This window comes from Streptomyces sp. JNUCC 64 (assembly GCF_054484115.1).
The window spans coordinates 4311005-4367721 of sequence record NZ_CM137015.1 but is presented as its reverse complement, the minus strand read 5'-3'; the positions used below and the strand labels follow the sequence as shown (position 1 = coordinate 4367721).

Annotated in this window: 51 protein-coding genes and 2 pseudogenes (2 of these 53 running past the window's edge); 30 read left to right on the top strand and 23 right to left on the bottom strand. The window is 72.7% G+C overall.

Annotated features, from left to right (window positions below; genetic code table 11):
• On the top strand, positions 1-1364 hold the 3' portion of the coding sequence (locus tag ACVWNX_RS18020) for a VWA domain-containing protein (protein WP_454408198.1). 268 nt of this gene lie to the left of the window's left edge; only the last 1364 of its 1632 coding nucleotides appear in the window; its start codon lies beyond the left edge, outside the window; it ends in the stop codon at positions 1362-1364.
• A gap of 37 nt (positions 1365-1401) precedes the next feature.
• Here ACVWNX_RS18020 and ACVWNX_RS18015 read toward each other — a convergent pair whose 3' ends face one another.
• Together ACVWNX_RS18015 and ACVWNX_RS18010 are read right to left on the bottom strand one after the other, a co-directional pair.
• On the bottom strand, positions 1402-2373 hold the full coding sequence (locus tag ACVWNX_RS18015; RefSeq protein WP_454414820.1) for an aldo/keto reductase: 972 nt from the start codon (positions 2371-2373) through the stop codon (positions 1402-1404).
• A 38-nt stretch (positions 2374-2411) separates the two neighbouring features.
• A complete protein-coding gene (locus tag ACVWNX_RS18010) occupies positions 2412-2774 on the bottom strand; it encodes a hypothetical protein (protein WP_454408197.1) in 363 nt (120 codons plus the stop codon).
• Here ACVWNX_RS18010 and ACVWNX_RS18005 point away from each other — a divergent pair.
• From ACVWNX_RS18005 to ACVWNX_RS17990, 4 genes are all read left to right on the top strand, one after another.
• Entirely contained in the window at positions 2676-3071 is a 396-nt protein-coding gene (locus ACVWNX_RS18005) for a TetR/AcrR family transcriptional regulator C-terminal domain-containing protein (RefSeq protein ID WP_454414819.1), read from the top strand. The two genes, ACVWNX_RS18010 and ACVWNX_RS18005, sit on opposite strands and share 99 nt — an antisense overlap.
• 76 nt (positions 3072-3147) lie before the next feature.
• Positions 3148-4602: a precorrin-6y C5,15-methyltransferase (decarboxylating) subunit CbiE gene (cbiE, locus tag ACVWNX_RS18000; RefSeq protein WP_454408196.1), complete on the top strand. Its 1455-nt coding sequence runs from the start codon at positions 3148-3150 to the stop codon at positions 4600-4602.
• The gene (cobM, locus tag ACVWNX_RS17995) at positions 4599-5348 is read left to right on the top strand and encodes a precorrin-4 C(11)-methyltransferase (protein WP_454408195.1); all 750 of its coding nucleotides are present in this window, start codon (positions 4599-4601) and stop codon (positions 5346-5348) included. Before cbiE ends, cobM begins: the two co-directional genes overlap by 4 nt.
• Positions 5349-5474: 126 nt before the next feature.
• Positions 5475-6008 carry a hypothetical protein gene (locus ACVWNX_RS17990; RefSeq protein WP_454408194.1) on the top strand — a complete coding sequence of 178 codons (534 nt, stop codon included), beginning with the start codon at positions 5475-5477 and terminating at the stop codon, positions 6006-6008.
• A 590-nt stretch (positions 6009-6598) separates the two neighbouring features.
• Here the strand turns inward: ACVWNX_RS17990 and ACVWNX_RS17985 are convergent.
• A pseudogene (locus ACVWNX_RS17985) lies at positions 6599-7513 on the bottom strand (LysR family transcriptional regulator); the annotation flags it as partial.
• 296 nt (positions 7514-7809) lie between these two features.
• Here ACVWNX_RS17985 and snpA point away from each other — a divergent pair.
• Entirely contained in the window at positions 7810-8511 is a 702-nt protein-coding gene (gene snpA, locus ACVWNX_RS17980; RefSeq protein ID WP_454408193.1) for a snapalysin, read from the top strand.
• A gap of 369 nt (positions 8512-8880) precedes the next feature.
• On the opposite strand, the gene ACVWNX_RS17975 is transcribed toward snpA, so the two are convergent.
• Positions 8881-10320, bottom strand: coding sequence for a WGR domain-containing protein (locus ACVWNX_RS17975; RefSeq protein WP_454408192.1), 1440 nt, complete (start codon positions 10318-10320; stop codon positions 8881-8883).
• A 342-nt stretch (positions 10321-10662) separates the two neighbouring features.
• Here ACVWNX_RS17975 and ACVWNX_RS17970 point away from each other — a divergent pair, with 342 nt between their 5' ends.
• The 6 genes from ACVWNX_RS17970 to ACVWNX_RS17945 all read left to right on the top strand — a co-directional run bounded on the left by ACVWNX_RS17970 (position 10663) and on the right by ACVWNX_RS17945 (position 17885).
• Positions 10663-11043, top strand: coding sequence for a hypothetical protein (locus ACVWNX_RS17970; protein ID WP_454408191.1), 381 nt, complete (start codon positions 10663-10665; stop codon positions 11041-11043).
• Positions 11043-11765 carry a peptidase inhibitor family I36 protein gene (locus ACVWNX_RS17965; protein WP_454408189.1) on the top strand — a complete coding sequence of 241 codons (723 nt, stop codon included), beginning with the start codon at positions 11043-11045 and terminating at the stop codon, positions 11763-11765. The genes ACVWNX_RS17970 and ACVWNX_RS17965 overlap by 1 nt, the downstream gene beginning before the upstream one ends.
• A 199-nt stretch (positions 11766-11964) precedes the next feature.
• Positions 11965-12294 (top strand): hypothetical protein, encoded by a 330-nt coding sequence (locus ACVWNX_RS17960; RefSeq protein WP_454408187.1) that lies wholly within the window; start codon positions 11965-11967, stop codon positions 12292-12294.
• Between the two features lie 287 nt (positions 12295-12581).
• On the top strand, positions 12582-16814 hold the full coding sequence (locus ACVWNX_RS17955) for a golvesin C-terminal-like domain-containing protein (RefSeq protein ID WP_454408186.1): 4233 nt from the start codon (positions 12582-12584) through the stop codon (positions 16812-16814).
• Between the two features lie 156 nt (positions 16815-16970).
• Positions 16971-17564: an SMI1/KNR4 family protein gene (locus ACVWNX_RS17950; protein WP_454408185.1), complete on the top strand. Its 594-nt coding sequence runs from the start codon at positions 16971-16973 to the stop codon at positions 17562-17564.
• A 78-nt stretch (positions 17565-17642) separates the two neighbouring features.
• On the top strand, positions 17643-17885 hold the full coding sequence (locus ACVWNX_RS17945) for a hypothetical protein (protein ID WP_454408183.1): 243 nt from the start codon (positions 17643-17645) through the stop codon (positions 17883-17885).
• Positions 17886-17969: 84 nt separating this feature from the next.
• Here the strand turns inward: ACVWNX_RS17945 and ACVWNX_RS17940 are convergent, their stop codons facing one another.
• A complete protein-coding gene (locus tag ACVWNX_RS17940) occupies positions 17970-18782 on the bottom strand; it encodes a phosphotransferase (RefSeq protein WP_454408181.1) in 813 nt (270 codons plus the stop codon).
• A 4-nt stretch (positions 18783-18786) separates the two neighbouring features.
• Positions 18787-19698 (bottom strand): radical SAM protein, encoded by a 912-nt coding sequence (locus tag ACVWNX_RS17935; RefSeq protein ID WP_454408180.1) that lies wholly within the window; start codon positions 19696-19698, stop codon positions 18787-18789.
• Positions 19699-19859: 161 nt separating this feature from the next.
• Here ACVWNX_RS17935 and ACVWNX_RS17930 point away from each other — a divergent pair, with 161 nt between their 5' ends.
• The 3 genes from ACVWNX_RS17930 to ACVWNX_RS17920 all read left to right on the top strand — a co-directional run bounded on the left by ACVWNX_RS17930 (position 19860) and on the right by ACVWNX_RS17920 (position 21644).
• The gene (locus ACVWNX_RS17930) at positions 19860-20678 is read left to right on the top strand and encodes a helix-turn-helix domain-containing protein (RefSeq protein WP_454408178.1); all 819 of its coding nucleotides are present in this window, start codon (positions 19860-19862) and stop codon (positions 20676-20678) included.
• Positions 20675-20878 (top strand): DUF397 domain-containing protein, encoded by a 204-nt coding sequence (locus tag ACVWNX_RS17925; protein WP_454408177.1) that lies wholly within the window; start codon positions 20675-20677, stop codon positions 20876-20878. The genes ACVWNX_RS17930 and ACVWNX_RS17925 overlap by 4 nt, the downstream gene beginning before the upstream one ends.
• Before the next feature lie 235 nt (positions 20879-21113).
• The gene (locus ACVWNX_RS17920) at positions 21114-21644 is read left to right on the top strand and encodes a hypothetical protein (protein WP_454408175.1); all 531 of its coding nucleotides are present in this window, start codon (positions 21114-21116) and stop codon (positions 21642-21644) included.
• 52 nt (positions 21645-21696) lie between these two features.
• On the opposite strand, the gene ACVWNX_RS17915 is transcribed toward ACVWNX_RS17920, so the two are convergent.
• The 7 genes from ACVWNX_RS17915 to ACVWNX_RS17885 all read right to left on the bottom strand — a co-directional run bounded on the left by ACVWNX_RS17915 (position 21697) and on the right by ACVWNX_RS17885 (position 30802).
• Positions 21697-23148 (bottom strand): FG-GAP and VCBS repeat-containing protein, encoded by a 1452-nt coding sequence (locus tag ACVWNX_RS17915; protein WP_454408174.1) that lies wholly within the window; start codon positions 23146-23148, stop codon positions 21697-21699.
• Positions 23149-23879: 731 nt separating this feature from the next.
• The gene (locus tag ACVWNX_RS17910) at positions 23880-24431 is read right to left on the bottom strand and encodes a hypothetical protein (protein WP_454408172.1); all 552 of its coding nucleotides are present in this window, start codon (positions 24429-24431) and stop codon (positions 23880-23882) included.
• Positions 24432-24681: 250 nt separating this feature from the next.
• Positions 24682-25782, bottom strand: a complete 1101-nt coding sequence (locus ACVWNX_RS17905; protein WP_454408171.1) for a Gfo/Idh/MocA family protein — start codon at positions 25780-25782, stop codon at positions 24682-24684.
• Between the two features lie 229 nt (positions 25783-26011).
• Entirely contained in the window at positions 26012-27079 is a 1068-nt protein-coding gene (locus ACVWNX_RS17900) for an endonuclease/exonuclease/phosphatase family protein (protein ID WP_454408169.1), read from the bottom strand.
• Between the two features lie 113 nt (positions 27080-27192).
• Positions 27193-28488: a hypothetical protein gene (locus tag ACVWNX_RS17895; RefSeq protein WP_454408167.1), complete on the bottom strand. Its 1296-nt coding sequence runs from the start codon at positions 28486-28488 to the stop codon at positions 27193-27195.
• Positions 28489-28820: 332 nt separating this feature from the next.
• On the bottom strand, positions 28821-29675 hold the full coding sequence (locus ACVWNX_RS17890; protein WP_454408165.1) for an ABC transporter permease: 855 nt from the start codon (positions 29673-29675) through the stop codon (positions 28821-28823).
• Positions 29672-30802 carry an ATP-binding cassette domain-containing protein gene (locus ACVWNX_RS17885; RefSeq protein WP_454408164.1) on the bottom strand — a complete coding sequence of 377 codons (1131 nt, stop codon included), beginning with the start codon at positions 30800-30802 and terminating at the stop codon, positions 29672-29674. The genes ACVWNX_RS17890 and ACVWNX_RS17885 overlap by 4 nt, the downstream gene beginning before the upstream one ends.
• 598 nt (positions 30803-31400) lie before the next feature.
• Here ACVWNX_RS17885 and ACVWNX_RS17880 point away from each other — a divergent pair.
• The 8 genes from ACVWNX_RS17880 to ACVWNX_RS17845 all read left to right on the top strand — a co-directional run bounded on the left by ACVWNX_RS17880 (position 31401) and on the right by ACVWNX_RS17845 (position 39268).
• A complete protein-coding gene (locus ACVWNX_RS17880) occupies positions 31401-31853 on the top strand; it encodes a hypothetical protein (protein ID WP_454408162.1) in 453 nt (150 codons plus the stop codon).
• A 38-nt stretch (positions 31854-31891) separates the two neighbouring features.
• Positions 31892-33130 (top strand): PP2C family protein-serine/threonine phosphatase, encoded by a 1239-nt coding sequence (locus ACVWNX_RS17875; RefSeq protein ID WP_454408160.1) that lies wholly within the window; start codon positions 31892-31894, stop codon positions 33128-33130.
• 55 nt (positions 33131-33185) lie between these two features.
• On the top strand, positions 33186-34859 hold the full coding sequence (locus tag ACVWNX_RS17870) for an oxidoreductase (protein ID WP_454408159.1): 1674 nt from the start codon (positions 33186-33188) through the stop codon (positions 34857-34859).
• Positions 34860-35156: 297 nt separating this feature from the next.
• Entirely contained in the window at positions 35157-35699 is a 543-nt protein-coding gene (locus tag ACVWNX_RS17865; RefSeq protein WP_454408157.1) for a hypothetical protein, read from the top strand.
• 45 nt (positions 35700-35744) lie between these two features.
• A complete protein-coding gene (locus ACVWNX_RS17860; RefSeq protein WP_454408155.1) occupies positions 35745-36332 on the top strand; it encodes an NUDIX hydrolase in 588 nt (195 codons plus the stop codon).
• A 139-nt stretch (positions 36333-36471) separates the two neighbouring features.
• On the top strand, positions 36472-36792 hold the full coding sequence (locus tag ACVWNX_RS17855; protein WP_454408153.1) for a hypothetical protein: 321 nt from the start codon (positions 36472-36474) through the stop codon (positions 36790-36792).
• A gap of 126 nt (positions 36793-36918) precedes the next feature.
• A complete protein-coding gene (locus ACVWNX_RS17850; protein WP_454408152.1) occupies positions 36919-37539 on the top strand; it encodes a TetR/AcrR family transcriptional regulator in 621 nt (206 codons plus the stop codon).
• A 196-nt stretch (positions 37540-37735) separates the two neighbouring features.
• Complete coding sequence (locus ACVWNX_RS17845) at positions 37736-39268, top strand: MFS transporter (RefSeq protein WP_454408151.1); 1533 nt, start codon at positions 37736-37738, stop codon at positions 39266-39268.
• 61 nt (positions 39269-39329) lie between these two features.
• Here the strand turns inward: ACVWNX_RS17845 and ACVWNX_RS17840 are convergent, their stop codons facing one another.
• The 3 genes from ACVWNX_RS17840 to ACVWNX_RS17830 form a co-directional block, all read right to left on the bottom strand.
• On the bottom strand, positions 39330-39566 hold the full coding sequence (locus ACVWNX_RS17840; protein WP_454408150.1) for a hypothetical protein: 237 nt from the start codon (positions 39564-39566) through the stop codon (positions 39330-39332).
• A gap of 198 nt (positions 39567-39764) precedes the next feature.
• Positions 39765-39995 (bottom strand): hypothetical protein, encoded by a 231-nt coding sequence (locus ACVWNX_RS17835; RefSeq protein ID WP_454408149.1) that lies wholly within the window; start codon positions 39993-39995, stop codon positions 39765-39767.
• A 256-nt stretch (positions 39996-40251) separates the two neighbouring features.
• Entirely contained in the window at positions 40252-40731 is a 480-nt protein-coding gene (locus tag ACVWNX_RS17830; protein ID WP_454408148.1) for an SseB family protein, read from the bottom strand.
• A 165-nt stretch (positions 40732-40896) separates the two neighbouring features.
• Here ACVWNX_RS17830 and ACVWNX_RS17825 point away from each other — a divergent pair, with 165 nt between their 5' ends.
• From ACVWNX_RS17825 to ACVWNX_RS17815, 3 genes are all read left to right on the top strand, one after another.
• A complete protein-coding gene (locus ACVWNX_RS17825) occupies positions 40897-42729 on the top strand; it encodes an acyl-CoA dehydrogenase (RefSeq protein ID WP_454414818.1) in 1833 nt (610 codons plus the stop codon).
• Positions 42730-43287: 558 nt separating this feature from the next.
• A complete protein-coding gene (locus ACVWNX_RS17820) occupies positions 43288-44580 on the top strand; it encodes a M18 family aminopeptidase (protein WP_454408146.1) in 1293 nt (430 codons plus the stop codon).
• A gap of 185 nt (positions 44581-44765) precedes the next feature.
• A complete protein-coding gene (locus ACVWNX_RS17815) occupies positions 44766-44981 on the top strand; it encodes a hypothetical protein (RefSeq protein ID WP_454408144.1) in 216 nt (71 codons plus the stop codon).
• An 87-nt stretch (positions 44982-45068) separates the two neighbouring features.
• Here the strand turns inward: ACVWNX_RS17815 and ACVWNX_RS17810 are convergent, their stop codons facing one another.
• From ACVWNX_RS17810 to ACVWNX_RS17795, 4 genes are all read right to left on the bottom strand, one after another.
• A complete protein-coding gene (locus ACVWNX_RS17810) occupies positions 45069-45593 on the bottom strand; it encodes a hypothetical protein (RefSeq protein WP_454408142.1) in 525 nt (174 codons plus the stop codon).
• A gap of 390 nt (positions 45594-45983) precedes the next feature.
• Positions 45984-47858, bottom strand: a complete 1875-nt coding sequence (locus ACVWNX_RS17805; protein ID WP_454408141.1) for an NHL domain-containing thioredoxin family protein — start codon at positions 47856-47858, stop codon at positions 45984-45986.
• 459 nt (positions 47859-48317) lie between these two features.
• Complete coding sequence (locus ACVWNX_RS17800; RefSeq protein ID WP_454408139.1) at positions 48318-48788, bottom strand: NUDIX hydrolase; 471 nt, start codon at positions 48786-48788, stop codon at positions 48318-48320.
• Positions 48789-48791: 3 nt separating this feature from the next.
• A complete protein-coding gene (locus ACVWNX_RS17795) occupies positions 48792-49535 on the bottom strand; it encodes a helix-turn-helix domain-containing protein (RefSeq protein WP_454414817.1) in 744 nt (247 codons plus the stop codon).
• Between the two features lie 119 nt (positions 49536-49654).
• Here ACVWNX_RS17795 and ACVWNX_RS17790 point away from each other — a divergent pair, with 119 nt between their 5' ends.
• The 3 genes and pseudogenes from ACVWNX_RS17790 to ACVWNX_RS17780 all read left to right on the top strand — a co-directional run bounded on the left by ACVWNX_RS17790 (position 49655) and on the right by ACVWNX_RS17780 (position 51449).
• On the top strand, positions 49655-49885 hold the full coding sequence (locus ACVWNX_RS17790; protein ID WP_454408137.1) for a hypothetical protein: 231 nt from the start codon (positions 49655-49657) through the stop codon (positions 49883-49885).
• Between the two features lie 201 nt (positions 49886-50086).
• Entirely contained in the window at positions 50087-50530 is a 444-nt protein-coding gene (locus ACVWNX_RS17785; protein ID WP_454408135.1) for a glycine-rich domain-containing protein, read from the top strand.
• An 84-nt stretch (positions 50531-50614) separates the two neighbouring features.
• Positions 50615-51449 (top strand): annotated as a pseudogene (locus ACVWNX_RS17780) (protein kinase domain-containing protein).
• Between the two features lie 177 nt (positions 51450-51626).
• Here ACVWNX_RS17780 and ACVWNX_RS17775 read toward each other — a convergent pair.
• The gene (locus tag ACVWNX_RS17775) at positions 51627-52667 is read right to left on the bottom strand and encodes a GlxA family transcriptional regulator (protein ID WP_454408134.1); all 1041 of its coding nucleotides are present in this window, start codon (positions 52665-52667) and stop codon (positions 51627-51629) included.
• 261 nt (positions 52668-52928) lie between these two features.
• Between ACVWNX_RS17775 and ACVWNX_RS17770 the strand changes: the two genes are divergently transcribed.
• Entirely contained in the window at positions 52929-54467 is a 1539-nt protein-coding gene (locus tag ACVWNX_RS17770; RefSeq protein WP_454408132.1) for an erythromycin esterase family protein, read from the top strand.
• A gap of 234 nt (positions 54468-54701) precedes the next feature.
• On the opposite strand, the gene ACVWNX_RS17765 is transcribed toward ACVWNX_RS17770, so the two are convergent.
• Both ACVWNX_RS17765 and ACVWNX_RS17760 read right to left on the bottom strand, forming a co-directional pair.
• Positions 54702-55370 (bottom strand): SMI1/KNR4 family protein, encoded by a 669-nt coding sequence (locus tag ACVWNX_RS17765; protein WP_454408130.1) that lies wholly within the window; start codon positions 55368-55370, stop codon positions 54702-54704.
• Positions 55371-55528: 158 nt separating this feature from the next.
• Positions 55529-56717, bottom strand: partial view of a PhoX family protein gene (locus ACVWNX_RS17760; RefSeq protein WP_454408128.1) — the 3' portion only. It continues 908 nt past the right edge of the window; the window shows 1189 of its 2097 coding nt (coding positions 909-2097); its start codon lies off the right edge, out of view; its stop codon occupies positions 55529-55531.

Sequence of the window (56717 nt, the reverse complement as noted above, 5' to 3'; positions counted from 1 at the left end):
CCTACGCCGCCGCCATGGCCGTGCTCGCCCAGGCCGCCACCCTCCGCCGGATACTGGACGGCTCCCGCAACGCGCAGGAGCGGACCGAACGGGCGAAGAGGGCCCGGCGGGCCGCCGGAGGCGCGGTGACCACGGCGGGCCCGGGGCTCCAGGGGGCGGCCGACGCGGGCGCGGGGCCCCAGGGGGCAGCCGACGCGGACGGGGGGCTCCAGCAGGCGGCCGGCGCGGGCGCGGGGTTCCAGGGGGCGGACCAGGCCGGGGGCCCGGGGCTCCAAGGGACGGACCAGGCCGGGGGCGCGGTACCGGCCCCCACCGCCGCCGGGACCGCGCGGGAAGCGGCCGAGGCCCTCGACTCCGCCGCCCGGCAGGCCGACCTGAGTGCCGAGCGGGCCCTCGCGGCGGTCGCCCCCGGCATCCGCGTCGCCGCGCGGCACGCGGCGGGGAAGGCGGCCGAAGCGGTACGGCGGGAGGCCGCGCTGATGCGGACGTGGGGGGTCGGTCCGGGCGAACTGGAACGGATGCCGTTCGAACGGCGCGCCCGGCTCGCCGAACGGCTGCGCACCGGTCGGCTCGCCCGGTGGGCCGACCTGATCGGCCGCTTCCGGCGGATGGCCGACGCCGAGCACGCCCGCGCGACGGAGAGCCCCTCCGGGGAACTGGTCGACGTCACGCTCGGCGACGACCTCTCCCGGCTCATCCCCTCCGAGCTGGTCAACCTCGGCGTTCCGGAGCTGCGGGCGGTGTTCGCCGCGCGCTACGCCGCCGGTGAGCTGATGCTCTACGACAGCCAGGCGGAGCGGCCCACCGGCCGGGGCGCCGTCATCGCGTGCGTGGACACCTCCCACTCCATGTACGCGGCGGGGCCCGGCGGAGTCACCCGGGAGACCTGGGCCAAGGCGTGCGCCCTGGCTCTGCTGGACCAGGCCCGCCGTACCAAGCGGGACTTCGTCGGCATCCTGTTCTCCTCCGCCGACCGGATCAGGATCTTCCGGTTCCCGGCCGGGCAGTCCGCGGACACCACCAGGACCGTCGAGTTCGCGGAGACGTTCCTCGGCGGCGGCACCAGCTTCCAGACGCCTCTGACGGCGGCCGTCGAACTGCTGGCCGAGGAGTTCGACGACACCGCCCGGCTGCGCGGCGACATCGTGCTGATCACCGACGCCGAATGCGAGGTCAGTGGGGAATGGACGCGCGGCTGGAACGACGCCAAGCGCCGACTGGGCTTCCGTCTCTTCGGCGTGGCCGTCGGCGCCCCCCGCGCGGCCGGAGCCGACTCGGTCCTGGCGGCCCTGTGCGACGACCTCCGCGGCATCGAGGACCTGACCGACGTGGACGCCGCCGCCGGTCTCTTCCGCGCGCTCTGAATCCGGCGGCCCCTGGGGCCCGGCTGTCGGGGTGACGTCACCCGACGCGGCCCCGGGGCGGGTCGACCGCCGCCGCGCCGAACGCCGCCGGACGGGTCCGGGCGAGGAAATCGCCGGGGAATCCCGGGGTGAAGTCGGTGGCGGCTTCCAGACGGCGCTTCTGCTTCCCGGACAGGGTGGTGCCGAGCGCGCCGAGGTTCTCGGCCAACTGCCCGGCGGTGCTGGCGCCCAGCACTGGGTGCACGACCGGGGAACGCGACCGGATCCAGGCGAGGGCGACCTGCGCGGGCGTGGCACCCACCTCGGCGGCGACCTTCCGCACGGCGCTGGCCACGGTGCGCTGCCGGTGGGTGAGGCCGGAGGAACGTCCCGCCAGGACGCCGTGTGCCAGGGGGCTCCAGGCGGCCACGGTCATCCCGAAGGACTCGGCCATGGGCAGCAGCTCCCGCTCGATGTCCCGGTTCAGCAGGTTGTACGGCACCTGCAGACCGGCGAAGGGCGTCCAGCCACGCCAGTCGGCCAGCGTGTTGGCCTGGGCGACGACCCACGCCGGGGTGTTGGAGATCCCGACGTAGAGGATCTTTCCGGCGCGGACCGCGTCGTCCAGGGCCCGCATGGTCTCGTCGACGGGGGTGCACCGGTCCCACAGGTGCACCCAGTAGACGTCGAGACGGTCGGTCCGCAGCCGGGTGAGGCTCCGCTCCAACGACAGGGTGAGGTTCTTGCGGTGGTTCCCCGCCGCGTTGGGGTCGGTGGTGTCGCGCGACAGCGAGTACTTGGTCGTCAGGACGAAACGGTCGCGGCGGCCGTGCAGGAGCCCGCCGAGGACGCTCTCGCTCCGCCCGTCGTGATAGGCGTCGGCGGTGTCGATCACATTGCCCCCGGCCTCGTCGTACAGGTCGAGGACGCGGCGGGAGTCGGCGGGCAGGGTGCCGCCCCCGAAGCCCATCGCGCCGAGGAACAGTTCGGAGACGCGGAGGCCGGTCCGGCCCAGCAGCCGGTAGCGCATGCTCCCGCCCGGTCCCGGCGGACGGTTCGGTGCCGTCGTCACGCGGCCACCTCCCTCCTGGTCGCTCCCCGCAGCGGCTTGAGGGCTCCTGACCAGGCGAGGACCTCGTTCAGCAACTCGTCCAGCGCGGACTCCTGGTAGGGGCCCGGGGCAATGGTGCCGGGCTCGGTCGGGTCGGTGACCTCGAAGTCGGTGAAGGCGGAGAGGGCCACCTGGGTGCGCACGGTGGCGACCCGGAGTTCGGCCATGACCTGGCGCAACTGCTCCACCGCGCGGACGCCGCCGACACCCAGGTCGCCGTCATCGACCGGCATCTGCGCAAAACCACGGACCTGGAGGCCGACCTCCTCGACTTCGGCCGGGAGTTCGTCACCACGACCACCACCGCGCACGCCACGCACTTCGCGCTGGTGCGCCAGATCAGAGCCGACGCCGGACACATCCCGGAAGAGGCCCTCGACGCCTGGCAGGAGACCGGCCCCCGACGCGTCCGCCGCGCGCTCGCCGAGCGGCTGCGCGCCTGGTCGGACGAGGGGCTACTGCACACCACCGACCCCGAGCTGGCAGCCGTCCACCTTCTGCTCCTGGTCTCGGCGGCGGTCCCCTCCCACCCCGGCGAGGACGAGCCCGGACCCGAGGAGACCGACAACGCGATCGCCTCGGGTGTTCACGTCTTCCTCAACGGCTACCGCCGCTGAGGCCCTCGCGGGCCAGGGACCCGTAGCGCCGGAGGCAGCGTCCGGCGCCGTCCGAACCGCCAGGTAAGGTGCGCCGGTGACGACCGAAGCCCCCCGACCGCGCCCCGTGGCCCTCATCGGCATCGGCGCGGACGGCTGGCCCGGCCTGCCGGACGCGCCCCGCCGCGCGCTCCTCGACGCCGAGGTGGTCATCGGCGCCCCGCGCCAGCTGGAGCTGCTGCCGCCCGAGTGCCCGGGCGACCGCGTCCCCTGGCCCTCGCCGCTGCGCCCGGCCGTCCCCGGCCTCCTCGCCGCCCACGCCGGACGCCGTCTCGCCGTGCTGGCCAGCGGCGACCCCATGTTCCACGGCATCGGCCGCGCCCTCGCGGAGCTGCTGGGCCCCGACGGGCTGGACGTCCACCCGCATCCGTCCTCCGTCGCCCTCGCCTGCGCCCGGCTGGGCTGGCCGGTCGAGGGCACCGACGTGGTGACCGCCGTCGGCCGCCCCGTGGAGCGCCTCGCGGCGGTGCTGCACCCCGGCCGTCGCGTCCTGGTGCTGAGCGCCGACGCCGACGGGCCCGCCAGGGTCGCCGCCGTGCTGCGGGAACGGGGCTTCGGGCCCAGCCCGGTCCGGGTGCTGGAGCGGCTCGGCGCCCCGGACGAACACGTCACCGCCCCGGAACGGGCCGACGCCTGGTCGCGGACGCCCGGCGCCGCGCTGAACCTCGTCGCCGTGGAGTGCGTCCGCGCCCCCGGCGCCCTGCCGCTGGCCACCGTGCCCGGACTGCCCGACGCGGCCTACGACCACGACGGCCAGCTCACCAAACGGCACGTCCGCGCCGCGACCCTCGCCGTCCTCGCGCCCGAGCCGGGCGAACTGCTGTGGGACGTCGGCGGCGGCTCCGGCTCCGTCGCGATCGAATGGCTGCGCGCCCATCCGTCCTGCCGGGCCGTCAGCGTGGAACGGGACCCCGTCCGCGCCGACCGCGTCGGCCGCAACGCGCGCGCCCTGGGCGTGCCCGGGCTGCGGGTGGTCACCGGCGCCGCGCCCGACGCCCTCGACGGGCTGCCCGCCCCCGACGCGGTGTTCATCGGCGGCGGACTCACCGCCGCCGGGCTGCTCGACCGCTGCTGGGAGGCGCTGCGCCCGGGCGGACGGCTCGTCGCCAACACGGTGACGCTGGAGTCCGAGGCCCTGCTGGCCGACGCCCACCGCCGCCACGGCGGCGAACTCGTCCGGCTCGCGGTGGCGCACGCGGTGCCGGTGGGCCGCTTCACCGGCTGGCGGCAGGCCATGCCCGTCACCCAGTGGGCGGTGCGCAAGGAGCCCACCGGCGGGTCGGCCGCCGCCTCGGGACGGACCGGCGCGGAGCGCCTGGAGCACCAGGAGCACCTGGAGCGGTCGGACCACCACCAGGGCCGGGGCCATGCACAGGAACAGGCTCAAGGCCAGGGCCAGGACCAGGACCAAGGCCAAGGGCAGGACCAAGGCCGAGGCCGAGGCCAGGAACAACGACGGATACGGATGCGGGAACGGGGAGACGGCGCATGACCGTGTACTTCATCGGCGCGGGCCCCGGGGCCGCCGATCTGATCACCGTGCGGGGCGCGCGGCTGCTCGGCTCCTGCCGGGTGTGCCTGTACGCGGGCAGCCTCGTCCCCCGGGAGCTGCTGGCCGAGTGCCCGCCGGACGCCCGGCTGGTCGACACCGCGCAGCTCACCCTGGACGAGATCACCGGGGAACTGGCGCGGGCGCACGCCGAGGGGCACGACGTGGCCCGGCTGCACTCCGGCGACCCGTCCGTGTTCAGCGCGGTCGCCGAGCAGATGCGGCGGCTCGACGCGGTGGGCGTGCCCTACGAGATGGTGCCCGGGGTGCCCGCCTTCGCCGCCGCGGCGGCGGCGCTCGGCCGGGAGCTGACGGTGCCCACCGTCGGGCAGACCGTCGTCCTCACCCGGATCGCCCAGCGGGCCACGCCCATGCCGCCCGGCGAGGACCTGGCGACGCTCGGCCGCTCCGGCGCGCTGCTCGTGCTGCACCTCGCGGTGCGGTACGCGGACCGGGTGGTGGAGGAACTCCTCCCGCACTACGGCCCGGACTGCCCCGCCGCCGTCGTCGCCTACGCGAGCCGCCCCGAGGAGGTCGTGCTCCGGGGCCCGCTGTCCGGCATCGCCGAGCAGGTCCGCGCGGCGGGCGTGCTGCGCACCGCGGTCATCCTCGTGGGCCGCTCGCTCGGCGCGTCGGCGTTCCCGGACAGCTATCTGTACTCGGCGGACCGCGACCGTCCCGGACGCTGACGGCCCGTCACCCGACGGGCCGGGGGCGACCGGTCCGGGCCCGCGCGCTCCGGACCCGTGCGCTCCGGCCGGACCGCGTCCAGGAGACTGACCCACGACGGAACCCCCGCGACGGAAGAACCCCAGATGAGCGACCCGACCGACCCGACCGCACCCGCCCCCCGACTCCCCGTCCAGGACACCCACTTCGGTGAGATCACCGTCCGCCAGGACGGTCAGGACCGGGTGGAGGTCGGGGGCCCGGGGATACCCCTGGTGACCCTGGAACGGCGGCCCGGCTCCGACGCGGTCCCGCACATCGCCATCGGCACCCGGGACGCGGCCCTGCTGACCCTGCGGATCGACGGGCACGAGGCCCGGGTGAAGCCCGGCAAGGGCGGGCTGACCAGGCGTTCGTACCGGGTCGACGTGCGGTACGAGGGGACGTCCTACCGGCTGGTCCCGGACTCCGTCCCCGGCAGCCGTCTGATCCGGGACGGCGAGCACCTCGGTGACTTCACCTCGCTCGGCGACGAGTCCGTCATCGTCGAGTGGAAGGAGGGCGCCGGGCCGGAGCCGTTGGACGCCGCCCTCGGCTACGCCCTTGCCTCGGCCTTCGGCACGGGCGGCCAGCCGATGTGGATGCTGATCGCCGACGGCCTGGGCATCGCGCTGCCCTGAGCCGCGCCCGCGCCGGACGGGTCCCGGCGTCGGACGTGTTCCCGGCGTCGGACGTGTTCCCCGCGTCAGACGGGTCCCCGACCGTACGGGTCCCGGACCGAACGGGTCCCCGACCGGACGGATGCCGGGCCGTACGGGTCCCGGACCGGACGGCCCCGGGCCTCACGGCCACTGAGCAACCCGAACGGGCCGCGTAACCCTGTCACTGTGTCAACGTTCGACCGCGAACCCCGTCCCAGAGTCACCGCGTGACCGTACGGACCGCGTACCCCGTCACCGTGTCACCGTACGGACCGCGTACCCCGTCACCGCGTGGCCGGGACCCCGCCCGTCTCCGACGGCCCCTCCGGCACCGGAACCCGTTCCGCCGCCGGAACCCGGCCGGGCGCGGGGACCCGGTCCAGCCGCGCGGCGCGCGCCGGGGGCCGGACCCGGGCGCCGGAGGAGGACGTCCGGCCGTCGGAAGGCGGCGTCCGGTCACCGGAGCCGTTCCGGTCACCGGAGGGAGCCCGGTCGTCGGAAGGAACCCGGTCGTCGGGAGGGTGCCGGTCATCGGAGGAGGCCCGGTCGCCGGAAGGGGTCCGGTCCGCCAGCCACTGCGCGTACGCGGGCGACTCGGCGGCCGCCTCCCAGTACGCGTCGGCCAGGTCGTCGTAGACCGCGTCCAACTCGTCCCGGCTGCGCGCCACCAACAGCAGTCGCACCCCTATCGGATCGCCCTCCAGGGGGCGGACCGCCGTGTCGGGCCGGGGGGAGGTGGTGGGCTGCGACACCGTCACCACCTCGCCGGTCGGCACCAGCGTGTACGCCGTCAGATAGTCGCCGTGCAGCACCCGGGGGTTCAGCCCGGCCTCCCGCAGCACCCGGCAGACCGCGTCCCACTCACCGTCCACCGTGGAATCGACCATCCACCGGTCGTCCGCGAGCGCGTCGATCGGCACGCTCCGCCGGGCGGCGGCCGGATGGTCGGCGGAGACCGTCACGAACTGCGGCTCCCGTTCGACGAGGACCCGGCTGCGGAGTTCGGCGGGGAAACGCAGCGGGCTGCCCTCCACCTCGTGCACGAACGCCACGTCGAGCTGTCCCTCCGCGACCATCCCCAGCAGGGAGTTGGCCGAGACGTCCATCTGGAGGGTGGGTTCGGTGCCGGGGTGGCGCAGCCGCAGTCTGCGCAGCCAGCCGGGCAGCGCCCTGCTGGCGGTGGAGCCGATGAGCAGTTGGGCGCCGTCGGAGGCCCGGGCGGCCGCGGCCCGGGTGTCGTTGACCAGGGCCCGCATCTCGGCCACCAGCGGACGGGCCCGGCCCAGCAGGATCCGGCCGAGCGGAGTCGGGCGGCAACCCGACCGCTCCCGGGTGAACAGCTGGCCCCCCACGGCCTGTTCGATGCGGCGCAACTGGGTGCTGAGGGTGGGCTGCGCGACCCCGAGGGTCCGGGCGGCCTTGTGGAGGCTGCCGGTGTCGGCGATGGCGCACAGCGCTCGGAGGTGCCTCACTTCGAGGTCCATGCCAGGTGAGCGTAGGGCCGCTCAGGTCGCCGCACCAGACGGTTCTCGTCACACTCCGGTGCTCGGGCCGGTCCCGGACCTCCTCCGGACCGGTCCTGCACCGGTCCCGGGCCGGTCCCGGACCGGGCGCCCGGGGCGGAGGGGATAGGGCGGGGCTATCACCACTTGCCATCATCCCGATCCCCCCTTCCTCCCCCGAAACTCCTTAGCAGTCGAACCGGTTCGCACCCTCACCCACCGGGACCCACTCCCCAAGGGCCCCGTCCGAACCAATCGAACAACGAGGAGCGCATCACATGAAGCCCCCCACACGCTTCCTGTCCGCCGCCCTGGGCCTCGGCGTCGCCGCCGTGACGGCCGTCGCGGCCACCGTCCCCGCCGTGGCCGCGGAGTCCCGCGCCACGGAGAGCGCCACCACCGTCTCCACCACCGGGTCCATAGCCCGCTACGAGGGCTCGTCTGAGAACGCCGCCGCCAACAAGGCGTTCTTCGACGCGGTCGTCAGGTCCGTCGCCGAGAAGCGCGCCGCCAACCCGGGCGCCCAGGCGGTGACCGTGCGGTACAACGCGTCGCGGGCGCCGTCCTTCCGCGCGCAGATCGCCAGCAGCACCGCCATCTGGAACAGCTCGGTGTCCAACGTCCGGCTCCAGGAGACCACCGGCACCGCCGACTTCACCTACCGCGAGGGCAACGACGCCCGGGGTTCGTACGCCTCGACCAACGGGCGCGGCCGGGGCTTCATCTTCCTGGACTACCGCCAGAACCAGCAGTACGACTCCACCCGGGTCACCTCCCACGAGACGGGCCACGTCCTCGGACTGCCCGACAACTACCGGGGCCCGTGCAGCGAACTGATGTCGGGCGGCGGACCGGGCACCTCGTGCCGCAACGCCTACCCGAACGCCAACGAGCGGGCCCGGGTCAACCAGATCTGGGGCGTCGGATTCGCCAAGGCAGTGGAGAAGGCGACCGCCGCCCTGGAGACCGCCGACCGCTGATCCGTCCTCCCCCCCCCCGCACCAAAAAGCACCCATTACCCCACGCACACCCCCCACCCCTGTTCGCGCGGCCGCTCGATCAGCGTGACCGCCCGACCGGTCGGATCCGACGGACCCGTCGGACCACCACCCGGCACACACCCCACGTCTCCGTGTGTCCCCCCACCACACGCGGTGCGGGCCGCCCCTCTCGCTGGGCGGCCCGCACCGCCGTGTCCGGGCCCGTGAACCGTCGCGGACGGGACGGTAGGCGACGGAGCGGTACGGGACCGGACGGACGGTACGGGCCGCGCCGGGCGGAGCCGGGCTGGGTGGGCTGAGCTGGGCCGGCGGGAGACCGGTGGTGGTGATCCGCGCCCGGGCGGCTGGTCACAGCAGACGCCGTATCTCCCCCCGGACCCGGTAGAAGCCCCTGGCCGAGGCGTGCAGCTCGTCCACCACGTACCGGGCGCCCACCTCCCGCATCCCGCGCGGGAACTGCACGTTCCAGCCGGAGTCGTAGCCGTCCGAGACGACCTGCACCCGCAGCCGGGAGCCCGACTGGACGCACTCGACCACGATCCCGTCCACCGGGGCGGCCGACACGGAGGCGAGCGCGGCGGCGGAGCGGACCGGGGTGTACGTGGGCAGCGCGGCGGCCGACTTGATGTCCCGGGCCACGGGGACCGTGCCGCGCTGGGCGTCGGCGATCGCCGCGTCCGACGCGTCGACGCACACCAGCGAGCCGTCCGTGGTCACCATGTACAGCCGCTCGTCGAGGTACTGCATGGAGAGCGCCGAGCCGCTGCCGGTGCGGAGCTTCCAGAGCCGGTTGCCGTCGGCGTCGAAGCAGTACACCGAGGACGAGGAGTCACCGGCGAAGACGTAGGCGCCGCCGGGGGCGGTGGCGCAGGAGTACACCGAGTCGTCGCAGAGGTAGCTGGCGAGGAGGGAGCCGTCCCGCTTCGACAGCCGCTGGACCACGTTGCGGGTGGTGCCCGCGTAGACCGCGTCGTCCTCCTGCCAGCCGAACAGCACGCCCCCGACGGTCCGGGCGTTCCACAGCTCGTGGGTGCCGTCGTGGGCGTACGCCGTCACGCCCCGCTGGTGGCCGTGGTAGACGGCCCGGGCGTCGGCGCGGACCATCCAGGCGTAGGCGCCGTCCGACTTGCGGGACCACTGGTGCTCGTCCTCGTGGTCGATGACGGTGAGCCCGCCCCGGGCGTCCGCCACGTTGAGGACGCCCTCGTGGATGTCGAGCCAGAAGATGTCGACGTCCGGGGCGATGGTGTAGGCGCCGAAGGGCAGCTTGGACGACAGGTCGTACACCGTGCCGTCGTCACAGCCCGCGTAGATCCAGAAGTCGTCGGCCACCAGGCACTTGACGCCGTCCGGGAGCGAGTAGTGGGCCAGCACCTCGCCGCCGTGGCTGAGGGTGTAGACGTCCCCGCCCTGGTTGCCGACCCAGCAGCGGTCCTCCGCGATGTGGATGCCGAAGGCGGCCGAGCCGGTGCGGAAGCGCCACAGGACCGGTGCGGTGGACCGGGCCTTCGAGGGGGCGGAGGTCACCTGGCGCCGGGTGACCGGACGGGCGGCGCGCTCGCCCCGGACGGCGGGGGCGTACCCCTTGCGGACCTTCTCCCCGACCTTCTTCGCCGCGGCGGCCCGCGCCTTCTCCTCGGTGGGGAAGGACGAGACGGTCGTCTGCCCGTCGGAACCGATCCGCCCGTAGCGCACCGAGACCACCGTGCCGTCCACGATCACCTCGTAGAACTTGTGCGCACCGCCGCCTTCCTGCGACAGCTCCAAGTACGTCGTCGAACGCGCCACGGCAGACCCCTCCCCAGGACGGAACGGTCCTTTTCCGGCGGCCCGTTCTCACTGAGTAGGACAGTAGGGGGGACCACTGACATCGACGGTGACGGGCGGGTCCTGGCACTCGGACGCTGCGACTGTCACCGGGTGTGACGAACTGTGCTCCGAGTGGCGGATCACTCGACATCCGCTCGGTGGCGCTTGCCCCTCCGGTCCACCCCGGACATCATGATGTCCATGCACATGACAAGCACTGAGGGTTGGGGTGTCGGGTGCGGAGGCCCTGGAAACCCAGCTTCGTTTCCGAAAGTGCGCGCATCGTAAAGATGGATCGTTGAAACCCTTGAGAATGAGGTCATGAGACGAACCGTCATCGCATTGATCTCCGTGTTCCTGCTCGCCATCGCCGGGTGCGACGAGGCCCCGGACGGCCCTCCGGTGACCACCGCGACTCCTGACACCAAGGCCGCACACCTAGCCGATCTCTACCACGAATCCGGTGGCGATGATCGTGTCCTTGGGATCCGTACCGGTAAAGGGGGCAACGACGTCTTGGTCGTGACCGTGTGGACCGGAAGGAAGAGTGGATACCCGGACGTCGACGCCTTCGACATCCATCTCAGGGGATTCCTCGCGAGTCGGGGTGTACCGGTGTCGAAGGGATATGTACTCGACGTCTACGGCCCCGATGGAACGCGCCTCCACAACCTGGAATCCGCCCAACGAGAGGTACCGTGATGCTCAGACCGTCCGTTTCCCCGCTCGCCGCCCTCGGCGTGACCGTCGCGCTGGTGCTCGTGACCGGACCGGCTGTACGGGCCGACTCCTCGGGTCCTGGCCCTGGCCTTGGGGCCGAGCCGTTAGCCACGCCGACTCCGGAGCCCACCTCCACGGCCGAGCCGGTGGAGGACCAACCGGACAGGGGGCCCGCGGCCCCGGTGATGGCCGACTACAACGGGCGTCGGATCAACCTCGCCGAGTCCTGGGAAGGGGCCACCAGTTGCACCGAACTCCCCAGCGGAGCGGTGAACTGCTACGACACGGACCACGCGGCGATGTCCGATCCCGAATTGCCCGCCGCAGTCCGCGAAGAGGCACTCGAAGGTCTTCGCCCCCGGATTCCCGACAGATGCCTTCCCGACTACTGGTGTCTTTACTCAGACGCCGATTACAAAGCCAAGATCCTCCGCTTCTCCAGTGACGGCCAGAAGAAACTGAAGGACTGGGGTATGCAGAACGCGCTGAGTTCCGTCTACTACCAGGTCGCCCAATGGTCGATCAACTACGGGGACGCGCAGATCATCGACTGGCGTTCGTGGCCCGTGGCGGACCGCGTGAGACGACTAGACGCCGGAGGCGCCGGAAACCCCGGCCGCTATCCGAATTTCAAGTCACTCGACTACCCCGGTGGCGGCACCTGGAACGACAAGGTGGACGTCTTCGAAGTACGCCGCGCCTGACCGCGAAAACGCCTTCCCTCCCCGCGCTGAGCCGACGGGGCATCGATACAGCACACATGGGACCGCCGCCCCGGCGTCCGCGCGCCCGGCGGCGGTTCCGTGCACGGCCGCCGGGACGAACGTCAAAACGTTCCCCGGTACGGGAGTCAACCGGGTCGACGTCGAACTCTGCGGCTGGCGCACTGTGGTCAAGGACCTGGTGCAGGGCTTCGCGGACGTGGACTGGCGGCTTGAGGACCCCGCCCTCACCTTCGCGAGCTTCAAGGTCCAGACACGGATCGAGAAGCGTTCGGCGGTGACCGGTCCGGACATGGTGGTGACCACCGACATCTGCGACCTGACCGCGACGATCAACGCCACGACCACGTCCCCCGTCGTCCCGGAGCGGTGCTACACGGTCGACCCGGTGTCGTACGACCCGAACTTCTGGTGGTCGACCGACGCGACGGTGACCTACGACATCGCCGGGGACGGTCTCGGCCCCGGCACCTGGCAGTTGGACGGGTCGCCGTTGGTACGCACGCCCTGAACCCCGGTCGGCGGGCTCCCGGGCCCGCCACCTTCCTGGAGTGACCTTTCATCCTGAAAGCGAGGAAGAATGTGCGTATATCCATAGCGAAGCGCCGCGCGTTAGTCGTGGTCGCCCTCGCGACCGTATTGGCCGTACCGGTGACGTCCCCCGCTCCGGCTGCGGAACCCGAGCCCGGGAAGGGCGCGGCGCGGCATGAGGCGCCGCGGACGGCTGACGTCGACAAGCCAGAGGCCGTCCCCCCGGGGAAGAGATCGTCGCTGCTGGGCCCGGAGTACAAGCGCTCGGTGGACACCTCGTTCGCCACCTCCGGAGACGCCACCGGTTTTCACCTCCTGGTCGCCGACGAACGCGACGGATACGCGTGGAGGACCGCCGCGACGCTGTCGGAGCCCGGTTTCGACACCGACACCTGGATCGGCAACGCCTGTCTCACCGGATCGGGCGACCGCGCCGCCGTGTCCTACGCGCCGCGTACGTTCACCAACAAGCCCGAATTGATGGCCAGGGGCGCCTTCACAGCTGTCGTGGACCTGACCAACGGCGAGGTCACCAAGCTGCCGTTCCAGGCGTCCCTGGCGTACTTCAGCCCCGGATGCGGCGTGGGAGAACGGGCGGTGTTCACCCAGCTCCCCCACGACGGCGACAAGAGCCAGCGGTCCCGTCTCGTCCCGGTGGACGCGAGGAAGGGCGAGTCCGGCGCTCCGGTCGCCTACCCGGGGCAGGTCACCTCCGCCGTCCCCGTGCGGGACGGGATCGTCGCCGCCCACGGCAACCGTGTGGTGCGTGCGGAGCGCGGGGGCGAACTGAAGGAGGTCACCCGTACCCGGCAGGTGCCGTTCCAGTTCACCGTCGACCGTGACGGCGGGCTGACCTTCATCGACCGCACCCGGTCGGCGGTGAGCGGGAAGACCTCCACCAGCTACGCCCAGCACCTCCCGCCGGACCGCCTCGGAGACGGGGGCGGAAAGCCGACCACGGTGGCATCGGGCGCCCTGACGGACTGGGACCTCACCTCCAGCGGTCGGGGCACCGTCTTCGTCACGGGCGAGGCGACGTCCAAGGGAACGCTTCCCGGCAATGTGGAGAACCCCGGGGGCATCGCCAAGGGCGCGCTGGTGTCCAGTCACGGACACGCCGCCGTCACCACGGCCTGGGCCGACGGCGAGGACACCCGTGTCCGTGCCTCGGAGGCGCTGGGCGCGAGGACCGTGCGGACGACCGTCAAGCTGCTGAGAACGGAGAAGACGGTCGTCCTCGACGCCCGGCCGGAGGCGCGCGGGGTCGGGGGAAAGAAGGCGCTCGCTCAGGGCAAGGCCGTGTCACCCGCCCTTCCCGCGCCGAAGGGTGAGGGGGCCGCGAGCACCCGAGGCGGGAGTGGTCCGGCCCGGTCGCTGGCCGCACCCGACGACCCAACGGAGGGCGAGGCGGAACGGACGTGCTCCGTCCCCCGCAACGACGTCCGCAAACAAGCGTTCCAGCCGACCCCCCGCCAGGTCGAGTGGGCGGTGAACCAGGCGGTCGTCGGCAAGCTCGACTTCACCCGTGAGACGAACTGGAAGAACACGGGGACCGGTGGATACAGCCCGCAGAGCCTGTTCCCGGGGGTGGTGCTGCACGGCGACCCCAACGGGAAGCTTGACACCGAGGACGGCGTCAGCGACCGCTGGCACATACCGTCACAGATCCTCCTGGGCATCACCGCTCAGGAGTCCAACATGTGGCAGGCGACCCGGTTCGCCGTACCCGGGGTGACGGCGAACAGCCTCATCGGCAACTACTACGGAGTCGACTACGCGCCGGACGGCGCACAGCTCGACCCGTGGAAGATCAACTGGGCAGACGCCGACTGCGGTTACGGCATCACCCAGGTCACGGACGGGATGCGGCTGCCCGGGCACGGTCAGCCCACGCTGAGCCCCCAGGCCCAGAACGCCGTCGCCCTGGACTACACGGCGAACATCGCCGCCGGCGCGAGGATCCTGTCGGAGAAGTGGAACGAGACCCGCCGGGCCGGGATGACCGTGAACAACGGGACCCCACAATGGATCGAGAACTGGTTCTTCGCGCTGTGGGCCTACAACTCGGGTTTCTACGCGACGCCCGATTCCGCGGGGCACTCAGGCGTGGGATGGACCAACAACCCGGCCAACCCGCTGTGGAAGGCGAACCGGGTCCCCTTCCTCCAGCACGCCACGGACCCGTCGAAGGACGACTACAGCCACGCGGCGCAGCCCCAGCACTGGCCGTACCAGGAGAAGGTGATCGGCTGGGCGGCCCGCCCGATCTCGGCGATGGCCGCTCCCGGCAACATGCAACCCGGGTACCGTGCGGCTTGGTGGAACAGCGTCGCTTTCCGGACCACGGCCAAGCCGCCGGTCGACCTCTTCTGCGACTCGTCGAACTCCTGCACCCCGAGCAAGATCGGAGACAATGACTCCAACGATCCGGGGCTGGGCGCGTGCACCCTGGACTCGGGCAATGGCACCACGAATCCCCACTGGCTCCACTGCTGGTGGAACAAGCCCGTGCAGTGGAAGGACTGCGACCAGGCCGCACAGTGCGGGAACCAGGTCCACCGCTTCACGACCACCTACCCGGAGCAGCCGGACGCGAATTCCTATCCGCCCCGCTGCTCCAGCGGCCTTCCCGCGAACGCGCTGATCGTCGATGACGTGCCCAACGGAGTGACACCCGCCGGACCAAGCGCGAGGGGGTGCGGGGCGGCGAAGTCCGACGGCACCTTCGGCTTCCAGTTCACCGGATGGAACGGCACCTATCCCGGCAAGATGGACACGCATCAGATTGGCGCCGGGTACCAGAACCACTTCTGGTTCACCCATGACCGTCAGCCGGAGACACCTGCCGCCAACGCGGACCGCATGAAGGTGACCGGCACCTGGAAGCTCGGGCGGAAGGTCCCCGAAGACCAGGCCAAGGTGTACGCGCACATACCGGACCACGGCGCACAGGTCACCGAGGCGACCTATCAGATCAAGACCGCTCTGGGTGTGGAGTCCAAGACCATCTCCCAGACGGCCAACCAGTCCAACAAGTGGGTGGAACTGGGGGTCTACCGGTTCAACGACGCCCTACCCGAAGTCAGCCTGTCGAACTTCACGGCCACCGGCAACGGCACCAAGGACATCGCGTGGGACGCGATCGCCTTCGTTCCGGGGGACTTCGACGAGCTGGGGACGATCACCTTCCCGGCGGAGAACCCGAACGCGCCGGAGATCGACCAAATAGCGGCCCAGGTCCGGAAAGACGCCGGACTGACGGGGGCAGCCGCCGACTCCGGCCGTTCTGCGAGGCCGTCCACGACGCAAGACGGTACGAAGTCGTGCCGGAAGGCAGGGGATGGGATCACCTTCTGTGCCGGATACGAACCCGACACGGGCCCAGAACGGAAGCGGAAGGGGAAAACCGACGCGTCGCCGCCAGGTGCCCAGCGTCGGAACCCGGTAGCCGCCGTGGTGAGCGCCGACTGCCGGAACAACGCCCTTGCCGCCTCCTTCACGCGTACCGAGGGCTGCTTGCGCGGTGCGGTGCCCACGACGGTGACCCGTAACGGTCAGCTGATCGGGACCGCCATATTCAAGGTCATCCAAGAGGTGAAACTCCTTCCGACCAAAAACCATTTCACGGTCAGCACAGAGATCTCCATGGAAAGCATGACCGGACTTCCCTCGACCACGCTCACATCGCTCGAAGAGGACTGCTGGCCCACGACGGGATGCACCGAGTCGGTCGGCCCGTGGACCGGTTCCACCACATGGACTCCCGGTGACACCCATGTGGCAAGCAGGGTGACCACCTTCACATGGAACACGGTCGCAGGCGGCCAGCAGACCCTCGACCTTTCCTGGAAGGCCAATTGGCACACTCCAGTTCCTGGAATCCAGACAGCGTCCAATTGGAGCCATCAGAAGTTCGACGTGCGATGCGACAACCAGGTCGCTGGAAATAGTGGTTGCGTGTTCAGCGAATACACACCGACAATGAACCTCAACCATGACGCGTATCCGGCTGCTGCCGCGTACTACTACGTCCTCATGTCAAAGCTTGCCTCCCACCCGGGAAGCGAGAGCCACAACAGCCCGTTGACCCGTTTCGCGTCAGATGCCGAGGCAGAGGAGAACCGGAAAAAGATGTGCACGCGGGCGGTGGCGGAGTGGAAGCCCCATCCGAACGCGTCCGGACGCAGCTGTGACGAGTACCCCTTCGCGAAGTCCCGGCAGAGCGGCGGCATGACCCTGACATCGGGCAAGTTCTGTGTACAGATGTACTCGGAGCTGCTGCCGAACGGTCGCTACATGCTGAAACTCGACAACAACTACCCTGTGCCGACCTGGAAGGAGATCTGCGGACGGGCGGCCGTCCCCGCGTCGCAGAACACGGCGGCCGGGGGCACTCTGGGCAACTTCACCAAGGCGGTGCGACTCCTGGACCACGACAAGTACTTCGTTCGGACCGGCTACGAAGGCTGTGACTTGGCAACGGTCTGCAACTTCCCGTAGTCGGGCCACGATGGGCTCGTCCCTTTGACGGGCATCTTCGACGACCCCGGGCCTTGGGCTCGGTCCTGGCTCGGATTCGCCGCACCGGTGACGGGGGTGAGTACCCTCTCCCGTCACCGGTGCGGGAGGCACCGGACGGAAAGGGAGAGAGGTCCTATGCGTGAGACGGAAGGTGCCGAGGCGGTTCCCCTGCTCTGGGAGCGGTTCACGGAGTGGCTGCGGCACAACGCCCCAGAGGACCACGCGGTGTTGTTGCCGGGAATCGGGGCCGAGGAGACCGGAACGCTGGAGCGGGAGCTCGGCTTCCCCTTGGACGACGGGCTGAAGGCGCTGCTGTCGGTGTGCTGCGGGGTCGTTCCCCGGTCCGCGAGCACGGAACCGGGCGCCTTCGTCTTCGGGCACAGCCTGTTGGACGCCGCCGGGATCGTGGAGTGGCAACGGTACTTCGCCGACGCGGCGCGGGACCTGGTGGCCGACGGCTACGGGGACAACGTCGGGGCGCTGGCGCACCCCGCGTGGGTCCCCTTCGCCCAGGCCGTCACCGGAGACCTGCTGTTCATCGACCACCGGGACGGTCACCGCGGTGCGGTGGGGGAGATGTTCTTCGGGTCTCCCGAGTACCGGCCCCTGTGGCCTGGTGTGGCGGAGATGCTGCGTGCCATGTGCGTCGCGGTGGAGACGGACACCCCGTTGCCGGAGCTGGGCTGGAAGCCGGTGGTGTGGGAGGGGCGCATGCTGGAGTGGGATTAGCGGTTCGGTCCAGTGGTACCCGGATCAGGGCGCCACTGGACCGAACCCGCTGCCCGACTGTGAACCGGAGGTCTCCCCATGCTGTTCCTAGCCGAGTTGCTGGCCAACTTCCTGCCCGGAAAGGTCAGGACGCGGTCCGACTACCTCTGGTCGGCCCTGCTCTCCACGACGCTGACGCTGCTGGTCCTGACCGGCGGGGCGAGGATCTTCGGGCAGGAGTGGGCCGGCGCGTGGCAGTGGACCCCGTTCGCGGCGGTCTGCGTGGCCGCCGGGTTCGCGATCGCCTATCCCACCGTGCGGAGTCGGCTGGTCCGCGAGTAGCGAGCTACGGGCCGTCCGTCCGGAATCCCGGTGTCCGGGCGCCGGAGGATCTCCGGCTGCCGGACGGCGTTCTCGCGGACCCGCTCATTCGGTTCCATGGCTTCCGACCCCTCGATGACGGGCCCATGACCGGGCGGCGTCGAGCATGGCCGTCAACCACGCCACGTCCGGGCGCCGGGAGACGAGCGTCCGCCACATGTTTTCCGTCGCCACGGCGAAGGCGTCGATCGCCTCGCGTTCCGCCTCCCGCCACCCGGCGCACTGTGAGGCCCATGACTCGGCGGACTCGGGGCGGTGCCCCGACGCCACCAACTGGACGACGAGACAAGCGGGGTCGATGAACCCCGCCCCCCTCGTCGGCCATGCCCAGTCCACGATCCAGCCGCCCTCGCCGTGGATCAGGACGTTGCCCGGATTGATGTCCCCGTGGACTAGGCCCGAGCCACGGAAGAGCGCCGCCGCCTCCGGAGACGCGGCGAACCGGTCCCATCGTTCCTCACGCCACGACCGCGTGAACTCCGGTAGTTCCACCCGGCCGACTTCGTCGAGCAGTCGGGTGACCGTGACGAGGTCCGGAGAATCCGGTGCGAACTCCGACCGTCGACCGGGAACCACCGTGAAGCCGAGAACGATCCAGTGCTCGTCCTCCGCCGTCCACGCGAGAGCGGGTGCGAGGGGCCGGACTGCGGGATTGATCTCCCGTTCCCGGACGAGCGAGTTCCTGCGGCCGCCGTCCCGGTTCCGCATGGCCTTCACGAAGAAGGGTCCCTTCTCGCCGCTCACGATCCCGGTGAAGTCCGACCCGAATCCGCGGACTGTGGGCTCGGCGGCGGTGAGATCACCAGTATGGGGCCGAAGGAGGCTCCAGAATTCTGCTCCGGGTAGTTCATGTGCCATGGGCTCAATTCCTCGGCGTGCATTCGGATGGCGGGTATCCCGGTGTGCACTCTGCGTTCGGATCGCAGCTGGGGTCGCACTGCCCTCCCCTGTGTACGCTCTGGATGTTAGCTGCCGCTTCTGCCATAGCGGGACCAGTCAGGATTTCGGCCAGGGTGGCGGCGCGAACGTTGCCTACGTTCATCCAGGCGGAGAACACGCAGGGGGACACATCTCCGTTCGGTCCGATGGCTGCCCGGCCATCTCCGCAGTGCCCGCAGAGTCCGCTCAAGCTGGGTACCCGGCCGATGGCGGCGCGCCCAAAGGGGCGCACGTGATCCGTGCTGACATGAGTGACCCCGAGCAAACGGATGTCGCGTTCCGCTGCTTCCGAGGCATCCGGATTGTCGCTCACGATACCGACGCGGATGGGGATACCCCGTTCGAATGCCCGTGCGATGTTCGCGCGGGTCCTCCCGTGGCTGGGTCGGCCAGTTACCCCATTGTGCTCTTCGGCGCGGTTTGAATAGTAGGACGTGGCGAGGCTCACGCCGTCGCGCTCCATCAGTTTCCACCACTCATTCGTCACGTGAACGAGGTTGCTGTACACCTCTACCTGAACGCCGGATTCCAGTGCGTGGGCGGTGATCTCCCGCGCGTCGGGATGCATCATGGGTTCACCGCCGATCAGCTGGATTCCCGTCACTCCGTTCTTGACGGCTTGATCAATGCTGTGCAACCAGTCAGACCGCGCCATGTCTCCGTGTTTTCCCGTGGGGCCCGAGGAGTTGTAGCAGTGCGTGCATTCAAGCTGGCATTTTCGGGTGAGATCGAGCCAGAGGAAGCGCAGTTCCTTGCCGAACCCGGGTTCGATACGCGTCCGCCCGGGGGCGAAGTGGTGGGCGGCCGGGTCGCGGAACGTCGGGCTCGTGGTCATGTAAGCCTCCGGATGGGGTTGAGGACATGAAGGTCGTACGGGGGGGCTTCCGCCTCTCCACCGCTTTCTCGCCGTGTGCGCCTCAAGCATCGCTCTCCGTGAGTAGCCTGGACAGGGCCGCGGGCATAACAACAACCGATTTATCGAAGGGCGTTGAGCGCATGACAGCTGAGACGGGTGGACCCGATCCCACGACCTCGCTCCTCGCCTTCTTCGGTGCGGAAGTCCTCCGGTTGCGCCTCGCGCGGGATCTCAGCCAGGCAGCGCTGGCGAGTAAGGCCCTCGCCACCCAAGCGATGATCAGTTACGTGGAGCGGGCGAAACGGGTCCCCTCGAAGGAACTTTCGGAGGGCCTTGACCGTGCCCTCCAAGCGGACGGTCACTTCGCACGGCTCTATCCGCTGGTGATCCGGTACGCGTATCCGGGCTGGTTCCTGCCGTACGTGGAGCTGGAACGGGAAGCCATCAGCTTCCGTAGCTTCGAGGGTCAAGTCATTCATGGCCTGCTCCAGACCGAGGACTACATGCGGGCCATGCTCGCCGCTGTTCGTCCTGACGACCTGGATGCCCTCGTCGCGGCACGTCTGTCGCGGCAGGAGGTGTTCGAAAGGGAAGATCCCCTCCGGGCGTGGTTCGTCGTGGATGAGGCCGTCCTGGTCCGCCGAATCGGGGGACGGGACGTCATGCGGGATCAGTTGGAGAAACTGTTGGCCGCAGCGGAGTCACCGCGAACGGTCATCCAGGTGGTTCCGATGGAGAAGCCGGTGCATCCGGGCCTGGCTGGCCCCTTCGCCATTCTCGGGTTCGACGAGGGACCCGATGTCCTTTACGCGGACGGCTTCTCCCAAGGAAGGGCGGTCACCGACCCTGCGGAGGTCGCGAGTGCCACGCATGCCTATGATCTGCTTCGAGCCGTGGCCCTTCCGCCCGATGAGTCCGCCGATCTGATCGGCAGGTACCTGAAAGGACTGAGCGCATGACCGGCGCGAATGAGTTCTCTGTGGTGTGGCGGGCCTCGTCCTACAGCAGTACCAATGGCGGCGCGTGCGTTGAGGTGGGCGAGGGCGTGGCCGGTGTCGTTCCCGTTCGGGACAGCAAGGTACCGGACGGTTCGGTGCTGGTGTTCGCCCCCAGACAGTGGGCCCGGTTCGTCGGGTTCGCGACGGGACGGGTCGGCTAGCTGATCGTCCGAGTTGCGCGACGTGTCGAGGGCCGGGTACGTCGATTGACGGGGATCCGTCGGTGCGAGGCAACGGGGATGGTGCGGATCGCCTCTTCGAGGTGACGTGGCCCGTCGTCATGGGCGCGCGTTCCCCGGTGGATCGGTGCGGGAGAGGGACGGGAGCCCGTCTCCATCCATCCCGCTCCCTCAAGTCCGCTGGTTACCAGTCATCTTGAAGAGGAGTCACCTGTCCATGACGCGTCGTACCGCTCCGCTGCTCGTGGCGGGTTCCCTGGCGGCCGGTTGTCTGCTGCTCTCCGGACCGGCGGCGCCCGCGAGCGCGGCGGGGGTGCCGTGTTCGGCGGCCGGGGTGAACGGGAAGTCGCTCGCCGGGCGGGGGACCAACCGGATCGACGTGAAGGTCTGCGGCTGGCGCACCGTGGTCGAGGACCTGGTGCAGGGCTTCTCGGACGTCGACTGGCGCGTCGCGGACCGGGACGTCACCTTCGCCTCGTTCACGATACGCACCCGGATCGAGCGGCGGGCGACGCGGAACGGACCCGACACCGTGGTCGACTCCGGTACCCACGACCTCACCCGCGAGGTCAACGCGAGCGCCGGGCCCCGCGATCCCGAGCGGTGCCACACCCCCGGCCTGGTGACCTACGACCCGGCCTACTGGTGGTCGTCCGACGCCACGGTCGTCTACGACGTCGCGGGGGACGGCGCGGGCCCCGTCACCTGGGAGCTGACCGGTTCGCCGCTGGTCCGTCCGCGCCCCTGAGCCGACGCCGGGCCCGTCCTCCGGTGCGGACGGGCCCGGCGGTACCGGTGGCTCAGTCCGCGAAGTTGTTGCCCAGGACCGGGTAACCGGCCTTGGAGACGCCCACGGTGGTCACGTAGATCCCGGCGGGCGAGGTCAGGGTGCCGTTCGTCCGGGAACGCAGCGCGTACACCGCGCCGTTGCCGTCGTCCTCGCCCGGAGCCCCGACGAGCACGTCGCCCCGGCCGTCGGCGTTCAGGTCGTCCACGTGGACGTCCGCGCCGAAGCCGTCCCCGGTCTCGTCCCGGTTGGGGACGCCCGCCGTGTTCTGGCTGAGGAGGCGGGCGCCCCGCGTGGTGATGCCCGATCCGTCGGCCGCGCCGTACAGGACGGTCACCGAGCCCTGGTTCTTGCCGCCCGGCAGGTCCTCGTCGGGGGCGCCGATGACCAGGTCCAGCCGCTTGTCCCCGTTGACGTCACCGAGGTCCAGTTCGAGGCCGAAGGCGTCGCCCTTCTCGCTGGTGCCCGGCACCCCGTTGGTGTTCTGGGTGAAGCCCTGCCGCTCCCCGTACGCCGGGCCCGAGGCCGTGCCCTTGGCGATCAGCACCCGGCCGCCCCGGGCGGAGCCCTCCGGGCCGCTGTCCCAGAAGATGCCGAGGACGACGTCGTCGATCTTGTCGCCGTCCGTGTCACCGACGTCGGTGATGATGCCCGGGGGGAGCTTCTGCGCGCCGGAGGTCCTCGCGCCGCTCGAGGAGCCTGGCAGCCAGTAGTTGGCGTTGTGCCCGTTGCTCGTGGCGAACCCGTTGACGATCAGGTCCTCGTACCCGTCGCCGTTGGCGTCGCCGGAGTGCAGGTTCTTGACCCCGGCGTCCTGGCCCTCGTGGATCGCGGGGGTGACGGTGTAGCGGCCCGCGGGGCGGCCGGAGCGCTTGAAGCCGCCGCGCAGGATGTCGACGGTCGCGGAGTCCTGGGAGGCGACCGCCAGGTCGTCCTTGCCGTCCCGGTTGAAGTCGGCGGCCTCCAGGGCGCGGCCGAAGCGGTCGTGCTTGGTGGGGCGCGGGTCGGCGACGTCCGCACCGCCCTTGAGGCCCGAGGCGGAGCCCCACAGGACGGTGACGGTGCCGCCGTCCGCGTCCCGGCCCACGTCCTCGAAGGGGGCGGCGACGGCGAGGTCGTCGTAGCCGTCGTCGTCGAAGTCGCCGTACGCCGTGTCGCCGCCGAAACGGTCGTACTTCTCGGCCTTGCCGGGCACCCCGGGACTGTTCTGGCTGATCGCGACCTTGCGGGTGGCCGTCGCGCCGCCGTATATGACGACGACCTGGCCCGCGCCGTCCTTGCCCGCGACCGTGGCGCCGCTGGCGGAGGCGGCGACGTCCGCGTAGCCGTCGCCGTTGAAGTCCGCGTCGCTGGCGGCGACGGGGGCGGGCGCGGCGGTGGCGGGGCTCGCCGCGAAGGTGAGCAGTCCGCCCGTCAGCGCGGCCGCGGTGGCCGTGGCGAGGGCGAGTCTGATGCGCTGCTGCATACGGTCTCCTGCTGTCTTCCTGCGGTGGGGACGCCCTGCGCGGGCGTCCGGGGTGTCTGGGCGTTCGCGGGGTGTCTCTGGGTGTCTCTGGGTGTCCGGGCGCTCGGGTCAGGGTGCTCGGGTCAGGGTGCCTGGAGGGTGTCCCGGAGTTGTCCGGGGAGTGTCCCGGGGGACGGGGTGTTCGGGTGGGCGCGTCGCCCGTGGTCGTCGTCTTCGTGTGTCTGTACGCCCGTACGTCCGTGTTCCGGCGTGCCGTGGTGCCGTGGTGCGGGGCTCGTCGGTGGTCCCGGCTCACCAGGGCGGGCGGGTCCGGGCGCAGGGGAGACCTGTGGTGGGGCGTGAGAGTTGTAGGGGACGCGGGAGAAAACGGTGTGGGGGCGTGGACTTGACCGGATCCATGCTTCCGGCTGGCCCGTTATCGGCCCCTGCGGTCCGGTCGCGGTTACGTGGGTGGGTGTCCCGGGTGGCGGCGATCGATCCCCGGGCGTCGCGACGGGTCGGTGGCCCGGTCGCCGGGGCGCCCGGTCGGGAACAGGGGCGGGGAGTGGGGATCGGGGAGCGGGCATCGGGACTCTTCCGGAGCCCTCGGCCGTGCCGTTGTCCCGCCGACCGTCGGCCCGCCGTCCTGGCTGTTCAACCGCCCGTGTCGTCCGGCCGGTCCGGTCGTCGTCCGCCCTGGTTGTTCAACCGTTGCGGTCGTCGTCCGTCCTGCTCTTCAGCCGGTCCGGTCGTCAGCCGTTGCGGTCGTCGTCCGTCAGCCGGACCTCGAACCGGTCGGCGTAGGGCTCGTCCTCGGACGCGGGGTCGAGGGAGAAGGACAGCTTCGACTCCCGTCCCTCGAAGGCGACCTCGACCCAGGCCGACGGTTCCCCCTGGACGAAGTCCGCGGTCATCGGGAGTCCGGCCGCGCCGCCCCACGCGCGCACCCACTCCCGGGCCGCCTTCTCGTCGCCGTCCGTCGACAGTTCCGCCAGCCCGTCCGCGTCCCGTTCCTTCAGCCGGGCCAGGACGTGTTCGACGGCGGAGAGCGAACCGGGGGTCGGCTGTCCCGTCACGTCGAGCTGGAGGTCGCTGACGCCGTCCTTGTGACGCTGCGGGGTGTGGTCGGCACCGGTCAGGAACTCGCACGCGGCGAGCGGGGGCAGCAACAGGGCGAGGACGGCGGCGGCGCGGACCGCCCGCACCGTCCGGGCGGGTGCGCGGCGGGCGGGTGCTCGGCCGGGCGTCCTGGCGGGCGTCAGGGCGGGCGTCCTGGCGGGCGGGGAGGGAAGGCGCTCGTTCACGCGGTCGTGCTCCTGTTCCCCGGTCGGTCGCCGGACGGAGGTCCGGCCCGACCCGCCGTGCCGGCGGGGGCGGTGTCGGTTCGGTCAATCGGTCATGGAGTACGACGGCCCCTGGGGCTGAGCGGTTCCTTCTGATTCTGTCTGCTTCCTTACTTTTCCTTTTGCTTTCATCCGCTTCATCCGCCTCATTCATCAATCGGATCGGATCGGATCGGGTCGGGTGGGGCGGACGGTCGGGGCCGGGCCCGGCTCAGCCGTGGTCGTCCGATGGAGTCCCGTCGCCGTCGCCGCTGACGTCCGGTACCGGTACCGGACGGGAGCCCTCCGCCAGGGACCGCGCGCCCGCGACGCCGACCAGTGACGCGGCGACCGCGTCCCGCACCGGGACCAGGGGCGGGGCGCCGTGTTCGACGGTGTCCCGGAAGGCCCGCAGCAGCAACGCCGTTCCCTCCGCGCGCCGTTCGACCGGTCCGTCGTCCAGCGCGACGGGCGGCGGTACGCGTTCCTCGTCGAGGACGGTCCCGTCGGTACGGGTCCAGCCCTCGGCCCGGACCCGTACCGACCAGGCGCGCTCCCCCGGCGCGCGGACCGACTCCGCGAGCCCTCGGGTGCCACGTGCGGAGATCCAGCTCCAGTGGCTGTCCGGCTCGCCCTGGAGGAAGCCGTGCCGGGTGACGGCGAGCGCCCCGGTGGACAGCCGGACCGTCATCACCACGGCGCTCCTCGGGTCCGCCGCGTCCACCGGGAACGCCGACACCTCCACCGGGCGGGCGCCGGTCAGGGCGAGCACCGGGGAGAGGGTGTGGGTGCAGTACGCGGTGGACGCGATCCGGCCCCGCCAGTGGTCCGGGTCCCCGATCAGCGCGCTGACCTGGTCGGGTGCCAGCGCGTGCAGGTAGTCCGCCTCGACCAGGGTGATCCGGCCCAGCTCCCCGGCGTCGGCGGCGGCCCGGACCAGCCGGACGTGCGGATGGAGGACGTAGTTCTCGGCGAACGAGTAGGTGGCTGTGGAGCGGTCGGCCGCCGCGATCAGCAGCCGCCCCTCGGTCTCGTCGGCGCAGGCCGCCGACTCCGACAGGACGTGGACGCCCCGGTCGAGGAAGGCGACGGCGAGCGGGGCGTGCGCGTCGAAGTCATGGGCGAGGACCACCGCGTCCAGGGCCAGACGCGGTGCGAGCAGTTCCCGCCACCGGGTGGTCGGCTCCGCGTCCGGGTGCTCCGCCGCGGCTTCGGCCAGCCGCCCGGGGTCCCGTTCGCACAGGGCGACGACCTCCAGTCCGGTCCGTCCGCACCAGTCGGCCAGATAACGTCCCATCCCGCCCAGTCCGACGATCCCCACACGTATGCCCATGCCCCCAGCGTCACACGGGTGCCCGGACCGCGCACATGATTTCCGGGCCCGACGGGACGGTCAGCGGCGGGACTTGAGAGGGGTCGGTGACCGGTGGCCGCTGGTCAGCCGACCAGTGGTCAGTGCCCCGGTGGCCACCGGTCGGTGGTCGGTGCCCTGGTGGCCCCCGGTCGGTGGTCAGTGGCCGGTGGCCCCGGTCGGCGGTCGGTGGCGAGGACCGTCCGTGGTCTCAGCGCGGGGACTTGTGCAGCGTCAGGTCCATGACGACGGTGCGGTGGTCGGAGGCGCCCAGGTCGAGGAAACGGGCGTCGCGGGCGGTGAACTCGCGGGAGACCAGGACGTGGTCGATCTGCGCGCCGATCAGCGCGGCCGTGGAGGACGGCCAGGTCGACTCGCGCGCCGCGTCGGCGAGCCGCGCGCCGTCGGTCAGCCCCGCGTCGAGCAGTTCGCGGAACGCCGCGTGGTCCTGGGTGGCGTTGAAGTCCCCAGCCATGATCATCGGGCCGGAGCGGGCCGGGGCGCCGACCGTCGTCCCGGTGAGTCCCGCCGAGCGGGTCCCCTCGGCGGCGACGGCGCGCAGGGCGTCGAGTTCGCGGCGCCAGGTACCCAGTTCGCTGGGCAGCGGGGGCATCGGGTGGGCGAGCTGGAGGTGCACCGGCACGCCCTTGATCTCGGTGACCGCGCCCGGCATCCCGAGGGTGGAGCCGTGCACCCCGTCGGTGGGCCGCAGCGGGGTCCGGCTGAGGATCGCGGAGCCCTCGGCCCCGTACGCCTCGACCGCCGTCCGGTGCGGGTAGTCCGTGCCGATCCGGTCCTTGAGCCGGTCCAGGCACCCGGGGTCGCACTCCTGGACGAACAGCAGGTCGGGCCGTTCCCGGACGACCGCCTTGACCAGTCCGTCGGTCGCGGTGCTGTACTCCACGTTCGACGTCATCACCCGCAGCCCGGCGAGCGGCGGACCGTCCGGCGAGGAGACCTTGCCGTACGGATCGACGTACCAGGCCAGCACCCCCATCGCGGCGACGCCCCACACCAGTCCGGTGCGCCAGCGGGCGAACCAGGAGAGCAGCAGCGCCACCACGGTCGGCGCGATCAACCAGGGCAGGAACGCCAGTAGTTGGGGGACGGGGGTGACGCCGTCCACGTCCGCGACCCGACAGCCCGCCACCACGCTCACCCCGAGCAGCAGCGCCCCGGCGAGCCAGGCGCCCCGGCCGGTCCGGCGCCGTTCGCCGCCCTCCGGGGACGGCGGCTCCGGCGGGGCCGGGGGTCCGTCGGTGCGTAGGGGCGTCGCCATGGCTGAGTCCGTCCTTCCGGCCGTCCGGCCCGTTCCGTCCGGTGCGGCCCGTTCCGTCGGTCCGCGCGCGGGGGCTCCGCGCGCGTCCGGAGGGGGGTCCGGCGGACCCAAGGTTACGGACCGTCCACGTCCTCCCTGGAGGACGGTCGTCCCTCGGCGACGGTTGCGCGCGACGGCGCGAGTCCGGCCGCCGGGCCGGTGGTCCGGCTCACGGCCGGACCCGTGACAGCCGGACCCGCCGGACCCGTGGTGGGCGGGCCGACGGCCGGAGCGGTCGCCGGTCCGGCGGATGGGGCCGCGACCGGGGCGGTGGCCGGGACCACGCCTGGGGTGGTGACCGGGGCGGCGGCGACCGGGCGGGCGAGGGCGGTGAACGCCAGGGGGACGGCCCCGGTGACGGTGACGATCCCCCGCGCTCCCCCGGCCCCCGCGCCGGGCCCGACCTGGGGAACAGCCCCACCGACCTGGGCGACGGCCCCGGAACCGACCCCTGTTCCGGCCCCCGACGGGCGGGGGGCCGAGGCCGCGCGGGCGCCCCGGACGCCCGCGAACCGGCCCGCCGCCCACCCCGTGAGGCCGACCACCAGACCGAGGGCGAGGACCACCCACGCCGCCGTCCGCAGCGACCCGGTCAGCGCGTCGAACACCGCGCCCGCCGCCGCCCGGGACACGTGCGGCGGCAGATCGCCCAGGGTCAGCTCGCGGCACACGGCGATGGCGACGCTCAGCGCCCCGGCCGCCCCCGCCGCGCCCAGCGCCGTCGCGGTGACCGCGCGCCGCCGCACCGTGGCGAACAGGATGCCGCCGAGCGCGAGCGCGACGGAGCCGACCGGGAGCCAGAGACCGGCGAGTTCGAGCATGTGGACCCCTTCGCGGAGCCGTCGTGGGTCCTCGCCGGGCAGCACGGTGACCACCGTGGGCTGGACGGGGATGCGCCGGGCGAGCGTCACCCCGTCCTCGACGAGGCGTTGTCTGACGCGTTCGGTGACGGGGGCGAGGTCGACCGTGACCCGTTCGCCGCCGGGGTCGCGCACCGCGTCCATCACCACGCCGTGGGCGGTGCGGTGCGCGGTGTCCCAGCCGTCCTGGTACGCGTCGGTGGCGGTGAACGAGCCGACCGCGTCCCGGACGAAGCCCCGGACGGCGCTCTCCCGGAGGGCGTCGCGGTCGAGGGGCGGGGCGCCCCGGTCGACCTGGCGCAGCACCCCGTCGGCGACCGCGTCCGCGAGGGCGGCGCGCACCCCGGGCGCGGTGGCCACCGGGGCCATCGCGGCGGTGTACGCGTCGGCGTCGGCCAGCTCGACGCGGGCCCAGGCCGCCACGGTGGCGACGGGCAGCAGCGCGCAGGCGGCGGTGATCAGCGCCACGGAGAGCGTGCGGCGCAGGGCGCCGCGCGGGGTGCGGGACACCCTCCCAGGCAACGGGGCGGGGCGGGGCGCCGCGACCCGGGCGCGGGTGTTCGGGTGCCGGTCCACCCGAGCGGCGCGCCCCGTCTGGCGCCCCGGGCCGGGGTGTGCGGTCCGGCGCGGGGCGCGGACGCCGCCGGGTGGGGACCGGCGGGCGGGACCGTCAGGCGCGCTTCCGGGACCGGCCGGCGGAACCGGCGTGCGCCCCTTCCGGGACCGGCGGGCGCCCTTCCCGGACGGCCGGGGGGAGACCGCCGGGCACCGCCCTTCCGAAACGCCCTTCCGAGACGGGCCGACGGGACGGACCGGCAGGATGGGCCGGCGGGACGGACCGACTACTTGCGGTTGTACATCCGCATGGTCAGCGTCCCGAAGACGACGACCAGCAGCGCGGACCATCCGAGCGACCAGGCGAGTTCCACCCCGGGCCACTTCCCGGCCATGAGGTCGCGCACGGCGGTCGCCACATGGGTGATCGGGTTGTGGTTGACGAACGCCTGGAGCCAGCCGGGCATGGTCTCGGGCTTGACGAAGATGTCGCTGAGGAACGTCAACGGGAAGATCACCATCATGCTGACGCCCATCACGGACTTCTCGGTGCGCAGCAGCAGCCCGAACATCGTCCACACCCAGGACACCGCGAACGAGAACACGATCAGCAGGGCCACGCCCGCGAGCACTCCGAGGAACCCGCCGTCCGGCCGGAAGCCCATGATCAGCCCGACGGTGATCATCACCAGGGAGGCGATGAGGTAGCGGAGCATGTCGCCGAGGAGGTAGCCGACCATCGCGGCGGGCCGCCAGACCGGAAGGGTCCGGAAGCGGTCGAAGACGCCCTTGTCGATGTCGGTGTTGATGGCGACGCCGGTGTACATCGTGATCATCACGATGGACATCACGAGCATCCCGGGCAGAAGGTACTGGATGTACGCCTCGGGCGATCCGGCGAGGGCGCCGCCGAACAGGTAGGTGTACATCAGGATCAGCATGATCGGGAAAGCCGTCACATCGAACAACTGTTCGGGAACGTGCTTGATCTTCAGCATGGCGCGCCAGCCGAAGGTGAGGGACGCCGACAGCGGTCCGGGCCGCCGTGGCCGGTCCCGGGCGATGAGCAGCTCCGCGAGCGAGTCGGTGCTGACCGGTGCGAGGTCCCGTTCGTCCGTGGTGGTGGTCGTGGTGGTGCTCATGCGCGGGCCCCTTTCCCGGTGGCGGTGCGCGGCGGGTCGGTGTCGGCGCCGGTGGCCGGACCGTCGCCGGAGACGGAAGCGGCGGGGTCGGTGGTGCCCGTCGCGCCGGACGCGGAGGCGCCCCCGTCCGCCGGACGGTCGGTGAGCGCGAGGAAGACCTCGTCCAGGCTGGGCTGGCCGAGGGCGAAGTTGTCGACGGTGATGCCCGCGCGGGAGAGTTCCGCGAGGGCGCGGGACGCCTGGGCGGCCGGGTCCTCGCCGTCCAGCACGGCGTCCCGGCCGATCCGGGCGGTGAGCGCCACGGGGTCGGACTCCAGGGTGACGGGCGCGTCCAGCACCCGGGCGAGCAGGGCGCGGGCCTCGTCCCGGCGCTCGGCGTGCCGCACCCGTACGTGCACCGCGCCCGCGCCGACGGACGCCTTCAGCTCGCCCTTGGTGCCCTCCGCGATGACCCGGCCGTGGTCGATCACCGCGATCCGGGAGGCCAACTGGTCGGCCTCGTCGAGGTACTGGGTGGTCAGCAGGACCGTGGTGCCCTGGGCGACGACCGCCCGCACGATGTCCCACACCTGGTTGCGGCTGCGCGGGTCGAGGCCGGTGGTGGGCTCGTCCAGGAACAGGAGATCGGGGGTGTTGAGGATGGAGGCGGCGATGTCGATGCGCCGCCGCATGCCGCCCGAGTACGCCTTGACCTGCCGTCCCGCCGCCTCGGCCAGCCCGAACGCGGTGAGCAGCTGGTCGGCCCGCCGGTACGCGGCGCGTCGGCCGTGTCCGAGGAGCCGGGCGAGCAGCACCAGGTTCTCGGTGCCGGTCAGGTCCTCGTCCACGGAGGCGTACTGGCCGGTGAGGCTGACCCGGGTGCGCACGGTGTCGGAGGCGCGGACGACGTCGTGGCCGAAGACGCGGGCCTCGCCGCCGTCCGGACGGAGCAGGGTCGCGAGCATCCGCACGGTGGTGGTCTTGCCCGCGCCGTTGGGGCCGAGGAGCCCGTACACCGTGCCGGTGGGGACGGTCAGGTCCACGCCGTCGACGGCCCGGTTGTCGCCGAAGGTCTTCACCAGACCCCTGGTCTCGATGGCCGGGGCGTCCGGCCGTACCGCCGTCCGCCCGCCCTTTCCGCTGCTCATGTCCACCTCGCCGTGTTTCATGTGTTCTCAGGCGTTCTCTAGATTTTTCCGCGCTTCGTAGCGTTCTGTCGCACTTAGTACTCTTCGTGCTCTTCGTGCTCTTCGTGCTCTTCGTCCCATGGTCCGTGGTGCGCGGTCCTAGGTGAAGACCTGAGCGGTGACGAGAACTCATCGGTCCCGGGGAACTTCTTTTCGAACGAATGATCGACATCGGGGAGGGGGCTCCTCCCCGGCACGAGTTGCTCAAGCGCGGCCCGGGGTGTGCTCTGGAGGGGGACGGACGCACGGCACCGACGACGGCGGCCGGTCCGGACGGTCCGTGGGGCCCCACTGGCCCCTCCACCCCCACCGGACGGGAACCCGGCGGGAACCCCGGGCCCCGGCGCGACGCCGACGCCGTCACCCGGGCCGTCACCCGGGGCCGCCACCCGGGCCGTCACCCGACCGGCGGCATTCGCCCGGCGCCATCCGCCCGGCGGCGCCCGGCGGCGCCCGTCGGCGGCGCCGCACCGGAGCCGACGACGCGACCGACGCCGTACCGCCGCCCCCACCGGGAACGGGCCCGCCCCGCCACCGGTCCAGCGAGAGGAGTGGTCCCATGACGCAAGCCGCCCCCGCCCCGGGCGCCCCGGGAACCCCCGGCGCCCCGGCGACCCCCGGCCGGGGCCGCCACGCGGCCCCCCGCGCCGCCGTCGTCGACCCGAAGGCCGCCGGAACCTGGGTGCCGGTGCTCGCCGGAGTGGTCTACGGCTTCTGGATCGCGGGCATCAGCCGCGACGCCAGCGGCTACCAGGTCACCGGCTGGAACATCCTGCTCGGCTTCGTCAGCGGCGCGCTCTTCGCCGCCGTCGCCTTCGGACTGCACCGGGCCGCGCCCGCGCTGCCCAAGGAGGCCCGCTCGCTGGCCTGGGCCGTCTTCGCGGGCCTCGCCTTCGGCTTCTGCTACAGCCAGACCGGCCACTCCGTGCTGCGCTCCGCCGGGATCTCCCTGGCGGTGGCCTTCGGCGTCGGGGCCACCGTCTACTACCACACCTACGTGGCGGAGGACTGAGCCCGCGCCCCGGCTGACGTCCGGCCCCGGCCCGCCCCATGCCCGCCACGCCCCCGCCCGAGGACCCGGCCCGGGACGTCCCCCCGGACGCCCCCCGGGTCCCCGGGCCGTCCGGCGCGGAACCGGCCCCCTCGCTGCTGCGTGTCCGGGGGCACAGCGTGGCGTGGGTGCCGCCGCTGGCGCTCCTCGTCGGCCTGGTGCTGTTCGACCTGAACACCTCCGGCGAACTGCGGGTGATCTCCTGGATCGTGATGGTCCCGGGCATCGCCGCCGCGCTCTGCGGGGTGTGGACGACCGCCGTCTTCGCCCTGCTGGCCGTCGTCGCCTACGTCAGCATGGACACCACCTGGCCGCACCAGTACCAGACCGGACTGCCGGACTTCGTCCTGGTCACGGCGGGCGGGGTGCTCGCGGTGGCGGCCTCCTGGGTGCGCATCCGCAACGAGCGCCGCTCCCTGCACATGCGGGACGTGGCCGACACCACCCGGCGCACCGTGCTGCGCCCGCTCCCCGAGGGCTGGGGCGGCCTCGACCACGCGGCCGTGTACCTCGCGGCGGACAGCGTGGCGAAGGTCGGCGGCGACTTCTACGACATCCAGCCCAGCCCGTACGGGACCCGGGTGCTCATCGGCGACGTCCAGGGCAAGGGGCTCGGCGCGGTGGACGGGGCGGCGGTGCTGCTCAGCTCGTTCCGGGAGTCCGGCTACTACGAGGCCGACCTGACCACCGTGGCCCGGCGGCTGGACGCCCGGATGCAACGGCACGGCTTCTACTGCGCGCGGGTCGGACGGGCCGACTCGGACCGGTTCGCCACCGGGGTCCTGCTCGGCTTCCCGCCGCGCACCGCGCCCCACGGGCCCGTCGTGCTCGTCAACTTCGGTCATCAGCCGCCGTTGGTGGTCGGCCCGTCCGGGGTCCGCGAACTGCCGCCCGGCGACGGTCTGCCGCTCGGTCTCGGCGACCTGGCCGAGGGCCCGGCGCTGCTCCAGCGGGTGTGGCTGGCGCCCGGGGACACCCTGCTCATGGTCACCGACGGGGTGACCGAGGCCCGCGACGCCCAGGGCGAGTTCTTCCCGCTGCTCGCGGCGGTCACCGAAGCCCTCGCGGACGACCCGGCCGTCGCCCGCCCCGAGCGCCTGGCGGCCTTCGTCCGGGACGCGACCCTGCGGCACGGCGGGGGCCACCTCGCGGACGACACCACGGTCTTCGCGGTGCGCCCGCTGGAGGGCCCGGGCACCGTCGAGGGCTATCCGTTCTTCACGGGGCGGCGGGGGTGAACGGCCTCCGGCTCCCGGCCGCCGGAGGGCCGGGAACCGCCACTACCCTGCACGGGTGCTGTCATACGACGATCTGACCCCGCCCGAACGGCAGTTGTGGGACGCCTTCCCCGAGGGCCGCCGGGTGGACCTGCGCACGGACCCGCCCGGGGCGGACGGGACCGGGCCGGACGGGCGGCGGGGCGCCCGGGTCTCCGTGCGCGCGGCGGTCCTGGCCGGGCTGCTGCTCGGCGCGCACCCCGAGGAGCCCGGCGCCGTCGCCGCGCTGCGCCTCACCGGCGCGAGGATCACCGGTCGGCTGGACCTCTCCGGGGCGGAGGTCCGGCACACGCTCTCGGTCGAGGACTGCCGGTTCGACGAGCCGGTGACCCTGCGGGGCGCCACCACGCGCACGATCGGGATCGTGGCCAGCCGACTGCCCGGGATCGACGCCGGGCTCGCCCGCGTCGACGGCGCCCTCACCCTGAGACGGTCCGTCCTCGAAGGGGGCTCGCTGGTCCTCCTCAACGCCCGGGTGGCGGGGGAGTTGAGCCTGAACGGTGCCACCGTCTCGCCGGACGCCGACCGGGGCGAGTGGGCGGTGTTCGCGGGCGGGCTCGTCATGGAGGGCGGCTTCTTCGGCAAGGGGCTCACCACCCGGGGCGGACTGCGGCTCCCGGGCGCGCAACTGCCCGGCGGGCTGTTCCTCCAGGGCGCCCGGCTGGGGGCCACCGAGGGCGTCGCGCTCGCGGCGGACCGGGTGACGGTCTCCACCGTGGACTGCTCCCACGGGTTCACCGCGCGGGGGACCGTACGGCTGCGGGGCGCCCGGATCGAGGACCTGCTGGGCTTCGCGGGCGCCCGGCTGGACGGCGGGGGCACCGCGCTGGTGGGCACGGCGATGCAGGTCGGGGAGTTCGACTTCAGACCCGCCGCGCCCCCGCCGGGAACGGTGGACCTCCGCTCCGCGCACACCGCGTGGTGCCGGGACGACGAACGGTCCTGGCCGGGAAGGGTCCTGCTGGACGGGTTCACCTACGACTCCCTCGGCCCCGGGTCGACGGACGCGACCGACGCGACGGACACGACGGGCGCCACGGAAGCGACCGACGCGACGGGCGCCACGGAAACCGTGGACCCCCCGGCGGCCACGGAACCCCCGGCCGCCGGAGGAACCGCGACACCCGCCGGGACGGCCACCGCCCCCGCACGGTCGGCCGCCCCCACGCGGTCGGCCGCCCCCGCCGGGAACGACGACGTCGCCCGCCGACTGGAGTGGCTCCGCCGGAACCCGGGCTACGCCCCGCAGCCGTACGAGCAACTGGCGGGCTTCTACCGGCGGATCGGCCACGAGGGCGAGGCGCGACGGGTCCTCCTGGCGAAGCAGCGGCACCGCCGCCGCACCCTGCCGCCCGTCGCCCGGGTGTGGGGCAGGCTGCTGGACGTCACCGTCGGCTACGGCTACCGCCCGTGGCTGGCGGGGGTGTGGCTCGCCGCGCTGGCCCTGCTGGGCACGCTGGCCTTCGGGCGGGCCACCCCCACACCGGTGAAACCGGGGGAGGGAGCCCCGTTCCAGCCGCTCGTCTACACCCTCGACCTGCTGATCCCGATCGGCGGCCTCGGCCAGCGCACCGCCTGGTACTGGACGGACGGCGTCACCCAGTCGCTGGCCCACGCGCTGGTCGCGGCGGGCTGGATGCTCACCACGGCCGTCGTCGCGGGCGTCACCCGCACCCTGAGCCGCAACTGACGGAACGCGCCCGCCCCCGAGCCACGGCTGACGGGACGCCCCCGCCCCCGAACCGCGGCTGACCGGGGACGCGCCTGACCCGGGGACGACGACCACCGCGTCGCGCGTCCGGGCGAGTACCCCACGCGAGTACCCCAGAGGCGCCGCGCCGGGCGCCGGACCGGACGTCGGGCCGGGCCCCGCGCCGGGCGGCACGACGGGCATCGCGACGGACCACACGACGGGCACCGCAACGGCCCGCGCGACGGCACCGCGACGGACCGCGCGCCCACCCGCGCCGTATGCCACCGTGAAGGCATGACGACCCTCGCCCAGCTTCGCGCGGCGGCGCTCGCGCTGCCCGGCACCGCCGAGCGGACGACCCGGACCGCGCGGGCCGACTTCACGGTCGGCGGCAGACCGTTCGTCTCGTTGGGCACCGACGACCGGGTCCGGCTGCGCCTGCCGGACGCCGAGGCGGACGCGGTGCTCGCCGAGGTCCCGGCCGCCGAACCGCTCACCCGGGGCGGCGCGCGCACCGGCGCCGCCGTGCCGCTCGCGGGGATCGACGGTCAGCGGCTCAACCACTGGGTGCGGCGGGCCTGGCTGGCCCGGGCCCCGAAACGGCTCGCGGACCGGGAGGCCGCCGCCGCGACTGCCGCCCCCGGCACGGTCGGCGACCTGCCGCGAGGCATCGGCGCCCCCGCCACCCGGGCGCTCGCCGCCGCCGGGATCACCACCCTCGACCAGGTGGCGGCCCTGGACGGGGCGGAGTTGCTGGCCCTGCACGGCGTCGGCCCCAAGGCGGTCCGCGTCCTGACCGAAACCCTCGCCGCCACCGGACGCCCGCCCGTCCGCTGAGGCCCGTATCCGGCCCTCCTCCGTACGTCGCCTACGGTCATCCGCATGACCATGGAGAACGCGCGGTGTCCGGACGGAACTGAAAGGGCGGGGAACGCGGGAGAGCCGACGGAGCGGAGCGCGCCGGGGGCACCGGAGGGGCGTGCGCCGACCCCGGTCCCCCGGGCACAGCTCGTCATCGGTGTGGTCCGCCGGGGGGACGAGGTGCTGCTGGTGCGGGAGGCACTGGGGGCCGACGGCGCGTCGCTGTGGTCGCTGCCCGGGGGCGGTGTGGAAGACGGTGAGCTGCTGCACGAGGCGCTGCGACGGGAGGTCCGGGAGGAGACCGGACTGCTCGTGGGCGATCCGGTGCGGACCGCGTTCCTGATGCACATCGACTCGGAGAGGTACCCGTCCGCGCTGGCCGTGGCCTTCGAGGTGGCCGACTGGTCGGGAACGCCCGCGCCCCGGGACGGCGACATAGAACGGGCCGCCTTCTTCCCGCTGCCCGAGGCGTTGGAGCTGCTCGGCGAGTTGGACAGCGCGGTCCAGAGGGAGCCCATCGTGGGCTATCTGTCCGGGCGGACCACGCCGGGCACCACCTGGCTGTACCGCGTCCGGGACGGCGAGGAGCGGCTGGTCGCCCGTTGGTGACGGGCACTCCGCCCGGCCGGAGGGACCCCGCCCCGCTGAGGCCCGCCCCGGTACGGTGGCCCCCGGACCGACCACCGCGCGTACGGCCACGGGCCGACCGGGCGGGGGCGGAGGGCTGGCACGAGGGACGGGGACACACGTGGCGAAGCACTGGTCGTTACCGCTCCTGGTGAACCTGCTGCTCGGAGTCCCGGCCGTGGTACCGGTGTTCCTGCTGTACTACTTCGCGACGAACTGGCCGTTGGCCGAGCTGGGCCTGACCTCGCGGGAGCCGACGGAGAACGACGGCGTGGCGCCCATGCTCCTCGTCCTCGTCCCCGTCCTCGTCCTGTACGGGCTGGTCTGGTGGCTGGCCAACGCGCCGCTCCGGCGCCGGACCGCACTCGCTCCGCGTACGTACTGGATCCTCAGCTCTCTGGCGACGCTGGCGCCGACGGCGGCTCTGATCGCCCCCTCCTGACCCCGGGAGGACGCGGCGGACCGGGCCGGTCCCGGCGGGGTACGGGTGACCTCCGTGGCCGTCGGCCGCGTACCATCGGGGCCGCCCCGTCCCCGAGCGGACCCCCACACCCCGTAAGGAGCCGTCGTGACCAGCGATGACGTCCCGGACGCGCAGGAGTCGGCCACCGGGGGGCCGGGCGGCGGCGGCCGGGAGACCAAGGGGCAGCGCACCCGTCGCCGGATCCTGGAGTCGGCCCGCCGCCAGTTCGGCGAGGTGGGCTACGAGCGGGCCACGATCCGGGCCATCGCGGCGGACGCCGGCGTCGACAAGGCGTCGGTGATCCAGTACTTCGGGACGAAGGAGAAGCTGTTCCGGGAGGCCGTGGAGTGGCGCATCCCGGTGGCCGAGCTGACCACCGACGACCCGGGCGAGTCCGTCGGGAACTATCTGCGGAACATGCTGGAGAACTGGTCGAAGGACCCGGACTCCCCGATGACCGCGCTGCTGAGGGCCAGCATGACCAGCGAGGAGGCGGCGGAGCTGCTGCGCGGACGGGTCACGTCCCAGGCGGTGGACCCGCTCGCCGAACGGCTCGGTGACGACCCCGACGCCCGGCTGAGGTCCGCCCTGGTGGGCGCGATGATGATGGGCGTCGCCACGCAACGCCATCTGCTGCGGATGCCGGACCTCGCGGAGGCGGACCTCGCGGACGTCCTGCGCCTCGCCGTCCCCGTCCTGCGCGACCTGATCACCCCGGAGCCCTGACCCGCCCCGGACACGACCCGAGCCCGCCGTACGAGCCCGTGCGGCGGGCTCGGCCGTGTCCGTACCGCCGGGTGTGACCCGTTTCTCACCGCCCGGTGAGAAATAAAACTCAACATCCGTATAGTTTTCTCCCCTGGCGTGGCCGGGCGGATCGATCCGGTCCGCCCTCACGCCTCACGAGGAGCGAAGCGACCCCATGAAGACACCACAGACACCACAGACACCACCGACACCGACCGCGACCGTCCACGGCGGCGGGGCGCCGCCCAAGGCGCTCGGCTGGGCCCTGGTGGTCATCGCGACGGCCCAGCTGATGGTGGTGCTGGACGGCACCATCACCAACATCGCGCTGCCGAGCATCCAGACCGATCTGGACCTCTCCGCGTCCACCCTGTCCTGGGTGGTCAACTCGTACGCGCTCGCCTTCGGCGGGCTGCTGCTGCTCGGCGGCAAGGCGGGCGACCTCTTCGGGCGCCGCCGGATGTTCCGCTTCGGCATCGCCGTCTTCACGGTCGCCTCGGTGCTCGGCGGCTTCGCCTCCGACGAGTTCCTGCTGATCGCGGCACGGGTGCTGCAGGGCGTGGGCGCGGCGGTCGCCGCCCCGACCGCGCTGTCGCTCATCGCGACGAACTTCCCCGAGGGCGCCCCCCGCAACAAGGCGATGGGCGTCTACGCGGCGATGGCGGGCATCGGCTCGACCGTCGGTCTGCTGCTCGGCGGGGTCCTGACCGACTACCTGGACTGGCGCTGGGTCTTCTTCGTGAACGTCCCGATCGGCCTCGCGGTCCTCGCGGGCACCCGGCTGCTGGCCGAGGGCCGCCCGGAGCGCGGACGGCTGGACATACCCGGCGCGATCACCGGCACCGGCGGTCTGATCGCCCTGGTGTACGGGATCACGCGCGGCGGCGAACACAGCTGGACGGACGGTCTGACGCTGGGCTCGTTCGCGGTGGCGCTGACCCTGCTGGCGCTGTTCCTGGTCCTCCAGACCAAGGTGGAGCACCCGATGCTGCCGCTGCGGCTGCTGCGCGACCGGAGCCGCTCCGGCGCCTACGCGACCATGCTCTTCCTGGGCGCGGGCATGTTCGCCACCTTCTACTTCCTGACCCTCTACATGCAGCAGGTGCTCGACTACAGCCCGGTCCGGACGGGCCTGGCGTACCTGCCGTTCAGCGTCGGCATGATGATCTCGGCGACGCTCGGCTCCCGGCTGGTCTCCCGCTGGTCGGCGCGCCGCATCGCGGGCCCGGGGCTGCTGGTCGGCGCGCTGGGCATGCTGTGGTTCGCGACGCTGGAGACGGACTCGTCGTTCGCGGGGCACCTGGCGCCCGCGATGTTCGTCACCGCGCTGGGCCTCGGCGCGAGCTTCGTCCCGATGACGCTGGGCGCGGTGCGGGGCGTGCGTCCGCAGGACGCCGGGATCGCCTCGGCGCTGCTGAACACCGCCCAGCAGATCGGTGGCGCGCTGGGTCTCGCGACCCTGACCACGGTCGCCGCCGCCAAGGCCGACGACCTGGTGCCGGACGCCTCGGCCACCTTCTACCGGGCCGCGGCCACGGGGGACACGGGGCTGATGGCACGCGCCGCCGAGGCGCTGACCGAGGGGTACGCGGCGGCGTACCTGGTGGCGGCGGCCCTCTTCGTGGCGGGCCTGGCGATCACGGTCCTGGCCCTGCGGAACACCCGCCCCACCCCTGGGGACGCCCCCGCCCCGGTGCACCTGGGCTGAGGCTGACCGGACGGCCCCGGGCCGGGACGGCTCCGGCCCGTCACGGGCGGTCCCGGCTCCGTCAGCCCTCGGCGGCCTCCCGCAGGAGCCGCTTGCGCTCCTCTTCCCGGGTGCGGGCCTCGCGGCGGGCGCGCTGGCGCGGGCCGAAGGTGAAGAGGTTCATGGCGAGGGCCAGCAGGCCGACGCCGAGCAGCAGCCAGCCCCGGCCCTGGAAGTAGACGACCGTCCCGACGAGGATCACGAGCCCGGCGCTCAGCAGTCCCGCCCAGTCGGCGATCCTGCTCAGCCCGGCGCTCATCCTCCGGCTTCCCTCACCCATCCGGACGCTCCCGTCTCCGCTTCTCCGCCCCCGGTCGCGGCGGGTGGTCCCGCCGTCGCGCGCACCGGGCTGACGCGGTCATTGTCACCCGGGCGGGCCGGGAAACGAAGGGGTTCCCGGCCGGGGCGGGGAGGGGTTGCCGCCTGAGGGCCGGGAGGGGCTCCCGGCCGGGGGCCGCTACGCCCGGTCCCCGTCCGCGCGCCGTCCCCGCCGGTGGAGGCCGAAGGCGAAGACGCTGGTGGCGACCATCGCCAGGGCGAGGAGCAGGAACGCCGGGCCCTCGCCGTCGAGGTAGCCGTCGATGCCCAGCGCGAGCAGGAACAGGGCCGCCGCCAGTCCTCCCCAGTTGGCCACCTCGTCCAACAGGCTCCCGACGCTCCGGTCGCTCCGGTCGCTGTCGTCGCTCATCCCGCTGTCTCCCGTCCGTCCCCGGCTTCGCCCCCGAGGGGGTCGTCCCGCGGGCGCGGGCGTGGCCGTGGTCGTCATTGTCACCCGGGCGGTCCCGTAAGCGAAGGGGCGCCGGGGGAAGGTGAGTTGGGTGTGACGGACGGGACGTCAGGACCGTTGAGCCGCGAGTCGGGGAGCGGGGAGCCGGAGGGCGGGGAGCCGGGACCGCAGGGCGAGGCGAGGTGAGGTGAGGGGGTGGGGCGAAGGGCGGGGCGCGTCAGCCGTACATGCGGCGCATCGCGAAGTCGACCATCTGCTCCACGGCCTTCGCGTCGAAGACCATCCGGTGGTCGCCCTCCATGTCGAGGACGAACCCGTACCCGGTGGGCAGCAGGTCGATCACCTCGGCGCCGGTGATGACGAAGTACTTGGACTCCTTGCCCGCGTACCTGCGCAGCTCCTTCAGCGTGGTGAACATCGGGATCACCGGCTGCTGGGTGTTGTGCAGGGCGAGGAAGCCGGGGTTGTCGCCGCGCGGGCAGTAGACCTTGGAGGTCGCGAAGATCTGCTGGAAGTCCTCGGCGGCCATGGAACCCGTGGTGAACGCCCGGACCGCGTCCGCCAAGGACGGCGGGGACGGTTCCGGATACAGCGGGGGCTGCTGCGCGTAGCCGGCCGTCTGCGGGGGCGGGGACTGCGGCTGCGCGTAACCCTGCCCAGGGGCCGCGCCGCCCGCGTGCTGCTCGTAGCCGTACATGCGCGCAAGCGTACCGAGCGGCGGCCCCCGCCCGGGCGCCACCCGGGAACGGGACGGGTTCCCCTCATCGGGGGGTTGCCGTTATTACCGATGGGTAGCATCATCGTGAGTACTGCTACTCGCCAGTACGCGCGTCATCCCCGAGCTACCTACGGAGCCGTCGTCATGGGGCACTACAAGTCGAATCTCCGCGACATCGAGTTCAACCTCTTCGAGGTGCTCGGGCGCGACAAGACCTACGGCACCGGACCGTTCGCCGAGATGGACGTGGAGACGGCCCGCAGCGTGCTGGGCGAGCTGGCCCGCCTCGCGGAGAACGAGCTGGCGGAGTCCTACGCCGACGCCGACCGCGAACCGCCCGCCTTCGACCCGGCGACCGGCACCGCCCCCCTCCCCGCGTCCTTCAAGAAGTCGTACCGGGCGTTCATGGACTCGGAGTACTGGCGCCTCGGCATCCCCGAGGAGATCGGCGGCACCACCGCCCCCTCCAGCCTCATCTGGTCCTACGCCGAGCTGATCCTCGGCTCCAACCCGGCCATCTGGATGTACTCCTCCGGCCCGGCGTTCGCCCGCATCCTCTTCGAGGAGGGCACCGAGGCGCAGCGGCGGATCGCGGAGATCGCCGTCGAGCGGACCTGGGGCTCCACCATGGTGCTCACCGAGCCCGACGCGGGCTCCGACGTGGGCGCCGGTCGGGCGAAGGCGATCCGGCAGGAGGACGGCTCCTGGCACATCGAGGGCGTGAAGCGGTTCATCACCTCCGGCGAGCACGACCTGGAGGAGAACATCCTCCACTACGTCCTCGCCCGTCCCGAGGGCGCCGGTCCCGGCACCAAGGGCCTGTCCCTCTTCCTCGTCCCGAAGTTCCTCTTCGACTTCGAGACCGGCGAGCTGGGCGAGCGCAACGGCGCCTACGCCACCAACGTCGAGCACAAGATGGGCCTCAAGGCGTCCAACACCTGCGAGATGACCTTCGGCGACCGCCACCCCGCCAAGGGCTGGCTGATCGGCGACAAGCACGACGGCATCCGGCAGATGTTCCGGATCATCGAGTTCGCGCGGATGATGGTCGGCACCAAGGCGATCTCCACCCTCTCCACCGGCTACCTCAACGCGCTGGAGTACGCCAAGGAGCGCGTCCAGGGCACCGACCTCGCCCACTTCATGGACAAGGCCGCGCCCAAGGTGACCATCACCCACCACCCCGACGTGCGCCGCTCGCTGCTGACGCAGAAGGCGTACGCGGAGGGCATGCGGGCGCTGGTGCTCTACACCGCCACCGTCCAGGACGCCGTCCAGCTCAAGGAGGCGGCCGGTGAGGACGCCTCGCACGAGCACGCGCTGAACGACCTGCTGCTGCCGGTCGTCAAGGGCTACGGCTCCGAGAAGGCGTACGAGCAGCTCGCCCAGTCGCTCCAGACCTTCGGCGGCTCCGGCTACCTCCAGGAGTACCCGGTCGAGCAGTACATCCGGGACGCCAAGATCGACACCCTCTACGAGGGCACCACCGCGATCCAGGGGCAGGACTTCTTCTTCCGGAAGATCGTCCGCAACCAGGGCGCCGCGCTGAACTCCCTCGCCGAGGAGATCAAGAAGTTCCTCGCCGTCGGCACCGGCGGCGAGGCGCTCGCCGGGGCCCGGGAGCGGCTCGGCCGCGCGGCGGCGGACCTGGAGGCGATCGTCGGGGTCATGCTCACCGACCTCGCGGACACCGAGCGGGACGTCCGCTCCATCTACAAGGTCGGCCTCAACACCACCCGGCTGCTGCTCGCCTCGGGCGACGTGATCGTCGGCTATCTGCTGCTGCGGGGCGCCGCCGTCGCCGCCGACAAGCTGGAGTCCGGGCCCGTGAGCCCCCAGGACCACGCGTTCTACACCGGCAAGATCGAGGCGGCCCGGTTCTTCGCCGCCACCGTCCTGCCCGGGGTGACCACGGAGCGCGCGGTCGCGGAGGCGGTGGAGCTGGGGGTCATGGACCTCGACGAGTCCGCGTTCTGACCCGCCCCCACCCGCCCGGTCGCCCGCCCGCCGGTCGCCCACCCGCCGGTCGCCCACCCGCCGGTTGCCCACCCGCCGGTCGCCACCCGCCGGTCGCCACCCGCCGGTCGCGGTCCGGCTCGCCGGGCCTGGCGGTCCGGTCCTCCGGCGGCCCGGGCGGCCGGTCCTCCGGGGGCAGCCGGTCCTCCGGGGGTGGGGCGGGCTCGTCAGTCCACCGGGGCCGGACGGCCGGGTCTGCGGGGTCGAGCGGCAAGCACGCCAGGGCCGAGCGGCCGGGTCTGCGGGGCCGGGTGGTCCGGTCCTTCAGGGACCGGGTGGCAGGTCCCGCGAGGCGGGATGGTCCGGCCGTCGGCGCCCGGCGGCCCGGCCGTCGGGCCCAGGGGGCGACCGCCCGCCACCCCACCGGACGACTGCCTGTCGCCCCACGGACGACCGTCCGCAGGACCACCGGACGACCGTCCGCGCCCCCGCGGGGCAACTGCCTGCGGCATGTACATTTCAGCTAGGGCCCGCTCCCACCCCAGGGAACGGGCCCGTGCTCGTCGTTAAGGTGAACCCATGAGCCAAGCCCCCCGCTTCGACCGCGGCCACACTGACGACCTCATGACGTTCCTCGCGGCCGGCCCCTCCCCCTACCACGCCGTGGCGAACGCCGCCGAGCGGCTGGAGAAGGCCGGATTCCGGCAACTCGCGGAAACCGACGCCTGGGACGGCGCGGCGGGCGGCAAGTACGTGCTGCGCGGTGGCGCGATCATCGCCTGGTACGTTCCCGAGGGCGCCGCCCCGCACACCCCGTACCGCATCGTCGGCGCCCACACCGACTCCCCCAACCTGCGGATCAAGCCCCGCCCCGACAGCTCCGCGCACGGCTGGCGCCAGCTCGCGGTGGAGATCTACGGCGGGCCCCTGATGAACTCCTGGCTCGACCGCGACCTGGGCGTCGCCGGACGGCTGTCGCTGCGCGACGGCACCCACCGCCTGGTCAACGTGGACCGGCCGCTCGCCCGGGTCCCGCAGCTCGCCATCCACCTCGACCGCAAGGTCAGCGCCGAGGGCCTCAAGCTCGACCCGCAGCGCCACCTCCAGCCCGTCTGGGGCTTCGGCGACGCCGACGAGGGCGACCTGATCCGCTTCCTGGCCGAGGAGTACGACCTCGACGCCGAGGACGTCACCGGCTGGGACCTGATGACCCACCCCGTCGAGGCCCCCGCCTATCTGGGCCGCGACAAGGAACTCGTCGCCGGGCCCCGGATGGACAACCTGCTCTCCGTGCACGCCGCCGTCGCCGCGCTGGCCGCCGCCTCGGCCACCGAGGACCTCCCGTACATCCCGGTGCTCGCCGCGTTCGACCACGAGGAGAACGGCTCCCAGTCCGACACCGGCGCCGACGGCCCGCTGCTCGGCTCCTGCCTGGAACGCAGCGTCTACGCGCGCGGAGGCTCCCTGGAGGACCGGGCCCGCGCCCTCGCCGGGACCGTCTGCCTCTCCTCGGACACCGGCCACGCCGTGCACCCCAACTACGCGGAGCGCCACGACCCGACCCACCACCCGCGCGCGGGCGGCGGCCCCATCCTCAAGGTCAACGTCAACAACCGCTACGCCACCGACGGCTCCGGCCGGGCCGTGTTCGCCGCCGCCTGCGAGAAGGCGGGCGTCACTTTCCAGACGTTCGTCTCCAACAACGCGATGCCCTGCGGGACCACCATCGGGCCGATCACCGCCGCCCGGCACGGCATCAAGACCGTCGACATCGGCGTCGCGATCCTGTCCATGCACAGCGCCCGCGAACTCTGCGCCGCCGACGACCCGCACCAGCTCGCCAACGCCCTGACCGCGTTCCTCACCGGCTGAGCCAGCGGGCCGGCGACCCGTCGGCTCCCCTTCCCCTCCGCCCTCCACGACCCCGCGACCCGTGCCCGGCACCCCGCCGGGCGCGGTCCGACGGGGAGGTCGGCATGCCCGCGCCCGCCCCGGGTACGCGCCCCCCGAACGGAACCGCCGTACCGACCGGCACGACCGACAGGGAGGCAACAGCCATGGGACTGGGTGGATGCGTCGCGCTCCTCGCCGTGGGAGCGATCCTCACCTTCGCGACCGACTGGGAGCTGCGGGGGGTGGACTTGAACGCCGCCGGACTGGTGCTGATGGCGGCGGGCCTCATCGGGATCGTGGCCTTCACCAGCGTCGCCCGCCGCCGGGTGGTGGTCCCGGGCGCGACGACCGTCGTCGACGGAGACCCCGGAACCCGCTGACCGCCCGCCGGTCCCGGCGGCCTTCCGCCCCCCGCCCCCGTCCCCCGGGGCGGGGGCGGTCGCCGTCCCCGCCGACCGGTACGCGGGTCAGCCGATCGCCTTCGGCAGGGCGCCGTGCCGGGCCACGCACCTGTTCTCGTAGGCGACGATGGTGAGCACGCCGTCCTTCGGGTCGCCGTAGGACATGAGCTCCACGACCAGCGTCCAGTCGCGCTGCGCAAGGGCCGTCGTGGCGTCGCCGACCGTCGCCCCGTCCTTCCCGTAGCCCTTCTGGTCCTTGGTCGTCCGCCACTCACGGGCGCGCAGCCCGTCCAGGACCGCGTCGTACTGCTCGACGCCGACCGGGGTCTTCCCTGCCCCGATTCCCTTGTAGCCCACGTAGCACGACTGGGGCGAGCCGACCGGGACCGCCTTGGTCATCCGGGAGAAGTCCGGGTGGCTCTTCGGCGCGCCCGCGTCGGCCGTGGAGGTCTCGATGTCGGTGCGCACGACCTGCTTGTCGAGCGGTCCGGTGCCCTTGGGCCGGGGCTCAAGGTCGGCGCCCGGTCCACCGTCGCCGTCGTCCGCGCCGCAGCCCGTGACCCCGAGCGCGATGACGGCCACCGCCACCACGGCCCGTCGTATGCCCCTGCCCCTACCCCTGCGTCTTCCGCCCGTTCCGCGCACAGCCGTGTCCTCCCAGGTCACCAGGGTCGTGCGCCCTCGTGATCAAGGCAGGAGTGTTCCATGGGGGGCGGTTTTCGGCCATCCCCGGGCCGTCTGTTCCGCCAGCGGTCGGGGCTGACGGAAGGCGGCGGCGCGTCGGGCCGACGGAATCCGGGCGGCGGTCAGGTCGACGGAGTCCGGGCGGCGACGGGCCGACGGACACGGGCGGCTCCCGGCCACGAGCCCGGTAGGACCCGTGCGGCCCGGTGCGGACCCGTACGACCGGGGCGACCAGGGGCGGACCGGGGCGGACCCGACGCGACCCGTTCTGCCCCGGTCCGCCCCGGGAAGGAGGGCCTACGCCTCCGAGTCCATCCCCGCCAGCACCAGCGGCAGCCGGTCCGCCGCGCCCGTCACCAGCCGTACCGGAACGCCCCAGTCCTGCTGGTGGACGTGGCACGCCGGGTACTCGTTCGCGGGATCGTCGTCGCAGGACGCCGCCATCGCGGAGACGTGCAGCACCCCCTCCGGCACGGCCGGGTCCAGCTCCAGGTCCCGGGCCAGCCCGGTCCCCGCGCCCGCGCCCGACCGCAGCAGCTCCGGCGGCGTCGAGGACACCAGCAACCGGGTCGACGGGCCGTACCGCTCGTCCAGCTTCTGTCCCGACGGGGCCTGGAACACCACGTCCAGCCGCAGCGCGCCCGGCGCCACCTCCGTCGGCTCCCGCCGCAGCCGGTGGGCCACCGCCGCCACCCGGACCGCCTCCTCCGGCAGCCGCAGCCGGGTCAGCCGGTGCCGCGCCGACTCCACCACCACCAGGTCCCCGTCCACGACCACCGCGCCGGACGGCTCGCGCAGATCGGTGGCGAGCGTGCTGACCTCGCCGGTCGCCGGGTCGTAGCGGCGCAGCGCGTGGTTGTACGTGTCGCTGATCGCGACCGAGCCGTCCGGCAGCGCGGTGACGCCCAGCGGGTGCTGCAACAGCGCCTGGTCCGCCGGACCGTCCCGGTGCCCGAAGTCGAACAGCCCGGTGCCCACGGCGGTGCGGACCGTCCCGTCCCGGTCGATCCAGCGCAGGGCGCTGGTCTCCGAGTCGGCGATCCACAGCCGCTCCCCGTCGGCGCCGACCGCCAGCCCGGACGGCTGCGCGAACCACGCCTCGTCGCCCGGACCGTCCACCAGCCCCTCGTTGGTGGTGCCCGCCGCGACCGCGACCGTCCCGGCGGCCGGGTCGTACGTCCACAGCTGGTGGACGCCCGCCATGGCGATCCACACCCGGTCCGCGAAGTACGCCACGTCCCACGGCGAGGACAGGTCCGCCTCCCGCGCCGGGCCCTGGGTGGCGGCACCCTGCCACCACTGGCGGCCGGTGCCCGCGAGGGTCGTCACCTCCCCGGTCGCCGGGTCGAGGCGGCGCAGCGCGTGGTTGACGGTGTCCGCGACGACCACCGAGCCGTCCGGCAGCGCGGCGAGCCCCTGCGGTTCGCTGAACGCGGCCAGCTCCGCCGGTCCGTCGGCGAGGCCGCGCCGCCCGGAACCGATCCGCCGCACCACGGTCTCGCCGTCCGCCGCCAGCTCCACCAACTGGTGCCGGGTGGTGTCCGAGACCAGCAGGTTCCCGGACGGCAGCGCCAGCGCCTTGCCCGGGAACCGCAGCTCGGTCGCGACCGGCTCGGGCGGCACGTACGGGCCGTCCCCGCGCCGCAGGGTGCCCTTCGCGGTGTGCTCCGCCTCCAGCTCGGCCACCAGCTTGGCGAGGGCGTGCGCGTGCCCCTCGCCCGCGTGCTGCGCGACGACGTACCCCTCCGGGTCGATCACCACCAGCGTCGGCCAGGCCCGCACGGCGTACTGCTTCCAGGTCGTCAGCAGGGGATCGTCCAGCACCGGGTGCTCCACCCCGTACCGCTCCACCGCGTCCACGACCGCCTGGTGGTCGGCCTCGTGCGCGAACTTGGGCGAGTGGACGCCGACGATGACCACCGTGTCCCGGTGCCGTTCCTCCAGCTCCCGCAGCTCGTCGAGGACGTGCAGACAGTTCACGCAGCAGAAGGTCCAAAAATCGAGGATCGCGATGCGTCCCCGCAGGTCGGCGAGGGTCAGCGGCTCACCGCCCGTGTTCAGCCAGCCGCCCTCGCCGGTCAGCTCGGGGGCACGGACGCGGGCGCGGCGGCGGGGCGCCGGGGTGGGCGCGGCGGTCGGCGCGGGGGTGGGCGCCGGGGCGTCGTCGTTCATGGCTCCAGGGTGCCATCCACCCCGGCCCGGCTCCTGACCCCAGCCCTGGTCCGGCCCTGCTCCCCGGTGCCCTGCCATGGCCTCAGCCCTGGTCCGGCCCTGTCCGGTCCCCTGTCCTGGCCTACCCGCGCCTCCGGCGGCAGCCCGCTGCCCAAGAACCCCCGGACACGACCGAGGCCCCGTGGAGTGATCCACAGGGCCTCGGTCTCGATGTGCACTCGGCAGGATTCGAACCCGCGACCTCCTGATCCGCAGGATCGGGCGGGGTGTTGGGCTGGGGCTCCAGCTGCGCCCCGGCCGATGGTAAGCGGCCGTGTTCGATATGGGGGAGTGAACTGGTAAGAATCTTGGGAGCAGAAGATCCTGACCATAAATAGCGGCGACAGCGAGAACTAAGTTGGCCGCCCAACAGGTCCAGTAATGACCCCTAATTCACCTTGGACCTTACCCCCTACCGAGTCAGCCGAGGTAGGGCATTTCATAATCTTCCAGGAAGTGCCGGAGTCGGAGCCGCTGAGTGTGGTGTATCGGCAGTTGCTCGATCTCCTCAGGCCGGACAAACCGCAGCTCCGTGGACTCGTCCGAGATGGCGAGCTCGCCCCCCATCACACGGGCGGTGAAGCAGACATTGAACTGCCTGCGCACCTCACCATCCGAGTAGGCAATGATGTGGCGAGGGTCAGTGTATGTACCAACAAGCCCAGTAATTTCCACGTCCAGCCCCGTTTCCTCCTTCACCTCGCGAATGGCTGCTCCCGGAAGGGAGTCGGCCATCTCCATGCCACCACCAGGAAGCGCCCAAAGATCACTGTCACGGCGGCGGTGGAGAAGAATACGCCCTTCGTCGTCGGTGACCACGGCAGACGCCGCCACCACCAAACTGTTCGGCTCCGGTGCCGCCGGGTCGTCGTAGTACTCAGTCCGTGCCATGAGTCACCCTTCCCTTACCGGCTTCGCGGTCTCCCACACCGCGTCGAAGCTACCGGCATAGGTGTCGAACATGCCGTCATCTCCATTGCGACGAAGATGCCACACGGGAGCGCCGTAGGCGTTGACTCCCCAGACATGGGCGTTGACCAACGCTTGGTCGTCCGCGCGGTAGATCGAGTTGTAGAGCGTGGTTGCATGGGTCCGCACTTCGATGCCGGATGCTTCAGCAAGGGGGCCGTAGTGCATGAGGGCGAGGCGGCAACGGGACTCGATTCCGTGGCCGAACTTCTCGTCCTCACCGCGCTGTTGGACATTCACGCTGTCTGGATCACCAATCGCGATACGGACAGCACACCCATCAGCAGCCCTCTCTCGCAACAGGTCATTGAGTCTCGGGTACGCCTCGTGCAGGAAGACGGCTGCATACACCAACACGTCGATCTGTTTGCGGGCCTGGGTCAGCATGTCCACGAACGTGGATACGGGGATGTCCGCCCGCTGCTCGTAGAGAGCCACGAGCTCCGGACTGACGGCGCGGGCAGAACGTGCCTGTCGAAGCGCTGGCCATAGAGCGTGCACGTCTTCTCCTAGCGTTTCCGCTGCCTTCATGGCTGTTGCACGGCGAGGCGTACGCCCTTGGTTCACCCAACGCTCAACGGACTTGGGGTCCACGTCGACCTGCTCCGCGAGGGTGGCGTGCGTCCAACCGCCGGCCGCCATGGCAGCTCGTAGCCTCTCGTTCGGCATCTCGATCTCTCCCAACACCAGGGGACGGCACTAGGGACGTTCTACCGGACGCGGGACGTCCCAAAGTGGGGTTCGTCAGTAGTTCCAACGTCCTGCTGGACGGCGGGACTCTCGTTCCCATGGCGAGCAACGACCAGACCAGACCGGCCATCGGTGAGCTGGCGAAGGACACCGTCGGGGGACGTGTCGGCGTCGTCATGGGTGAAGTCGGCGGCCGGGTGCAGATAAGGCCGGTCGGCGGGGGCGTCGAGTGGGACGCCCTCCCGGACAGCGTGGTGGAACCCGGCGCGCGTGAGGAGTTGAGCGCGCGCTTGGCGGTCCGGAACGGCAACAGCCGGTGCGGCCTGTGATGCGTGCCATCGGCCGGTACGCCGGGGTCCTGTTCGTCGTGATCATCACTGGCTCGTGCGGCCCGGTGATCGGCATGGCCCTCGCCATCGGCATGTAGGACCGGACGCCCCGGACGGATGCCCGTTCCCCGGGCTCATGTCATCCCCGTCCGGGGCGGCCGACAAGCACTTCTCGAACCGTTGAACACAAGGAGAAGTCGTATGACGGCAACAGCGAACGACCAGCGGACCGGACGCGCGGTGGCGGGCGAGGAACTGTTCGCGAGTCTGGCCCACTTCGTGGTCACCCACGACGGTCAGTCCCGGGAGCGGGCCGAGCGGATCGCGGACCAGGCGGTCGCCTTCCTGGTCACCGCGGCCACCGCCACCGTGCCCATGGTCCCGTCCGACGACGTGGACCTCGGCCTCCACGCGCTCATCCTGCACACCAAGGAGTACGCCGCCCTGTGCGAGCGGCACGCGGGCCGGTTCCTCCACCACAACCCGAAGCCCGGCGGCGGCGCCCGGGACCCGGAGCGGGTGGCCGCCTCCGCCCACGCCATGAAGGCGGCCGGGTTCATGGTCTTCGACGACCTGTGGACCGTGGACGGCACGAACCTCGCGCAGTGCGACTCGGACTGCGGGCGACCGTACGGTCAGGCGTAGCGACCTCCGCCACGCCAGCAGCGGCGCGGTCGGTCACGAGCGCCCCGTGGCCGACCGCGTCGGACCGACCGGAAGGACAAGCCCGTGTCCGACGCGCCCCCGCACCTCCCGACCGCCGTACTCGATGCGCTCCGCCCCACCGCCCACCGCCTGGTCGTCCACCGCCGGGGCTCCACCGTCTGGGACGTCGCCAGCCCCCACGGCCGCCACGCCGTGAAACTCGGGCACCCGATCGAGGCCACCCCCGACTGGCCCGCCCAGCCCTGGACCGCCCTCGCCCCCGCCCGCGAACACGCCGTCCTCACCCACCTCGGCATCGACGGCATCGCCTCCGGCACCTGGGAACACGGCACCTGGAACGTCCAACCGTGGCGCGACGGCACCGACCTCCACACCCGCTGGAAACCCCACCGACAACCCGGGGCGACCACCGAACCCGACTCCGAAACCGCCCTGGCCTGCGTCACCGCACTAGCCGACCTCCACGCCCACGGCTGGGTCCACGGCGACGTACAACCCGCACACCTCCTCACCAGCCGGCCGAACCCACCTCATCGACCTCGCCCTCGCCCGAGGCGGCCCCGTACCCACCCCGTACGACTTCCCGTACCGCGGCTGCCTCGTCCACTACGAAGCACCCGAGATCGCCCACAGCGTCCTCACCACCGGCCAGGCCGAACCCACCCGCGAAGCCGACGTCTACGCGCTCGGCGCCGCGCTCCTCGTCTCCGCCACCGGCTGGCGAGCCGTCCGCTACCCCGACGACGCGCCCCGCCCCGTACAACGCCGAGCCGTCGCCGACGGCCACCGCCGCCCCGTACGCGCCCCCGGCAAGCTCGGCGACCTCATCGACGCCATGCTCAGCCACGACCCCGACGACCGCCCCACCCTCCACGAGGTGCGCACCGCCCTTGAATGACCCCAAGGGCTCACGCCTCAGCCCTGGCCCCGGCCCTGATCCTGACCCCAGCTCCGGTCCCGGTCCCGGTCCTGGCCTTGGTCCCAGCTCCGCTCCCTGCCCCTGCCCCGGTCCCTGACCCGTTCGCCGCCTCCGGTCCGTCCGGCCGCTCCCGTCGCTCCTGCGGCCCCACCGCTCCTACCGCTCCGGTCCGTCCGGGGGCCGGGGGCCGTCCGGTGCCCCGGGTTCCCGGGCCACCTGTGCCTCCGGCTCCCGGGCCGCCACCGTCGCGGTCATCGTCCGGAAGGCGGCCCGGTAGGCGCGCGGGCTCACCCCGGTCAGCCGGTGGAAGTGGTGGCGGAGGTTGGCGGGGGAGCCGAAGCCGGTGCGGGCGGCGACGCGTTCGACGGGGAGGTCGGTGTTCTCCAGCAGCGACTGCGCCTCGTGGAGCCGGGCGCGCAGCAGGTACCGCAGCGGGGGCAGTCCGGTCTGGGCCCGGAAGCGACGGGTGAGGGTGCTGACGCTGATCCGGGCGTGGGCGGCCAGGTCGGCGAGGGTCAGCGGACGGTCCAGCCGGTCCGCCAGCCAGCGCAGGGTGAGCGCGAGGTCGGTGTGCCGGGCCAGCTCCCGTTCCCGTTCCTCCTCGTCCGCGACGAGCTGTTCGCGCACCGGGAGGACGAGCCGCCGCATGGTCTGGGCGGCCGTCCGCACCCCGTGGTCCAGGGCGACCAGTTCGACGCAGAGGTCCAGGCCGCCGAAGACCCCGGGCGCGGTGTGGAAGGGCGGGTCCGCGACGGTGGGGTCCCCGACCGGTTCGACGGTGATCCCTGGGTGCCGGTCGGCCAGCTCCCCGAGATGGGGCCAGGAGGTCGTGGCGCGGCGGCCGTCGAGGAGTCCGGCGGCGGCGAGGACGAAGGTCCCGGTGCCGATCGCGGCCATCCGGGCGCCCCGGTCGGCGGCGGCCCGCAGCGCGGCGGTCACCCCGGGCGGCGGCGGGGCGAGGTGGTCTCCGGGGGAGGTGACCAGGACGGTGCTGGCGTCGGCGAGGGCGTCCGGTCCCCAGGGGGTGGCCACGGTCAGCGGGGGGTCGGCGGTGGTGACGGTGCCGGTGGCCGAGCAGGCCCGCACCTCGTAGCGGGCGGCCAGGTCGGCTCGGTTGGCGGCGCCGAACACCGCTCCCGGGACGCCCAGTTGATGGCCGGGGACGCCGTCCGCGAGCAGTACGGTGATCACGGTCATGAGCAGAACCTAGCGGTGGCTGATGGCGTTGACGCTTTTTCGTGGGTCCCGGCGGCGGACACGATGAGGGGGCGGCACCGGCGGTGAGGGGACACCCGGTGGCCGCGTTCCCGCCCGTCGAGGGCGGCCTCCACCAGCACCGAACGAGGGGACACCCCTGTGCGCACCCGTACGCCGTTCACGCCGTCCGAGCCGTCCGCATCACCCGGACCGTCCACACCGTCCGAACCATTCACGCCGTCCGAGCCGTCCGAACCGCCCGTGTCACCCGGGCCGTCCGCCGCGCCCGCGCGTTCCCGCTCCACGGCCGGAGCCCTCCCCCGGGACTCCCGGAGCCCCGGGACCCTCCAGAGCCCCGGGAACCCCCGGCGCCCCCGACTCCGCCGCACCGTCCCCGTCCTGCTCGCGGCCACGGTCGTGGCGGGCGTCCTGACCGGTGGCGGAGCCTCGGCGGCCGGGCCCGGTCCGGCTCCCCGCACCGACACGGCCACCACCGGGAAGGGCGGGCCGTCCGCCCGGAACGACGGGTCGGCGGCGGTGGTCGAGGGCGTCGAACGCCTCGCCCGCCCGCTGCGCACCACCGCGCCCGACGCCCCCGCCCGGGACCTGGCGGGGCTCGTCCGGACGATCGGGGACGCCGAGGTCGTCGGGGTCGGCGAGGCCACCCACGGCTCCAAGGAGCTGTTCCAGCTCAAGGACCGGCTCTTCCGCCGGTTGGCCGGACGGGAGGGCTTCACCACCTTCGCGCTGGAGACCTCCTGGTCGTCGGGGGTCCGGCTGGACGCGTACGTGCGCACCGGGAAGGGCGACCTGCGGCGGATCATGCGCGAGGAGTTCCAGGGCTCGTACGCCGACTGGAACAACGCCGAGTTCCTGCGGCTGTTCACGTGGATGCGGGAGCACAACCGCACGGCCGCCCCCGGGCAGCGGCTGCGGGTGATGGGCAACGACGTCAACGACGTGGACCACGCCCAGTACCGGCGGATCGTCGACTGGGCCGCGGAGCACCGCCCCGCGCTGGCGCCCCGGCTACGGGAACGGTACGCGGCGGCGCTCGCCCTGCCCGCCGGGGTCGCCGAACGGACCGCCGCCCTGAGCGCCAGGCCACGGGCCGAACGGGAGGCGATGGCGGCGGACGCCCGCGCCGTGCACGCCCTGCTCACCGGGGCGGGCGGGGTCGATCCGCTGGTCCTCCAGGAGTCCCGGGTGATCGTCGACATGGCGTCCCTGTACGCGCTGGACCTCCTCGACCCGACGGTCGAGCCCGAGGCGAACCGGCTGCGGGACCGGGCGATGGCCGAGCACACCGTGTGGTGGCAGCGGTGGACCGGCGGCCGGGTCCTGGTCTCCGCGCACAACGCGCACCTCGCCTACGAGACCCCTGACGCGGGCACCCACCCCGTCGTCCAGGGCACCGTCCTGAGGGAGCTGATCGGCGACCGGTACCTGGCGGTCGGCACCTCGGTGCACAGCGCCCGGTACCGGGCCCACGACCACCGCACGGGTCTGTTCGACGTCTTCGACACGGGTCCGGCCGCCCCCGGCAGCAACGAGCACGTCCTCGACCGGGTACGCCCGCGCGGCGCCCGTGACGGCGACACCGGCTACTACGTGGACCTCCGCGCGGCCCGCCACGACCGGGCGGCCGGTCCCTGGCTGGCCACCGCCCGGCCCATGTTCGTGGTCCCCGGCGGCTACGGGGGCCGCCCGGAGGAGCGCCTCAAGGACGTCGCCCCGGGCCGCGCCTTCGACGTCCTCGTCCATCTGCGCCGGGCGGTGGAGTACGGGGAGGTGGGCTGACGGGCCGTGGCCGCCACGGACGGAGCTCCGGGACGACGGGACCGGGCCCGTCGTCCCGGACGAACCCGCCCTGGACCGACCCGTTCTGGGCGAACCCGTCCTGGACCGACCCGTTCTGGGCGAACCCGTCCTGGACCGACCTGTTCTGGGCGAACCCGTCCTGGACCGGACCCGTCCTGGACGAACCCGTCCTGGACCGGACCCGTCCGGGGACCCGTGATCAGGTCTCCGTGATCAGACGCCCGTGAGCGGTTCCCAGCGCCCCGGCCCCTCCGGGGACGGCTTCCCCCAGGTCAGGGCGGGCAGACTCAGCAGTCCGGGGGGCTCGCCGTCGAACAGGGCGGGGGACTCCAGGCGGTCGGCCATCTCCTCCAGGTACGTCGTCAGCGACTCGTACCGGGGCTCGCGGTCGCCGTACCGGCCCCAGAAGCAGACCCGTCCGGTCTCCGCGTCCAGGTAGAGGCCGGAGTCCGGGGCGGCGGGGCCGCCGTGGCAGAACGGGATCCAGGCGGCGCGCCAGTGCGGGGACTCCCCGGTGCCGGGGTCCACGGCCGCGCGCCGCCGCTGGTCCGCGTAGACGGAGACCACCGTGTCGAGGTCCATCAGGGCCCAGCCGCCGAGCATGAAGGCCGACCACGGCAGGTCCCTCGTCCCGGCGTGCTCGCTCCACAGGGCCCGCAGCCCGGTCGGCACCCGGACCCCGATCCGGTCCCGCACCGCGTTGACCTCCGGCCATCCGGCGCCCGGCCGCAGCGCGGTCAGGGTTCCCGGCGCGTGCCGGTCCAGCCACGCCTCGACCCGCCGCCAGGCGTCGGTGACCTGCCGGGCCTCGGCGGCCGTCCGCTCGGCCTCCGACAGCCACGCGTGGTCCGCCTCGTCGATCGTCCTCTTCGGTTCGCCCATGCGGCCAACGTAGCGACGGGCACCGGCGGTCGGTCCGGGCGGGGCGTCCGGCGCGGGGCGTCCAGGGCGGGGGCGCTCCCGCCCCGGACCGACCGCCGGGGGCGCCCCGTGTCGCCCGCCGGGGGCGCCCCCGGCGGGCGGAGCGCCCCCGCGCGGGGTCAGTTGCCGATGGCCCCGCCGTCCTTCCGCCAGACCGCGACGACCGAGGGGCGCACCAGCTCGCCCGGGCCGTCCGGCCAGGTGCTCGCCGGGTGCTCCACGCTCGCGCCGTCCACCTCGCCGGGGTGCTGGACGGCGACCAGCACCCGGCGTTCCTGGATCACCGGGCCGCAGGTCTCCGCGCCCGTCGGCACCGTCAGGAACTGCCGCAGCTCGCCCCGGCGCTCGCCGCTCGTCGCCACGCCGAACAGCCCGTCGTGGGAGCCGAGCTTGTTGCCGTCGGTGGAGAGCCACAGATTGCCGTGCGGGTCGAAGGCGACGTTGTCGGGGCAGGAGATCGGCGAGACCCGGTCCTTGGGGAAGCCCGCGAAGTACGTCGACGGGTCCTGCGGGTCGCCCGCCACCAGGAACAGGTTCCAGCCGAAGCGGGTGGCGTCGGCCCGGTTACGGTGCTCGGTCAGCTCCAGGACCTGTCCGTGCTTGTTGCGGGCGCGCGGGTTGGCCTCGTCCGCGCCGGGCTTGCCGGGCGTGCCGCGCTCGGTGTTGTTGGTGAGCGCCACGTACACCTTGCCGGTGTGCGGGTGCGGCTCCACGTCCTCGGGGCGGTCCATCTTGGTGGCGCCCACCCGGTCGGCGGCCTGCCGGGTGAAGACGTAGACCTCCTCGGCGCTCATCCCCGGCACGTGCGAGACGGCGCGCCCGCCGGGGCCCGCCGTGGCCAGCGGGAGCCACTCGCCGCCGCCGTCGAACACGCCGTCGGAGGGGTGGGTGCCGGAGCCGTCGATCTCCTCGGCGGGGGAGTCGCCGGTGATCCGGGCCACGTACAGGGTGCCCTCGTCCAGCAGGGTCAGGTTGTGCGCGTGCGCGGTGCGGCTGTTACCGCGCATGCGGCGCTTGGACGAGACGAACTTGTAGAAGTAGTCGAAGCGTTCGTCGTCGCCCATGTAGACGACGGGACGCCCGTCCCGGGTGAGCCGGGGCTGCGCGGCCTCGTGCTTGAAGCGGCCGAGCGCGGTCCGCTTGCGCGGGGTGGAGTCCGGGTCGTACGGGTCCAGCTCCACCACCCAGCCGAAACGGTTCGGCTCGTTCGGTTCCTTCGTCAGGTCGAACCGGTCGTCGAACCGCTCCCACTTGCGCTCGGAGGCGCCGCCCGTCACCCCGTACCGCTTCAGCCGGGCGACCTCGACC

Bases quoted from the DNA above. Each gene is read 5' to 3' on its own strand.
- ACVWNX_RS18015 (WP_454414820.1), bottom strand. From the start codon at position 2,373: ATGCGCTACCGGCTGCTGGGCCGGACCGGCCTCCGCGTCTCCGAACTG.
- cobM (WP_454408195.1), top strand. From the start codon at position 4,599: ATGACCGTGTACTTCATCGGCGCGGGCCCCGGGGCCGCCGATCTGATC.
- ACVWNX_RS17990 (WP_454408194.1), top strand. From the start codon at position 5,475: ATGAGCGACCCGACCGACCCGACCGCACCCGCCCCCCGACTCCCCGTC.
- snpA (WP_454408193.1), top strand. From the start codon at position 7,810: ATGAAGCCCCCCACACGCTTCCTGTCCGCCGCCCTGGGCCTCGGCGTC.
- ACVWNX_RS17970 (WP_454408191.1), top strand. From the start codon at position 10,663: ATGAGACGAACCGTCATCGCATTGATCTCCGTGTTCCTGCTCGCCATC.
- ACVWNX_RS17965 (WP_454408189.1), top strand. From the start codon at position 11,043: ATGCTCAGACCGTCCGTTTCCCCGCTCGCCGCCCTCGGCGTGACCGTC.
- ACVWNX_RS17950 (WP_454408185.1), top strand. From the start codon at position 16,971: ATGCGTGAGACGGAAGGTGCCGAGGCGGTTCCCCTGCTCTGGGAGCGG.
- ACVWNX_RS17945 (WP_454408183.1), top strand. From the start codon at position 17,643: ATGCTGTTCCTAGCCGAGTTGCTGGCCAACTTCCTGCCCGGAAAGGTC.
- ACVWNX_RS17940 (WP_454408181.1), bottom strand. From the start codon at position 18,782: ATGGCACATGAACTACCCGGAGCAGAATTCTGGAGCCTCCTTCGGCCC.
- ACVWNX_RS17935 (WP_454408180.1), bottom strand. From the start codon at position 19,698: ATGACCACGAGCCCGACGTTCCGCGACCCGGCCGCCCACCACTTCGCC.
- ACVWNX_RS17930 (WP_454408178.1), top strand. From the start codon at position 19,860: ATGACAGCTGAGACGGGTGGACCCGATCCCACGACCTCGCTCCTCGCC.
- ACVWNX_RS17925 (WP_454408177.1), top strand. From the start codon at position 20,675: ATGACCGGCGCGAATGAGTTCTCTGTGGTGTGGCGGGCCTCGTCCTAC.
- ACVWNX_RS17920 (WP_454408175.1), top strand. From the start codon at position 21,114: ATGACGCGTCGTACCGCTCCGCTGCTCGTGGCGGGTTCCCTGGCGGCC.
- ACVWNX_RS17915 (WP_454408174.1), bottom strand. From the start codon at position 23,148: ATGCAGCAGCGCATCAGACTCGCCCTCGCCACGGCCACCGCGGCCGCG.
- ACVWNX_RS17905 (WP_454408171.1), bottom strand. From the start codon at position 25,782: ATGGGCATACGTGTGGGGATCGTCGGACTGGGCGGGATGGGACGTTAT.
- ACVWNX_RS17900 (WP_454408169.1), bottom strand. From the start codon at position 27,079: ATGGCGACGCCCCTACGCACCGACGGACCCCCGGCCCCGCCGGAGCCG.
- ACVWNX_RS17890 (WP_454408165.1), bottom strand. From the start codon at position 29,675: ATGAGCACCACCACGACCACCACCACGGACGAACGGGACCTCGCACCG.
- ACVWNX_RS17885 (WP_454408164.1), bottom strand. From the start codon at position 30,802: ATGAGCAGCGGAAAGGGCGGGCGGACGGCGGTACGGCCGGACGCCCCG.
- ACVWNX_RS17880 (WP_454408162.1), top strand. From the start codon at position 31,401: ATGACGCAAGCCGCCCCCGCCCCGGGCGCCCCGGGAACCCCCGGCGCC.
- ACVWNX_RS17875 (WP_454408160.1), top strand. From the start codon at position 31,892: ATGCCCGCCACGCCCCCGCCCGAGGACCCGGCCCGGGACGTCCCCCCG.
- ACVWNX_RS17865 (WP_454408157.1), top strand. From the start codon at position 35,157: ATGACGACCCTCGCCCAGCTTCGCGCGGCGGCGCTCGCGCTGCCCGGC.
- ACVWNX_RS17860 (WP_454408155.1), top strand. From the start codon at position 35,745: ATGACCATGGAGAACGCGCGGTGTCCGGACGGAACTGAAAGGGCGGGG.
- ACVWNX_RS17845 (WP_454408151.1), top strand. From the start codon at position 37,736: ATGAAGACACCACAGACACCACAGACACCACCGACACCGACCGCGACC.
- ACVWNX_RS17840 (WP_454408150.1), bottom strand. From the start codon at position 39,566: ATGAGCGCCGGGCTGAGCAGGATCGCCGACTGGGCGGGACTGCTGAGC.
- ACVWNX_RS17835 (WP_454408149.1), bottom strand. From the start codon at position 39,995: ATGAGCGACGACAGCGACCGGAGCGACCGGAGCGTCGGGAGCCTGTTG.
- ACVWNX_RS17830 (WP_454408148.1), bottom strand. From the start codon at position 40,731: ATGTACGGCTACGAGCAGCACGCGGGCGGCGCGGCCCCTGGGCAGGGT.
- ACVWNX_RS17825 (WP_454414818.1), top strand. From the start codon at position 40,897: ATGGGGCACTACAAGTCGAATCTCCGCGACATCGAGTTCAACCTCTTC.
- ACVWNX_RS17820 (WP_454408146.1), top strand. From the start codon at position 43,288: ATGAGCCAAGCCCCCCGCTTCGACCGCGGCCACACTGACGACCTCATG.
- ACVWNX_RS17815 (WP_454408144.1), top strand. From the start codon at position 44,766: ATGGGACTGGGTGGATGCGTCGCGCTCCTCGCCGTGGGAGCGATCCTC.
- ACVWNX_RS17805 (WP_454408141.1), bottom strand. From the start codon at position 47,858: ATGAACGACGACGCCCCGGCGCCCACCCCCGCGCCGACCGCCGCGCCC.
- ACVWNX_RS17800 (WP_454408139.1), bottom strand. From the start codon at position 48,788: ATGGCACGGACTGAGTACTACGACGACCCGGCGGCACCGGAGCCGAAC.
- ACVWNX_RS17795 (WP_454414817.1), bottom strand. From the start codon at position 49,535: ATGCCGAACGAGAGGCTACGAGCTGCCATGGCGGCCGGCGGTTGGACG.
- ACVWNX_RS17790 (WP_454408137.1), top strand. From the start codon at position 49,655: ATGGCGAGCAACGACCAGACCAGACCGGCCATCGGTGAGCTGGCGAAG.
- ACVWNX_RS17785 (WP_454408135.1), top strand. From the start codon at position 50,087: ATGACGGCAACAGCGAACGACCAGCGGACCGGACGCGCGGTGGCGGGC.
- ACVWNX_RS17775 (WP_454408134.1), bottom strand. From the start codon at position 52,667: ATGACCGTGATCACCGTACTGCTCGCGGACGGCGTCCCCGGCCATCAA.
- ACVWNX_RS17765 (WP_454408130.1), bottom strand. From the start codon at position 55,370: ATGGGCGAACCGAAGAGGACGATCGACGAGGCGGACCACGCGTGGCTG.